At 60.3% G+C, this 57,671-nt stretch carries 55 protein-coding genes, 1 tRNA gene and 2 riboswitches (1 of these 58 cut by a window edge); of the genes, 37 read left to right on the top strand and 19 right to left on the bottom strand.

The window, feature by feature from the left end:
- Positions 1-54: 54 nt before the first annotated feature.
- The 11 genes from IHQ71_RS13300 to sufA all read left to right on the top strand — a co-directional run bounded on the left by IHQ71_RS13300 (position 55) and on the right by sufA (position 8,587).
- Positions 55-1,218 carry a cysteine desulfurase family protein gene (locus IHQ71_RS13300; RefSeq protein ID WP_258162414.1) on the top strand — a complete coding sequence of 388 codons (1,164 nt, stop codon included), beginning with the start codon at positions 55-57 and terminating at the stop codon, positions 1,216-1,218.
- A 137-nt stretch (positions 1,219-1,355) separates the two neighbouring features.
- Positions 1,356-2,825 (top strand): Fe-S cluster assembly protein SufB, encoded by a 1,470-nt coding sequence (sufB, locus tag IHQ71_RS13295; RefSeq protein ID WP_258162413.1) that lies wholly within the window; start codon positions 1,356-1,358, stop codon positions 2,823-2,825.
- A complete protein-coding gene (locus IHQ71_RS13290; protein WP_258162412.1) occupies positions 2,826-3,188 on the top strand; it encodes a nucleotidyltransferase domain-containing protein in 363 nt (120 codons plus the stop codon). It begins immediately after the preceding gene.
- Entirely contained in the window at positions 3,185-3,598 is a 414-nt protein-coding gene (locus tag IHQ71_RS13285) for a HEPN domain-containing protein (RefSeq protein ID WP_258162411.1), read from the top strand. The genes IHQ71_RS13290 and IHQ71_RS13285 overlap by 4 nt, the downstream gene beginning before the upstream one ends.
- A 72-nt stretch (positions 3,599-3,670) precedes the next feature.
- Positions 3,671-4,426 carry a Fe-S cluster assembly ATPase SufC gene (sufC, locus tag IHQ71_RS13280; RefSeq protein WP_258162410.1) on the top strand — a complete coding sequence of 252 codons (756 nt, stop codon included), beginning with the start codon at positions 3,671-3,673 and terminating at the stop codon, positions 4,424-4,426.
- Positions 4,427-4,441: 15 nt separating this feature from the next.
- Entirely contained in the window at positions 4,442-5,713 is a 1,272-nt protein-coding gene (sufD, locus tag IHQ71_RS13275; protein ID WP_258162409.1) for a Fe-S cluster assembly protein SufD, read from the top strand.
- Between the two features lie 161 nt (positions 5,714-5,874).
- Positions 5,875-7,098, top strand: a complete 1,224-nt coding sequence (locus IHQ71_RS13270; RefSeq protein WP_258162408.1) for a cysteine desulfurase — start codon at positions 5,875-5,877, stop codon at positions 7,096-7,098.
- Between the two features lie 11 nt (positions 7,099-7,109).
- On the top strand, positions 7,110-7,493 hold the full coding sequence (locus IHQ71_RS13265; protein ID WP_258162407.1) for an SUF system Fe-S cluster assembly protein: 384 nt from the start codon (positions 7,110-7,112) through the stop codon (positions 7,491-7,493).
- Between the two features lie 44 nt (positions 7,494-7,537).
- The gene (locus IHQ71_RS13260) at positions 7,538-7,813 is read left to right on the top strand and encodes a type II toxin-antitoxin system ParD family antitoxin (protein ID WP_258162406.1); all 276 of its coding nucleotides are present in this window, start codon (positions 7,538-7,540) and stop codon (positions 7,811-7,813) included.
- Positions 7,814-7,816: 3 nt separating this feature from the next.
- Positions 7,817-8,104 (top strand): type II toxin-antitoxin system RelE/ParE family toxin, encoded by a 288-nt coding sequence (locus IHQ71_RS32040; protein ID WP_374989989.1) that lies wholly within the window; start codon positions 7,817-7,819, stop codon positions 8,102-8,104.
- Positions 8,105-8,197: 93 nt separating this feature from the next.
- On the top strand, positions 8,198-8,587 hold the full coding sequence (gene sufA, locus IHQ71_RS13255; protein WP_258162405.1) for a Fe-S cluster assembly scaffold SufA: 390 nt from the start codon (positions 8,198-8,200) through the stop codon (positions 8,585-8,587).
- Between the two features lie 82 nt (positions 8,588-8,669).
- On the opposite strand, the gene IHQ71_RS13250 is transcribed toward sufA, so the two are convergent.
- The 8 genes from IHQ71_RS13250 to IHQ71_RS13215 form a co-directional block, all read right to left on the bottom strand.
- Positions 8,670-8,966, bottom strand: coding sequence for an alkylphosphonate utilization protein (locus IHQ71_RS13250; protein WP_258162404.1), 297 nt, complete (start codon positions 8,964-8,966; stop codon positions 8,670-8,672).
- A gap of 113 nt (positions 8,967-9,079) precedes the next feature.
- A complete protein-coding gene (locus IHQ71_RS13245; protein ID WP_258162403.1) occupies positions 9,080-10,969 on the bottom strand; it encodes an ABC transporter ATP-binding protein/permease in 1,890 nt (629 codons plus the stop codon).
- A 148-nt stretch (positions 10,970-11,117) separates the two neighbouring features.
- Positions 11,118-12,059 (bottom strand): HlyD family secretion protein, encoded by a 942-nt coding sequence (locus IHQ71_RS13240; protein WP_258162402.1) that lies wholly within the window; start codon positions 12,057-12,059, stop codon positions 11,118-11,120.
- Positions 12,056-12,301 (bottom strand): DUF3302 domain-containing protein, encoded by a 246-nt coding sequence (locus IHQ71_RS13235; protein ID WP_258162401.1) that lies wholly within the window; start codon positions 12,299-12,301, stop codon positions 12,056-12,058. Before IHQ71_RS13235 ends, IHQ71_RS13240 begins: the two co-directional genes overlap by 4 nt.
- A gap of 328 nt (positions 12,302-12,629) precedes the next feature.
- The gene (gene gcvP / locus IHQ71_RS13230; RefSeq protein ID WP_258162400.1) at positions 12,630-15,494 is read right to left on the bottom strand and encodes an aminomethyl-transferring glycine dehydrogenase; all 2,865 of its coding nucleotides are present in this window, start codon (positions 15,492-15,494) and stop codon (positions 12,630-12,632) included.
- Positions 15,494-15,856 (bottom strand): glycine cleavage system protein GcvH, encoded by a 363-nt coding sequence (gene gcvH / locus IHQ71_RS13225; protein WP_258162399.1) that lies wholly within the window; start codon positions 15,854-15,856, stop codon positions 15,494-15,496. Before gcvH ends, gcvP begins: the two co-directional genes overlap by 1 nt.
- 238 nt (positions 15,857-16,094) lie before the next feature.
- Complete coding sequence (gcvT, locus tag IHQ71_RS13220) at positions 16,095-17,231, bottom strand: glycine cleavage system aminomethyltransferase GcvT (RefSeq protein ID WP_258162398.1); 1,137 nt, start codon at positions 17,229-17,231, stop codon at positions 16,095-16,097.
- A gap of 70 nt (positions 17,232-17,301) precedes the next feature.
- Positions 17,302-17,394: riboswitch (glycine riboswitch) on the bottom strand.
- Positions 17,395-17,482: riboswitch (glycine riboswitch) on the bottom strand.
- A 125-nt stretch (positions 17,483-17,607) separates the two neighbouring features.
- Positions 17,608-17,949: a hypothetical protein gene (locus tag IHQ71_RS13215; protein ID WP_258162397.1), complete on the bottom strand. Its 342-nt coding sequence runs from the start codon at positions 17,947-17,949 to the stop codon at positions 17,608-17,610.
- Positions 17,950-18,487: 538 nt separating this feature from the next.
- Here IHQ71_RS13215 and IHQ71_RS13210 point away from each other — a divergent pair.
- Positions 18,488-20,272 (top strand): PAS domain-containing methyl-accepting chemotaxis protein, encoded by a 1,785-nt coding sequence (locus tag IHQ71_RS13210; RefSeq protein ID WP_258162396.1) that lies wholly within the window; start codon positions 18,488-18,490, stop codon positions 20,270-20,272.
- A gap of 121 nt (positions 20,273-20,393) precedes the next feature.
- Entirely contained in the window at positions 20,394-20,921 is a 528-nt protein-coding gene (locus tag IHQ71_RS13205; protein WP_258162395.1) for a GNAT family N-acetyltransferase, read from the top strand.
- A gap of 87 nt (positions 20,922-21,008) precedes the next feature.
- On the opposite strand, the gene IHQ71_RS13200 is transcribed toward IHQ71_RS13205, so the two are convergent.
- Positions 21,009-21,737, bottom strand: coding sequence for an SDR family oxidoreductase (locus IHQ71_RS13200; RefSeq protein ID WP_258162394.1), 729 nt, complete (start codon positions 21,735-21,737; stop codon positions 21,009-21,011).
- 675 nt (positions 21,738-22,412) lie between these two features.
- Here IHQ71_RS13200 and IHQ71_RS13195 point away from each other — a divergent pair.
- From IHQ71_RS13195 to IHQ71_RS13185, 3 genes are all read left to right on the top strand, one after another.
- Complete coding sequence (locus IHQ71_RS13195; RefSeq protein WP_374989988.1) at positions 22,413-24,068, top strand: arylsulfatase; 1,656 nt, start codon at positions 22,413-22,415, stop codon at positions 24,066-24,068.
- A 129-nt stretch (positions 24,069-24,197) separates the two neighbouring features.
- Positions 24,198-24,677, top strand: coding sequence for a DUF992 domain-containing protein (locus IHQ71_RS13190; protein ID WP_258162392.1), 480 nt, complete (start codon positions 24,198-24,200; stop codon positions 24,675-24,677).
- A 30-nt stretch (positions 24,678-24,707) separates the two neighbouring features.
- Positions 24,708-25,022 (top strand): hypothetical protein, encoded by a 315-nt coding sequence (locus IHQ71_RS13185; RefSeq protein WP_258162391.1) that lies wholly within the window; start codon positions 24,708-24,710, stop codon positions 25,020-25,022.
- 115 nt (positions 25,023-25,137) lie between these two features.
- On the opposite strand, the gene IHQ71_RS13180 is transcribed toward IHQ71_RS13185, so the two are convergent.
- Together IHQ71_RS13180 and wrbA are read right to left on the bottom strand one after the other, a co-directional pair.
- Positions 25,138-25,223: transfer RNA gene (locus IHQ71_RS13180), tRNA-Leu, on the bottom strand.
- A 229-nt stretch (positions 25,224-25,452) separates the two neighbouring features.
- Positions 25,453-26,076, bottom strand: coding sequence for an NAD(P)H:quinone oxidoreductase (gene wrbA / locus IHQ71_RS13175; protein ID WP_258162390.1), 624 nt, complete (start codon positions 26,074-26,076; stop codon positions 25,453-25,455).
- A gap of 215 nt (positions 26,077-26,291) precedes the next feature.
- Here wrbA and IHQ71_RS13170 point away from each other — a divergent pair, with 215 nt between their 5' ends.
- The 9 genes from IHQ71_RS13170 (at position 26,292) to greA (ending at position 39,958) form a co-directional block, all read left to right on the top strand.
- Positions 26,292-27,074, top strand: a complete 783-nt coding sequence (locus IHQ71_RS13170) for a competence/damage-inducible protein A (RefSeq protein WP_374989987.1) — start codon at positions 26,292-26,294, stop codon at positions 27,072-27,074.
- Positions 27,075-27,153: 79 nt separating this feature from the next.
- Complete coding sequence (locus IHQ71_RS13165; RefSeq protein WP_258162389.1) at positions 27,154-27,984, top strand: universal stress protein; 831 nt, start codon at positions 27,154-27,156, stop codon at positions 27,982-27,984.
- A 131-nt stretch (positions 27,985-28,115) separates the two neighbouring features.
- Complete coding sequence (gene gpt, locus IHQ71_RS13160; protein ID WP_258162388.1) at positions 28,116-28,613, top strand: xanthine phosphoribosyltransferase; 498 nt, start codon at positions 28,116-28,118, stop codon at positions 28,611-28,613.
- Between the two features lie 210 nt (positions 28,614-28,823).
- Positions 28,824-30,728: a methyl-accepting chemotaxis protein gene (locus tag IHQ71_RS13155; protein WP_258162387.1), complete on the top strand. Its 1,905-nt coding sequence runs from the start codon at positions 28,824-28,826 to the stop codon at positions 30,726-30,728.
- A 70-nt stretch (positions 30,729-30,798) separates the two neighbouring features.
- Complete coding sequence (locus IHQ71_RS13150; protein WP_258162386.1) at positions 30,799-31,374, top strand: hypothetical protein; 576 nt, start codon at positions 30,799-30,801, stop codon at positions 31,372-31,374.
- Between the two features lie 750 nt (positions 31,375-32,124).
- Complete coding sequence (locus IHQ71_RS13145; RefSeq protein WP_258162385.1) at positions 32,125-35,916, top strand: vitamin B12-dependent ribonucleotide reductase; 3,792 nt, start codon at positions 32,125-32,127, stop codon at positions 35,914-35,916.
- 90 nt (positions 35,917-36,006) lie between these two features.
- The gene (locus tag IHQ71_RS13140; protein WP_258162384.1) at positions 36,007-37,152 is read left to right on the top strand and encodes a hypothetical protein; all 1,146 of its coding nucleotides are present in this window, start codon (positions 36,007-36,009) and stop codon (positions 37,150-37,152) included.
- 220 nt (positions 37,153-37,372) lie between these two features.
- Positions 37,373-39,295, top strand: a complete 1,923-nt coding sequence (locus tag IHQ71_RS13135) for a methyl-accepting chemotaxis protein (protein WP_258162383.1) — start codon at positions 37,373-37,375, stop codon at positions 39,293-39,295.
- Positions 39,296-39,475: 180 nt separating this feature from the next.
- On the top strand, positions 39,476-39,958 hold the full coding sequence (gene greA / locus IHQ71_RS13130; RefSeq protein WP_258162382.1) for a transcription elongation factor GreA: 483 nt from the start codon (positions 39,476-39,478) through the stop codon (positions 39,956-39,958).
- 29 nt (positions 39,959-39,987) lie between these two features.
- On the opposite strand, the gene IHQ71_RS13125 is transcribed toward greA, so the two are convergent.
- Both IHQ71_RS13125 and IHQ71_RS13120 read right to left on the bottom strand, forming a co-directional pair.
- A complete protein-coding gene (locus IHQ71_RS13125) occupies positions 39,988-40,332 on the bottom strand; it encodes a hypothetical protein (RefSeq protein WP_258162381.1) in 345 nt (114 codons plus the stop codon).
- Positions 40,333-41,060: 728 nt separating this feature from the next.
- Positions 41,061-41,417: a YbaN family protein gene (locus tag IHQ71_RS13120; protein WP_258162380.1), complete on the bottom strand. Its 357-nt coding sequence runs from the start codon at positions 41,415-41,417 to the stop codon at positions 41,061-41,063.
- A gap of 191 nt (positions 41,418-41,608) precedes the next feature.
- On the opposite strand from IHQ71_RS13120, the gene IHQ71_RS13115 reads away from it, so the two are divergent.
- From IHQ71_RS13115 to fghA, 12 genes are all read left to right on the top strand, one after another.
- On the top strand, positions 41,609-41,884 hold the full coding sequence (locus IHQ71_RS13115) for a hypothetical protein (protein ID WP_258162379.1): 276 nt from the start codon (positions 41,609-41,611) through the stop codon (positions 41,882-41,884).
- A gap of 162 nt (positions 41,885-42,046) precedes the next feature.
- Entirely contained in the window at positions 42,047-42,184 is a 138-nt protein-coding gene (locus IHQ71_RS13110; RefSeq protein WP_258162378.1) for a DUF1127 domain-containing protein, read from the top strand.
- Positions 42,185-42,472: 288 nt separating this feature from the next.
- Positions 42,473-42,931 carry a hypothetical protein gene (locus IHQ71_RS13105; RefSeq protein WP_258162377.1) on the top strand — a complete coding sequence of 153 codons (459 nt, stop codon included), beginning with the start codon at positions 42,473-42,475 and terminating at the stop codon, positions 42,929-42,931.
- A gap of 86 nt (positions 42,932-43,017) precedes the next feature.
- The gene (locus IHQ71_RS13100; RefSeq protein ID WP_258162376.1) at positions 43,018-44,193 is read left to right on the top strand and encodes an AI-2E family transporter; all 1,176 of its coding nucleotides are present in this window, start codon (positions 43,018-43,020) and stop codon (positions 44,191-44,193) included.
- 101 nt (positions 44,194-44,294) lie between these two features.
- A complete protein-coding gene (locus tag IHQ71_RS13095) occupies positions 44,295-45,488 on the top strand; it encodes a calcium-binding protein (RefSeq protein WP_258162375.1) in 1,194 nt (397 codons plus the stop codon).
- Positions 45,489-45,604: 116 nt separating this feature from the next.
- Positions 45,605-46,786: a calcium-binding protein gene (locus IHQ71_RS13090; RefSeq protein ID WP_258162374.1), complete on the top strand. Its 1,182-nt coding sequence runs from the start codon at positions 45,605-45,607 to the stop codon at positions 46,784-46,786.
- 48 nt (positions 46,787-46,834) lie between these two features.
- Positions 46,835-47,116 (top strand): hypothetical protein, encoded by a 282-nt coding sequence (locus IHQ71_RS13085; RefSeq protein WP_258162373.1) that lies wholly within the window; start codon positions 46,835-46,837, stop codon positions 47,114-47,116.
- An 89-nt stretch (positions 47,117-47,205) separates the two neighbouring features.
- Positions 47,206-48,834: an FMN-binding glutamate synthase family protein gene (locus IHQ71_RS13080; RefSeq protein WP_258162372.1), complete on the top strand. Its 1,629-nt coding sequence runs from the start codon at positions 47,206-47,208 to the stop codon at positions 48,832-48,834.
- A 136-nt stretch (positions 48,835-48,970) separates the two neighbouring features.
- Entirely contained in the window at positions 48,971-50,359 is a 1,389-nt protein-coding gene (locus IHQ71_RS13075) for a Do family serine endopeptidase (RefSeq protein WP_258162371.1), read from the top strand.
- Positions 50,356-51,663 (top strand): replication-associated recombination protein A, encoded by a 1,308-nt coding sequence (locus IHQ71_RS13070; protein ID WP_258162370.1) that lies wholly within the window; start codon positions 50,356-50,358, stop codon positions 51,661-51,663. Before IHQ71_RS13075 ends, IHQ71_RS13070 begins: the two co-directional genes overlap by 4 nt.
- Positions 51,664-51,696: 33 nt before the next feature.
- Positions 51,697-52,731: a hypothetical protein gene (locus IHQ71_RS13065; protein WP_258162369.1), complete on the top strand. Its 1,035-nt coding sequence runs from the start codon at positions 51,697-51,699 to the stop codon at positions 52,729-52,731.
- A gap of 2 nt (positions 52,732-52,733) precedes the next feature.
- On the top strand, positions 52,734-53,576 hold the full coding sequence (fghA, locus tag IHQ71_RS13060; RefSeq protein ID WP_374989986.1) for an S-formylglutathione hydrolase: 843 nt from the start codon (positions 52,734-52,736) through the stop codon (positions 53,574-53,576).
- 53 nt (positions 53,577-53,629) lie between these two features.
- Here the strand turns inward: fghA and IHQ71_RS13055 are convergent, their stop codons facing one another.
- From IHQ71_RS13055 to IHQ71_RS13030, 6 genes are all read right to left on the bottom strand, one after another.
- Positions 53,630-54,436: a hypothetical protein gene (locus IHQ71_RS13055; RefSeq protein WP_258162368.1), complete on the bottom strand. Its 807-nt coding sequence runs from the start codon at positions 54,434-54,436 to the stop codon at positions 53,630-53,632.
- A gap of 77 nt (positions 54,437-54,513) precedes the next feature.
- Complete coding sequence (locus tag IHQ71_RS13050; protein WP_258162367.1) at positions 54,514-55,302, bottom strand: hypothetical protein; 789 nt, start codon at positions 55,300-55,302, stop codon at positions 54,514-54,516.
- Positions 55,303-55,334: 32 nt separating this feature from the next.
- Positions 55,335-56,129: an ATP12 family chaperone protein gene (locus IHQ71_RS13045; protein WP_258162366.1), complete on the bottom strand. Its 795-nt coding sequence runs from the start codon at positions 56,127-56,129 to the stop codon at positions 55,335-55,337.
- A 10-nt stretch (positions 56,130-56,139) separates the two neighbouring features.
- Positions 56,140-56,790, bottom strand: coding sequence for an HAD-IA family hydrolase (locus IHQ71_RS13040; protein ID WP_258162365.1), 651 nt, complete (start codon positions 56,788-56,790; stop codon positions 56,140-56,142).
- Positions 56,787-57,014 carry a hypothetical protein gene (locus IHQ71_RS13035; RefSeq protein ID WP_258162364.1) on the bottom strand — a complete coding sequence of 76 codons (228 nt, stop codon included), beginning with the start codon at positions 57,012-57,014 and terminating at the stop codon, positions 56,787-56,789. Before IHQ71_RS13035 ends, IHQ71_RS13040 begins: the two co-directional genes overlap by 4 nt.
- Before the next feature lie 3 nt (positions 57,015-57,017).
- Positions 57,018-57,671, bottom strand: partial view of an RluA family pseudouridine synthase gene (locus IHQ71_RS13030; RefSeq protein ID WP_258162363.1) — the 3' portion only. The gene runs 339 nt beyond the window's last position; only the last 654 of its 993 coding nucleotides appear in the window; its start codon lies beyond the right edge, outside the window; the stop codon is at positions 57,018-57,020.

Below are 57,671 nucleotides of genomic sequence, written 5' to 3'. Positions count from 1 at the left end.
GGAATATCAAGAAAAATGCGATTCCCCGCTCCCGCCGCCAGGACTTGACGACCAATGGACAGCACGCGCGCCTATATGGACTGGAATGCGACCGCTCCGCTTCTCCCCGAAGCGCGCGACGCATTCCTGCGCGTCAGCCTGATGGACGGCAATCCCTCGTCGGTTCATCGCGAGGGTCGTGCCATGCGTACCGAGATCGAAGCCGCGCGCCGCAAGATTGCTTCGGCGCTTGGCGCGAAATCGACTGAGGTCGTTTTTACCTCAGGCGCGACGGAGGTGGCGAACCTCATCCTGACGCCGGATTTCCGGATGGGCCGGGCGCCTTTGAGGATCGGCAGGCTCTATGTTTCGGCTATCGAGCACAAGGCGGTGTTTGAGGGCGGGCGTTTCGCCAAGGCCGATATCGAGATCATTCCGGTTCGTGCCGACGGCGTCGTTGACCTCACCGCGCTCGAAGCGATGCTTGCCGGTCACGATGCTTCTCTTGGGCTGCCAATTGTGGCTCTGATGCTCGCCAATAACGAGACGGGTGTCATTCAGCCAGTCACTGAGGCGGCAAAGCTTGTGCATGCAGCCGGCGGCATCCTGGTGGTCGATGCTGTACAGGCGTTTGGTCGCATCCCCCTTGATATCCAGGCGCTGGATGCCGATTTTCTGATTGTGTCCTCACACAAGATTGGCGGCCCGAAAGGTGCCGGCGCTCTTGTTTCCCGTGGCGAGGCGATGATGCCTTCCGCATTGATCCATGGCGGCGGCCAGGAAAAGGGCCATCGCTCCGGCACTGAAAATGCTGCGGCGATCGTGGGCTTCGGGACAGTGGCGGAAACAATCGTTGCAGGGCTGGCGGAACGATCGGCAAAGGTTCGGTCGATGCGCGATGCGCTGGAGCAGGATATGCGCTCGATTGCGCCGGAACTTGTCATCCACGGCGAGAGGTCGGAGCGTTTGCCGAACACGAGCTTCTTTTCGCTCGAAGGGCTGAAGTCCGAAACCGGCCAGATCGCCTTCGATATCGAAGGTGTCGCGCTGTCCGCGGGCTCGGCTTGCACCTCGGGCAAGGTCGGCGAGAGCCACGTGCTGAAGGCCATGGGGCTCGATCCACGCATGGGCGCCTTGCGAATTTCGATCGGGTCATCGACATCGGATCGGGATATTGAGCGCACACTGGCGGCATTTGGCAAGATCGCGGGGCGCCTGAAGAATGCCCGTGCGGCATAACTAAATCTGCGGAAAAACAATTTTCCGCTTGCCAGCGCGAGTGAAAATTCGCTTCTGGCGCACCTATATATGATGGCGCAAGCTATCGAAGAGACGACAAGCTGCCGGCCTTGACCCGGCAAGATTGGAGACCAGAAATGGCTGCGGTACAAGAGACCATAGACCAGGTTCGCGCGATCGACGTGGACCAGTACAAATACGGCTTCGAGAGCGAAATCGAATCCGACAAGATTGCGCCGGGCCTCTCCGAAGAGGTCATCCGGATGATTTCGGCCAAGAAGAACGAGCCGGAATGGATGCTGGAATGGCGCCTGCAGGCCTATCAGCGCTGGCTGACTCTCGAAGAGCCGGAATGGGCGCGCGTCCACTACCCCAAGATCGATTTCAATTCGATCAGCTACTATTCGGCGCCGAAAGGCACCTCCGGACCGAAGACGCTTGAAGATGTCGATCCAGAACTGCTCAGGACCTATGAAAAGCTGGGTATTCCGCTCCGCGAACAGGAAATCCTGGCCGGCGTCGAGAACCGCCGCATCGCGGTCGATGCCGTGTTCGATTCCGTTTCCGTGGTGACGACCTTCAAGGCCGAGCTGAAGAAGGCCGGCGTGCTGTTCATGTCGATCTCCGAGGCGCTGCAGGAATATCCTGATCTCGTGCGCAAATATATCGGCTCGGTCGTGCCGATTACCGACAATTTCTATGCGACGCTCAACAGCGCCGTCTTCACCGATGGTTCCTTCGTCTTCGTGCCGAAGGGCGTGCGTTGCCCGATGGAGCTTTCCACCTATTTCCGCATCAACGAGAAAAATACCGGCCAGTTCGAGCGCACGCTGATCATCGCGGAAGAAGGCGCTTACGTCTCTTATCTCGAAGGCTGCACGGCGCCGCAGCGCGACGAGAACCAGCTGCATGCGGCCGTGGTCGAGCTCGTGGCGCTCGACGATGCCGAGATCAAGTATTCCACCGTCCAGAACTGGTATCCGGGCGACAAGGAAGGCAAGGGCGGCATCTACAATTTCGTCACCAAGCGCGGCGATTGCCGGGGCAAGAATTCCAAGATCTCCTGGACGCAGGTCGAGACCGGCTCGGCGATCACCTGGAAATACCCGTCCTGCATCCTGCGCGGCGATGGCTCGCGCGGCGAGTTCTACTCGATCGCCGTGTCGAACGGCTACCAGCAGGTCGATAGCGGCACCAAGATGATCCATCTCGGCAAGAACACGTCGAGCCGCATCATCTCCAAGGGCATTTCGGCCGGCCATTCGAACAATACCTATCGCGGCCAGGTGGCGGTCAATCGTCGCGCCGAGAACGCCCGCAACTTCACGCAGTGCGACTCGCTCCTGATCGGGGACAAGTGCGGCGCGCATACCGTGCCCTATATCGAGGCAAAGAACAGTTCGGCCCAGCTGGAGCACGAAGCGACGACATCGAAGATTTCCGAGGACCACAAGTTCTACTGCATGCAGCGCGGCATTCCCGAAGAGGCTGCGGTGGCGCTGATCGTCAACGGCTTCGTCCGCGAGGTGATCCAGGAACTGCCGATGGAATTCGCGGTGGAAGCGCAGAAGCTGATTAATATTTCGCTGGAAGGCAGTGTGGGCTAAATGGAACGAGCGGTCAGAGCTAATTTCGGCCGGCATTGCGACGAGAGCGAGGCTCTCGCCGACATCGTGTCGCGGCTGAAGGAGGCTCTTGATCCGCAGGCGATTTGGTTATTCGGGAGCAGGGCCAGAGGAGCTGCCCGACCGGACAGCGACTTCGACTTGTTAGTGGTGGCGAAGCCGGATGGTCGGTTTGGTTGCGACGACTATGAAATGGTTGCTGCACCGTTACGCGCAACCGGAATTGGTGCCGACGTCGTTCCATGTGATCAGGAAGTCTTCAAGGCCAGTCTCGGCCTGAACACATCCTTTGTCCGCCAAATCGTCGACGGCGGAAAACTGATCTACGGCGAGATGCCAGCATGACGCCGGAAGAACTGCAAAGACTGCGTGTGAAATCGTTCCTTCAGCTTGCGCGGGAAGAGTTTGAAGTAGCTTTGGAGTTGCGTGAGGCGCATCGGCGTCAGGCGGCCTACTTCTTGCAACAGAGCGTCGAAAAACTGCTGCGCGGCGTGCTTGAAACGGAATCGGTGCCGGTCGGTCCGATGCATAACTTACGAGGCTTGGCGGACTTGCTGCCAAAGGGACATCCGCTCAATGCGCGGTTTGTGGAGCTTGATGAGCTGTCGCCGGCAGCCACACGTTACCGGTATCCGAGCCCAAGGGGCACGGTTGCGGATTTCGACGAAGGGCGGCTGAAAGTACTTATTCCTAAGGTACAAGCATTGATGAAGGATGCGGCGGTGCTGATGGATGAATTCATCGCTGGCAAATGAACAACGAATGCCGAAGCGGAATGAACTAATATGCGGGTCCTTGAAACCCGCCGTATGAACAGGAAGAACACTATGCTTGAAATCAAGAACCTCCATGCCCGCATCGCCGAGGACGGCACCGAGATCATTCGTGGGCTGAACCTGACAGTCAACAAGGGCGAGGTTGCGGCCATTATGGGCCCCAATGGCTCGGGCAAGTCGACGCTCTCCTATATCCTGGCCGGCCGTGACGATTACGAGGTCACCGAAGGCGATATCCTGTTCAATGGCGAGAGCATTCTCGAACTCGATCCGGCCGAGCGGGCCTCCAAGGGCCTGTTCCTGGCGTTCCAGTATCCGGTCGAAATCCCCGGCGTTGCCACGATGCAGTTCCTCAAGGTCGCGATGAACGAGCAGCGCAAGGCGCGCGGCGAGGATGAGTTGACGACGCCCGATTTCATCAGGCGCGTGAAGGCCTCGGCCGCCGAATTGCAGATCGACATGGACATGCTGAAGCGCCCGCTCAATGTCGGGTTCTCGGGCGGTGAGAAGAAGCGCGCGGAGATCCTGCAGATGTCGCTGCTCGAGCCCTCGCTCTGCGTGCTCGACGAGACCGATTCCGGCCTCGATATCGATGCGCTGAAGATCGTCGCCGATGGCGTCAACGCACTGCGTTCACCGGATCGCGCCATCGTCGTCATCACCCATTACCAGCGCCTGCTCGATTACATCGTGCCGGACTCGGTGCATGTCCTCTACAAGGGCCAGATCATCAAGTCGGGCCCCAAGGAACTGGCGCACGATCTCGAAGCCAACGGCTATGCTGAGATCATCGGCGAGGCGGCTTAAGCCGGAGGCACCATCATGAATATCCAGACTGCGATCAAGCCGACCAATGCCGAGCAGGCCCTGATGGATGCCTTTGGGCAGGCTGTCGGCTCGCTGCCCGGCGATGCGGCAATCACCACCCAGCGCTCGACGCTGCTGCGCGCGATCAAGGAAACCGGGCTTCCCACCCGCCGCCGCGAAAGCTGGCATTATACCGACCTCCGTTCGCTGCTGCGCAATGTGCCGGCGCCGGGCGCCACGGCGGTGAAGGCCGTAGCACCCATCGTCGAAGGCTCTACCGTGCTGGCGCTGCTCAACGGCGAGGCGATCAAGGCGGCCAATACAGGCGGCCTCAACGTCAAGTCCTTCGCCGAGAGCCTCGCCGATGGCTCGGCGCTCAAGGGCCTGACCGTACGCGATAACGATGATTTCACCGGTCGCCTGAACGGCGGCTTCGTGCGCGATGGCTTCGTGCTCGACTTTCCCGACGGCTTCGAAAGCGAAAAGCCGGTCGAGATTCAGTCGGTGCAGGGCGGTGGCCAGAGCCATAGCCGCATTCCGGTGCGTTTTGGCAAGTCGGCCAAGGCCACCGTCATCGAGCGGCATGTCGCCCAAGGTGAGACCGCCGCGCTGATCTCCTCCGTCAGCGATATCACGCTTGGCGAGGGCTCCGAGGTGACCTGGATCGTCATGCAGCAGCAGGGCAAGGACGACAACCATTTCGGCCAGTTGCGGGTCAAGCTCGGCAAGGCGTCGAAGCTCCGGCTCTATGTCATCAATGCCGGCGGCCGGCTGGTGCGCCAGGATCTCTATATCGATGTCGATGGCGAGCATTCGGAACTGACGCTGCGCGGCATCAACCTGCTGGGCGGCGATACGCATACCGATGTGACGCTGGTGCTCGGCCACAATGCCGAGAACACCAACTCGACGGAGATCATGCGCAACGTCGTTTTCGACCGCGCCAAGGGTGTGTTCCAGGGCCAGATCCGGGTCGCACCGGGCGCCCAGAAGACCGATGCCAAGATGAGCTGCAACACGCTGCTGCTTTCGGACGAAGCGGATTTCTCCGCCAAGCCTGAACTCGAGATCTTCGCCGACGACGTGGTCTGCGGCCATGGTGCGACGGTGGCCGACATCGATGCCACCCACCTCTTCTATCTCGAGTCGCGCGGCATTCCCGAGAAACAGGCGAGGGCGCTGCTGGTGCAGGCCTTCGTGCAGGAGACCGTCGAGGAACTCGAGGACGAGGTGCTGGTCGAGGCGCTGGAAGGCGTGATCACCGACTGGCTGGAGAAGCACGGCTAAGATTTGCCCCTCACCCTAGCCCTCTCCCCGTAGGAACGGGGCGAGGGGACGCTGGGATCGCCTACAGCGCCACAAGTCCCTTCTCCCCGCTCGCGGGGAGAAGATGCCGGCAGGCAGATGAGGGGCGGATTTCAAGGACGGAATGTTCGATGGAAAACACAATGACAACCTACGACGTCGAAGCCATCCGCAAGGACTTTCCGATCCTGTCGAAGCAGGTCTATGGCAAGCCGCTGGTCTATCTCGACAATGGCGCCTCGGCGCAGAAGCCGCAATCGGTGATCGATGCGGTCAGCCATGCCTATGCCAACGAATATGCCAATGTGCATCGCGGGCTGCATTTCCTCTCCAATGCCGCGACGGACGCCTATGAGGCGGCGCGCGAGAAGGTGCGGCGGTTCCTGAATGCCGGTTCGGTGGGCGAGATCATCTTCACCAAATCCTCGACCGAGGCGATCAACACCGTCGCTTATGGCTGGGGCATGCCCAATATCGGGGCGGAAGACGAGATCGTCATCTCCATCATGGAGCATCATTCCAACATCGTGCCCTGGCATTTCATCCGCGAGCGGCAGGGTGCCAAGCTCGTCTGGGCGCCGGTCGATGACGAGGGCGCGTTCCATCTCGATGATTTCGAGAAATGCCTGACCGACAAGACCAAGCTGGTCGCCATCACCCATATGTCGAACGCGCTCGGCACAGTGGTCAACGTCAAGGAAGTCTGCCGCGTCGCGCATGCGCGCGGTATTCCCGTGCTGATCGACGGCAGCCAGGGCGCCGTCCATATGCCCGTCGATGTCAGGGATATCGATTGCGACTGGTACGTGATGACCGGCCACAAGCTCTACGGCCCCTCCGGCATCGGCGTGCTTTATGGCAAGGCCGACAGGCTCGCATCCATGCGGCCGTTCCAGGGCGGTGGCGAGATGATCGCCGAAGTGACGATGGAAAATGTCACGTATAACGAGCCGCCACACCGTTTCGAGGCGGGCACGCCCCCGATCGTCCAGGCGATCGGTCTAGGCTACGCGCTGGATTACATGGAGAATATCGGCCGCGCCGCCATCGCCGAGCACGAGGCCGGGCTCGCCCAGTATGCCGCCGAACGGCTGCGTTCGGTGAATTCGTTGCGGATTTTCGGCAATGCACCCGGCAAGGGCGGCATCTTTTCCTTTGAACTTCAGGGCATCCACGCCCATGATGTCTCGATGGTGATCGATCGCCAGGGCGTTGCCGTGCGCGCTGGCACCCATTGTGCCCAGCCGCTCTTGAACCGCTTCGGCGTCACCTCCACATGCAGGGCATCCTTCGGCCTTTACAATACGCGCGCCGAGGTGGATGTCCTGGTCGAGGCGCTCGAACACGCCCGCAAGTTCTTTGCGTAGGAGATTGAGATATGGCCAATAGCGAAACCACGGTCGAAAAGGTCGATGTCAGGCAAGGGCTCGTGCAGTCCGCCATCCCCGCCGACGAGATCGCGCGGCTGTCGGATGATATCGTTGCGGCGCTGAAGACGGTCTACGACCCGGAAATCCCGTCGGACATCTACGAACTCGGCCTGATCTACCGCGTCGACATCGAGGACGACCGGACGGTCAAGATCCTGATGACGCTGACCGCGCCGGGCTGCCCGGTCGCCGGTGAAATGCCTGGCTGGGTCGAAAACGCCGTCGGCGCCGTCGAGGGCGTGATGGGCGTCGATGTCGAGATGACCTTCGACCCGCCATGGTCGGCCGACCGGATGAGCGAAGAGGCACAGGTCGCGCTCGGCTGGTATTGAGGGCAGTTTTGGGCTAGGCTCTCGCCACCGAACGGAGACCAAAGATGGGCCGCATGCAACGATTGAGCGTAGACATCCCGCAGGAAGTGAACGAGATCGTCGAGGAGGCCGTGGCCTCCGGCGAGTTCGCTTCCGCAAGCGAGATGGTTTCCGCGGCGCTGGCCGAGTGGAAAACGAGTCGGCTTATCCATGGTTACACTGTCGAAGAGCTTCGTGTTCTGGTTGCTGAAGCCGACGAGGACGAAGAATTGATAGACGGAGACGTAGCTTTTGAACGAATCCGTGAGCGATTCGAGAAAGAGCTGCGGGAACGAGGTTGATCCATGGCTTTCCGGCTCCGTAAGAAGGCGGAATCTGACATATTGTCCATCATGAATTATATCGGCCGAGACAATCCTGCTGCTGCTTTGAAATGGCAAGAGGAGATGTTTCGCATATTTGATCTTCTCGGAGACCAGCCAGGCATTGGAACGCAACGGGATGAAATTGAGAGTGGTCTCAAAACATTCGCTCGTGGAAACTATCTTGTGGTTTTCCGGGCAATTGGGAAGAACGTTCATATTCTCCGCATAATCCACGGCGCCCGAGATTGGCCGAAGCTTGTGCGATGATGTTCGCCGCTATTGATCCCTTAACCCGGGTCCACTACATTGAGTGACGAAAACATCGGGCCTTGAACCCGGTCGTTGAAGGAGAAAGAGCCGATGGGCTTTGCAGTCATGACCATGACGGACGGTGCCGCAAGCCGCGTCCGGGAGATCGTTGGAAATTCCGATAGCGCGCAGGGTATCCGCGTCGGCATCAAGAAGGGCGGATGCGCCGGGATGGAATATACCATCAATCTGGTGGCCGAACCGAATGCCAAGGACGACCTGATCGAGCACGATGGCGCCAAGGTCTGGGTCGAGCCCGCGGCGGTTCTCTATCTCCTCGGCACCCAAATGGGCTTCGAGACCACGACGCTGCGGTCAGGCTTCACCTTCACCAATCCCAACCAGACATCGGCCTGCGGTTGCGGTGAGTCCGTCGAGCTCAAGCCAGCCGATCTCGCGGCACTGGCAGCCAAGGGCGATGCGGTGGTTCGGGCTGGCTGAGCGGCTTCAACCTCCAATTATTCGAATGAAAACGGCGCCTTTGGGCGCCGTTTTCACATTCTCCTTCCGGATGTTGGCAGCATCACCGCTTGCGTACGAATTCCGTCCGCAGAACCAGGCCCTTGATCTGGTCGTGCCGGCAATCGATCTCTTCGGGATTGTCGGTGAGACGGATCGACTTGATCACAGTGCCCTGTTTGAGTGTCTGGCCGGCGCCCTTGACCTTGAGATCCTTGATCAGCGTGACGGAATCGCCATCGGCCAGTTCCGTGCCCGACGCATCGCGCGCGACCGGCTTTGCAGCGGCGGCGGCCGCGACTTCGGATGCGGGACGCCATTCGCCTGTTGCCTCGTCATAGACGTAATCGTCGCCAGCCATCCGCTCTTCCAATCGTCAAATCGTGAAATGCTCCGGATCATGTCCGGATGCAGCGCGTGGGGTATACCAGGCGAGGCGAGCATGCAACCGCGCACGACAATGCGCGCCGAGGATTACGAACCCGCCGGCTTGCCGCGCAGTACCACGCCCAGTTCGTCGGTCTCGCGCACCCTTTTGAGGTTTTCCTCGGCTTCGGTCGCCTCGCGCTGGCGGCTCCACATCGAGGCGTAGAGACCGCCCTCCGCCAGCAGTTCGCCGTGTTTGCCCCGTTCGGCGATCAGGCCGTCTTTCAGGACGATGATCTCGTCGGCATTGACCACGGTCGAGAGGCGGTGGGCGATCACCAGTGTCGTGCGGTTCCTCGAGACTTCGTCCAGCGCCGTCTGGATCTCCTGCTCGGTTCGGGTGTCGAGCGCCGAGGTCGCCTCGTCGAGGATCAGGATCGGCGGCGATTTGAGGATGGTACGGGCGATCGCGACGCGCTGCTTTTCGCCGCCCGAGAGTTTCAGCCCGCGCTCGCCGACGGTGGAATCATAACCGCCGGGCAGGCTCTTGATGAAATGATCGACCTGGGCGATCTCGGCGGCGCGCTCGACCTCTGCCTGGCTCGCCGACGGGCGGCCGTAGCGGATGTTATAGCCGATCGTGTCGTTGAACAGAACCGTGTCCTGCGGCACCATGCCGATCGCTGCCCGCAGGCTGGTCTGCGTGACATCACGGACATCCTGCCCGTCGATCGTCACCGAACCCTGCTGCACATCGTAGAAGCGATAGAGCAATCGCGAGATCGTCGATTTGCCGGCGCCCGAGGGACCGACCACCGCCACAGTGTGGCCAGCCGGCACATCGAATGAAATGCCCTTGAGGATAGGCCGCGCTGGATCGTAGGCGAAATGCACATCCCTGAACGCCAGCGCGCCGGTCGTTACCAGCAGCGGCCGGGCATCCGGCGCATCCTCGATCTCGGCATCGGTATCGAGCAGGTCGAACATCTGCTCGATATTGGCGAGGCCCTGGCGGACTTCGCTGTAGATGAAGCCGATCACGCCGAGCGGCAGGGCCAATTGCATCAGCAGCACATTGATGAAGACGAAATCGCCGATCGTCTGCGTGCCGGCCTGGATCGCCAGCGCCGACATCGTCATCATCGCCATCATGCCGGCGCTGAAGATCACGATCTGGCCGAAGTTCAGCAACCCTTGTGAGGTCCAGACTTTGGTGGCCGCTTTCTCGTAGGCCTCCATCGACTGGTCGAAACGCCTGGCCTCCATCTGCTCATTGCCGAAATATTTCACCGTCTCGAAATTCAGCAGCGAGTCGATCGCCTTCGAATTGGCCTCGGCATCGGAGGCGTTCATGCCGCGCCTGATGTCGATGCGCCAGTCGCTCGCCCGGATCGTGAACCAGATGTAGCAGGCGACCATTAGGGCCGCGGCCACCAGATAGCTCACGCCATAGGTCCAGGCGAGGATCGCCGCCGTCATGGCGAATTCGAGGATCGTCGGGATCGTGTTGAGGATGACGAACCGGACGATGATTTCGATGCCCTTGGTGCCGCGCTCGATGGCTCGTGACAGGCCGCCGGTGCGGCGCTCCAGATGAAACCGCAGCGACAGCTGGTGGAGATGCAGGAACGTCTTCAGCGACAGCTGCCGCACCGCATATTGCCCGACGCTGGCAAACAGCGTGTCGCGCAACTGGTTGAAGCCGGCCTGGATGACGCGGGCGAGATTGTAGGCCGCCACCAGAACCAGCACGCCGAGCCCGAGCGACATCATGTTGCCGACCGCATCCAGCTTGCCGGAAAGCGCGTCCGTCGACCACTTGAAGAAATAGGGCACCGTCAGCAGCACGATCTTGGACAGCACGAGAAAGAGTGTCGCGAGCGCCACCCGCATCTTCAGGTCCGGCCGATCCGTCGGCCACATATAAGGCCAGAGATTACGGATCGTCTGGACAATCCGCCCCGATTCCACCGAGACGGTCTTCTTGGCTGCTGCCATTCACCTCACCGAAAATCATGCGCCCGAAAGCGGGTTTACCATGGGCTGTGATAGAGGCTCATGGCGAAATGGGCAATGACATCGGTCGATGTCTGCTCGAAGGAAAACCGCCCGGTTGCGGTCGAGCAGCCAGGTCACGCTTGAATGTTCAGAATGGATTGACGTAGTTGGTTATTGCAATCTGGCGCAACAGTACTTTTCTGATGAAATGGGCGGCGTTTACATGCTCGGTGTAAATCGCGGCATCGCCTGTACTGCCGGCAGGCAGCCGATCGGCAAAGGCCGCGTCATCGAGCCTCACCCGGACGACGAGCGGCAGCGTCTGAATCGCTTTCGATGAAACCGCCAACCCGGACGTCTGTGTCTGGCCGCTCGCGACCGCCTGGAGAACGCTTTCGACCTTTCCCTCATAGACCTTTCCTGGAACGAACTTGAACGTGATCTCTACAGGCTGACCAGGCTTGATATATCGCGCATTGATCTGTGGCACTTCGACACCAATAATGGTGTCCGATGTGTCGATGAACGCCATAACGGGCGCGAGAGGAAGATTGGCGACACGGGCGCCTGTACGAAGTGCCAGATTGGTGACGTAGCCATTGGCAGGCGCTCTCACCACAGTCTTGTCGAGATTCCAGCTTGCCTCGATAACCTCTGCCTGCAACTGCTCGACTTCTGACTGCGCCTGCTCGACATCGAACCCGCGACCTGCACCCGTGCCGTGCAGCTTAGTATATTCGGCGAGCCGAAGTTTCGCCAGGTCCAACTGCGCCTGCAATGCGTCACGCTTGGCCTTATATGGCACCGGATCGATACGGAACAGGACGTCACCCGTCTTGAGCGGTGTGTTCGCCTTGACGGGAACTTCGATAACTTCGCCTGCGACATCGGGAACGATTGCCACCGAATTGCGCACTACCAGTGCCGGACCCTGCGGCGCACCCCAATTCATGGGAATGAACAGCCCGATCAGAAGCATGAGAAGGACCAAGACCGGGGATATTTTCCAAAACAGATTGAAGGCAACGATTCTCAGCTTCACCAGGAAAAACAGGATGACCAGATAGACGTTCAGAAGGACGACGATCATGATGCTATCTCCGCATTCGATGCGCGGGGAACATCGACATATGCCCAGATAAGGACGATGGGCCAGAGCGCGAAGCCCAACAGCAACGTCACCCATCCACCGACCGTGACTGCTTGCGCCCAGGGATGGTTGCGCTTCGTGGCGATCATCCCCGGCAGCATTGCGAGGAAGACAATGACGGCGACGGTACTTAGGGTGAGAATGACTAGGACGATCCAGGCGAAGATATCAACGGTGGTCATTGCACTCTCCTCAGGCGACAACTGAGGACGGAGATCACCACGGTTACCAGCGTCAGGGAAGTACGTTACAGTAAACGTCCCACCCTGGTGGGCGCGTTTGCAGGGCGACGCCCGCGATTACGGCAAGGCGGGACCTGCTGCTTACACCCTTTCAAAAGATTGCTCGCGCGCTGAGCCGATCTAGCGACGTGAGCGCTTAGACCTGCCAAACTCAATCCTTGCCAAGGAAATCATCATGGCGAACGGCTAACATTCTCATGGCTCCCCCATAAGCATGAACAACTTATGGGGGTCTTTTGTCGTCAATCCTGAGCCTTTCAATCCTACTTTACTCAGCCGCCTCCAGATAATCCTCCACCGGCGGGCAGGAGCAGATCAGGTTGCGGTCGCCATAGACATTATCGACGCGGTTGACAGGGGGCCAGTACTTGTCGACGCGGAAGGCGCCGGGGGGGAAGCAGGCTTGTTCGCGGGAATAGGGCCGGTCCCACTCGCCGACGAGATCCTGCACGGTGTGCGGGGCGTTCTTGAGCGGGTTGTTGTCCTTGTCCATCGTGCCCGCCTCGATCTGCCGGGCTTCCTCGCGGATCGCCAGCATGGCTTCGCAGAAACGGTCGATCTCGGCCTTGGTCTCGCTCTCGGTCGGCTCGATCATCAGCGTGCCGGCGACCGGCCAGCTCATGGTCGGCGCGTGGAAGCCGCAGTCGATCAGGCGCTTGGCAACGTCATCGACCGTCACACCGCAGAGAGCCTGCAGCGGACGGGTGTCGATGATGCATTCATGCGCCACGCGGCCCTTGTCGGAGGAATAGAGCACGTCATAGGCGCCCTTCAGCCGGGCCGCGATATAGTTGGCGTTGAGGATTGCCACCTTGGTCGCCTGCGTCAGGCCTTCGCCGCCCATCATCAGGATGTAGCTCCACGAGATCGGCAGGATCGAGCCGGAACCGTAGGGCGCGCCCGACACCGCGCCATGCCCGCCGCCCGTTTCCGGATGGCCGGGCAGGAAGGGTGCCAGATGCTTCTTGACGCCGATCGGCCCCATGCCGGGGCCGCCGCCGCCATGCGGAATGCAGAACGTCTTGTGCAGGTTGAGATGGCTCACATCAGAGCCGATGTCGCCGGGCCGTGACAAGCCGACCATCGCATTCATATTGGCGCCGTCGAGATAGACCTGGCCGCCATGCTTGTGGGTGATCTCGCAGATCTCGCGCACCGTTTCCTCGAACACGCCATGCGTCGAGGGATAGGTGATCATGATGCAGGAGAGATTGGCCGCATGCTGCTCGGCCTTGGCGCGGAAATCGGCGAGGTCGATGTCGCCGTCGTCGGACACCTTCACCGGCACCACCTTCATGCCCGCCATCTGGGCCGAGGCGGGGTTAGTGCCATGTGCCGAGGTCGGGATCAGGCAGACATCGCGATGGGTGTCGCCATTGGCGATGTGGTAGTTGCGGATCGTCAGCAGGCCCGCATATTCGCCCTGCGCGCCGGAATTCGGCTGCATGGAAAAGGCGTCATAGCCCGTCACGTCGCAGAGCTTGGCCGAGAGATCGTCGAGCATCGCCTTGTAGCCAAGCGCCTGGTGCGGCGGCACGAAGGGATGGATCTCGGAAAATTCCGGCCAGGTGATCGGCAGCATTTCCGCGGTGGCGTTGAGCTTCATCGTGCAGGAGCCGAGCGGAATCATCGCCCGATCGAGCGCAAGGTCACGGTCGGAGAGGCGGCGGATATAGCGCACCATCTCGCTCTCCGCACGGTTCATGTGGAAGATCGGATGCGTCAGGTATTCGCTGGTCCGGAGCATGTCCTCGGGCAGGCGGTAGCCGGGTTCGAAGTCGTCGGACTTGAAGTCGCCGCCGAAGGCGCGCCACACGGCTTCCAGCGTCACTGGCCGCGAGCGCTCGTCGAGCGAGATGCCGATCCGGTCCTCGCCGATCTTGCGGAGATTGACATCTTCGGCCTCGGCGGCCTTGAGGATCACGCCCTGCAGCTTGCCGACCTCGATGGTAACAGTGTCGAAGAAGGTTTCCGGCTCGACCTTGTAGCCGAGCTTCTCCAGCCCGCGCGCCAGCCGCACCGTCTTCTGGTGCACGCTCTGGGCGATCGCCTTGAGGCCCTTCGGCCCGTGGAAGACGGCATACATCGAGGCCATGACGGCGAGCAGAACCTGCGCGGTGCAGATGTTCGATGTCGCCTTTTCGCGGCGGATATGCTGTTCGCGGGTCTGCAGCGACAGGCGATAGGCGCGATTTCCGCGCGCATCCACGGAGACGCCGACAAGTCGACCGGGCATCGAGCGCTTCCACTCGTCGCGCACCGCCATGTAGGCTGCATGCGGACCGCCATAGCCGACCGGCACGCCGAAGCGCTGCGTGCAGCCGACAGCGATATCGGCGCCCATTTCGCCGGGCGATTTCAGAAGGCACAGGGCGAGGGGATCCGCGACGACGATGCCGATGGCGCCGGCCGCATGCAGATTGTCCATGATCCCGGTGAAATCGCGCACATGGCCATAGGTGCCGGGATACTGGAAGATCGCGCCGAAGACGTTGTTGGCGTCGAGATCGCGGAAGGGATCGCCGACCACGACGTTCCAGCCGAGCGGCTCGGCGCGGGTCTTGAGCAGCGCGATATTCTGCGGGTGGCAATTCTCGTCTGCGAAGAAGGTCAGCGATTTCGATTTCGCGACGCGCTGCGCCATGGCCATGGCTTCGGCGGCGGCAGTGGATTCATCGAGCAGCGAGGCATTGGAAATGTCCAGCCCCGTGAGGTCGCTCACCATGGTCTGGTAGTTGAGCAGCGCCTCAAGCCGGCCCTGGCTGATCTCGGGCTGGTAGGGCGTATAGGCCGTGTACCAGGCCGGGCTTTCCAGGATGTTGCGCTGGATGACCGGCGGCGTGATCGTGCCGTAATAGCCCTGGCCGATCAGCGAGACGAGTTTCTTGTTGAGGTTGGCGGTCTCGCGCATCTTGTCGAGCGCCTCGCGCTCGGTCAGCGGCTTGTCCCACTTCAGCGGCGTCTCGATGCGGATGGAGCCGGGCACGGTGTCGTCGATCAAGGCGTCGAGGCTTTTGTAGCCGATCACGCCGAGCATCGCATCCATTTCCTCGGGCGAGGGGCCGATATGGCGGCGGTCGGCGAAATTGTAGGGATCGTAGTCGGTGAAGGTAAAGTCCTTGGGAAGAGCCATTATGCGATCATCCTGCTATAGGCTTCCTCGTCCATCAGGCCATCGGCATCGGCGGGATTGGCGAGCTTGAGCTTGAAGAACCAGGCGGCACCCTGCGGATCGGCGTTGACCAGTTCCGGATGTGCCACGATGGCGTCATTGACCTCGACGATCTCGCCGTCGAGCGGACAAAAGACATCCGATGCGGCCTTGACGCTCTCGACGGTGGCGGCATTGTCATTTTTGGAGAATGTCGCCCCGACCTCGGGGAGTTCGACATAGACGAGGTCGCCCAGCTGCTCGGCAGCATGCGTGGTGATGCCGACGGTGGCGACGCCGTCCTCGATCTTCAGCCATTCGTGTTCTTCGGTGAATTTCAACATTTAGTTTTTCCTCCGGATCAGATTGATTGTGTTCTGGCAGAGGACAGGACGATCACCCCCCTCTGTCGCTTCGCGACATCTCCCCCTCAAGGGGGGAGATCGGTAACTCGTTGAAATGCCGCATCCCCACGAAGCGTAGAGATACGGGCGAGGATCGCGCTACACCCGATCTCCCCCCTTGAGGGGGAGATGCCCGGCAGGGCAGAGGGGGGTGTTCCAGGATCGAAATGGCCCATGATCACCGCTTGTAAGTCGGTTTGATAAACGGAAGCTCGGTCACGGTGACCGGCAGGAATTTGCCGCGCACTTCAGCGAAGACGCGGGTGCCGGGGTTGGAATGTGAGATCGGCACATAACCCATGGCAACCGGGCCATCGACGCTCGGGCCGAAGCCGCCCGAGGTGACTTCGCCTAGTCGCGTGGCGCCACCCTCGTCGCCATAGAGGATCGCATGCGCACGAACAGGGGCCTTGCCGTCGGGCTTCAGGCCCACGCGCCTGCGTGTCGCACCGTTCTCAAGCTCATTTAGAATGCGACTGGCACCCGGAAAGCCCCCGGCGCGGGCGCCACCCTTGCGGCGCACCTTCTGGATTGCCCATTCCAATCCCGCCTCGACCGGGCTCGTTGTTGTGTCGATATCGTTGCCGTAGAGGCAAAGGCCCGCCTCGAGCCGCAAGCTGTCGCGCGCGCCAAGCCCCACCGGTTCGCAATCGGGATGGTCGAGCATACGCTGGACGACCAATGCCGCCTTGCCCGCGGGAATTGAAATCTCGAACCCGTCCTCGCCGGAATAGCCGGAGCGGGAGACGATGCAATCGACATCATGAAGATCGTCATATTCGACATCCATGAATTTCATGGCTGTCACTTCGGGGCAAAACTCGGCCAGCACCTGCTCGGCATGCGGCCCCTGCAGCGCCACCAGCGCGCGATCGGCCAGAATCTCGAATGTGCAGCGATCGCCGAGATGGTCCTGCATATGCTTGAAGTCGGCGTCCTTGCACGAGGCGTTGACCACCATGTAGAAATGATCGCCGCGATTGGCCACCATCAGGTCGTCGAGAATGCCGCCTTCGTCATTGGTTAACAGGCCATACCGCTGGCGTCCGGGTTTCAAACCGAGGATATCGACCGGAATCAAGCTTTCAAGCGCCAGTGCGGCATCCTCGATGCGCCCGGATTTCGCCCGGATCGCGACCTGTCCCATATGCGAGACGTCGAACAAGCCGCAGGCGGAGCGGGTCGCGAGATGCTCCTTCAGCACGCCGGCGGGATATTGCACCGGCATGTCGTAGCCGGCGAAAGGCACCATGCGGGCACCGAGCGAGAGATGAAGGGCGTGAAGCGGGGTTTTAAGCGGGGGGGCATCATCCACGAGGCGGTCTCCGGTTCGGCGCTCACGCACCTGCTCAAGAACGGGGCCTTTGGCAGGCGCCCGCGTGACTTAAGCCCCCTCTGTCCTGATGCCTGAGATTGTTATCCCTTCGGCAGGCGCCTATCTGCTCCTCGCAAACGCGCCGTTCTCCAGAGTTCCGTAACCTGTCCGCTGGTCCTTTTGCCTGAGAGTTTCCGGGGCGGTTGCTCCTTCGGCACCACGTTTTCACGTGGATTCTCCCAGCGGGACGCCACTTGATAGACCCGCCAGCGTCGCTCTGGCAAGAGGCGGTGACGCTTTTGTCGCAACATTTGTCGCTGTGATGAAAGAGGAGATGACCGGCGGGGCGTCGGCCCGCTCGCATCAGACGTGTCGGTCAGACGGGATCGACGCGATCGTCGGAGAGGACATCCGGGGATTCCGTCTGATCGTCAGATTCCGGTTCATTCTCGCCCGCATTGAGCATATATTCCTGCCTTGCCATGTCGAGTGTGGATTGCGGCTGCTGTTCGGCTGTGAGGAAGAACAGCGCAAGGGCAGGCGGCTGCACCACGTTCATCAGCACTTTCTGCTGCAAATCGCCGGATTTGCGCGCCTGGGCGGCGAGTGCCTTCACGGTTTGTTCGGACGGCGAGCTGCCGCTCACACGGGCGCTGGCCTTGAGCGGCTCGGCCGCATAGGCTGCTGTGTTGGCGGAAACTGTGACGACCTGCACCATTGTCTTCTCGAATTGACGCTTGGCAGTGAAATCTACGCCGAATATTTCTAGGAAGATTTGATTTGATCGTTAAAAATTTATGCAGCTAAGTATCCTCAAAGCTTATCGACCTTCTTCCAGAGTATCCGAGATTCGCCCCATCCGTCCGGTGATTGCCGACAAAACGCGATATCATCAAGGTTGGTTGCAAATCCAATTTATGTCTCTCCCAATAATAATGGTGCATCTCACTCCGAATAACTAATATTGTTCTATAAGTATATTTTAGAATTATTGAAATATTTCTATAAAGATGTGATAAATGGAATATACACAAGATAATATTAAACATTTTTATGGCGCAATAAGCTGGCCAATATATTGCTCTTACTGGTTCAAGTCTAAGGTAATACGCAAATTCGCACTGCCGTATAACTGAAGCTGGAGTTTTAATCTCAGCGTGTGAAATCTACCAACTGCGTTTAACTTAGTGTTAATCAGTGTTTAGCACTCTCGTTGAGACGCAGGGTGCGAAGATTGCGATCCAGGGGTGTAGGCGATGACGGGTTTTGGAAGTTTGTTCGGACGCGACGCAGCAGAAGAAATGAATGCCATAGGCCGGTCACAAGCCGTCATCAAATTCACGCCGGACGGTGTGATACTCGATGCCAACAAGAATTTCTGCGATGCGCTGGGGTACTCCTTGAACGAGATCGTCGGAAAACACCATTCGATGTTCGTCGATGACGCTTATGCCAAGACCGGCGAATACAGGGAATTCTGGGCAAGGCTCAAATCGGGCCAGTTCGACCGCAGCCAGTACAAGCGATTTGCCAAGGGCGGGCGCGAAATCTGGATCGAGGCATCCTACAATCCGCTGATGCGCGGCGGAAAGGTCGTCAAGATTATCAAGATAGCGACCGACATCACCGCCAGCAAACTCAAGGCATTGGACGACGACGGCAAGCTTAGCGCCATCTCCCTCTCCCAGGCCGTCATCGAGTTCAAACCGGACGGCACCATTCTCGACGCCAACGAAAATTTCCTCCTGACGCTCGGCTATTCGATCGAGGAAATTCGCGGCAAGCACCATGCGATGTTCTGCGACCAGACCTATGCCAAGAGCGAAGCCTACCGGGATTTCTGGAAATCGCTCGCATCGGGCAAATACCATTCGGACGAATTCGTCCGCTACGGCAAATCAGGCAAGCCGATCTGGATCCAGGCGGCCTACAACCCGATTTTTGACGACAAGGGGAAGGTCTGCAAGGTCATCAAGTTCGCCACCGACGTCACGAGCCGCATGACCTCGGTCGACGAGCTGGGTGCCGCGATCGGCAAGCTCGCCGAAGGCGACCTGACAGCGACGCTCACCCAACCGTTCACGCCGAGCATGGAACAGACCCGGACCGACTTCAACCGCACCGTGGAAAAGCTCAGCGGCGTCGTCAGGGACATCTACGAGAGCACCGAGAGCATCAATTCGAACGCCCGGCAGCTCCAGGAAACGTCTGCCAATTTCGCCAAGCGCCTTGAGCAGCAGGCAGCTTCGGTCGAGGAGACAGCCGCGGCCCTCGAAGAGGTCACCACGACCGTCCAGGATTCGTCGAAGCGTGCCGCGGATGCCGGTACGCTGGTCACCGCTACCCGTTCGGCCGCCGAGAAGTCCGGCGCGGTGGTGCAGACCGCCATCGAGGCCATGGGCAGGATCGAACAGTCCTCCACCGAGATTTCCTCGATCATCGGCGTCATCGACGAGATCGCCTTCCAGACCAACCTGCTGGCGCTCAATGCCGGTGTCGAGGCGGCGCGTGCAGGCGAGGCGGGCAAGGGTTTTGCCGTCGTGGCGCAGGAAGTGCGTGAACTCGCCCAGCGCTCGGCCAAGGCCGCAAAGGAAATCAAGGCGTTGATCAACGCCTCGTCCGATCAGGTCAAGGCGGGCGTGGCGCTGGTGCATGAGACGGGTGCGGCACTGACATCCATCGTCGGTCAGGTCAGCGAGATCGACGGCAACGTCAAGGCGATCGTCGAATCCGCCCGCGAACAGGCGACAGGCCTCAAGGAAATCAATACCGCCGTCACCCAGATGGACCACGGCACGCAGCAGAATGCCGCCACGGTCGAGGAGGCCAGCGCCGCCAGCCATTCACTGGCATCGGAGCTCGCCTCGCTGTTGCAGCAGCTCGGCCAATTCAATGTCGGCCGGCTCCAGAAGGTTCACGCCGAGATGGCGAGGCCATCGCCTGTCCCGGCACCGCGTCCCGTGCGCAGCGCCGTCAACGTCGTCAAACCGGCATTTGGCGGGCAGGCGCTCGCCAAGGAAAGCAGCTGGGAAGAATTCTGAGCATGAAGCGCCTGGCAGGGGCGCCTATCCCCTGCCGGTGACCGACGAAAAGGTTGTCGATTCTACCCCGCAGCGCTAGAACGCTCCCGCTATTTCGATTGAGCGCGGTCGTGGGGCGGATATGGAAGACAACATCGTCAAGACGGCCCGCCTGACCATGCGGCGGGCCGAAGTGCGCGATCTCGGCGCGATGCACGCCATCCTCTCCAATCCCGTCGCCATGCGCTACTGGTCGACGCTGCCGCACAAGAATCTCGGCGAGAGCCGGGAGTGGCTGAAAGCCATGATGGCCTCGCCGGAAGGTGAAAGCGACGACTTCATCGTCACCTTCGAGGGCCGCGTGATCGGCAAGGCCGGCTTCTGGCGCCTGCCGGAGATCGGCTACATCTTCCATCCGGATTGCTGGGGGCAGGGGCTGGCGCACGAATGCCTGTCCGCCCTCATCGCCCGCGCCTTCGGGCGGCCCGGCATGGGCGCAATCACCGCCGACGTCGATCCCCGCAACCAGGCCTCGCTCGGGCTGCTGGGAAAACTGGGATTCGTGGAGACGGGGCGCAAGCAGGCGACTTGGCTGATTGGGGACGAGTGGTGCGATAGTGTGTATCTGGAGTTGAGGCGGCCCAACCACTCAATGGGTTTTGAGCGCTAACAATTCTGAACCCGGGATGGATCATCCTGGAGACTGCGGTTTTCAAGATCGCTCGGGCATATCGCGCCTGCTCCAGGCCGCGTCCTGTCAAATATCCTGGTTCTGAGGCAGCAACACGAGGTCGCGGACAGTGGCGTTGGCGGGGCGGGTCAGCATGAAAATCAGCGCATCAGCCACGTCTTCGCTGCGCAGCCCTTCATGGGCGGCAACCCGGCGCTCGATTTCCTCCGGGTCGGTTATACCCCACAATTCGTTGAGTACGATGCCGGGTGCAAGCGACCCCACCCGGATGTTGTGCGGCGCGACCTGGCGGCGCAGGCCGTGGACGAAGGATTGCACGGCGTGCTTGGACGCCGAATAGACCGGTTCCCAATGCAAGGCCTGATGGCCCGAAATCGAGCTGGTGACAACGATCTCGCCGGTCCTGCGTTCGATCATTCCCGGCAAAACGGCCCTTATGGCGCGAAAGATCGAGTTGACATTGACCGAAAGCATCGCGTCCCACTGGTCGGCATCGCCTTCCGCCACGACGCCCGGCACATAGCTGCCCGCATTGGCAAACAGGATATCGATCCTGCCGAACGCGCCTGCAACCGTCTCCACCATGGCATCGACCTCGGTCGCGACCGTGAGGTCGGCAGGAACGGCCAGCGTTTGGCCCCCTAGTTCTCGAGCCAACGCGTCGAGCTTGTCCTTCGAGCGTGCCACCAATGCAACCTGGACGCCTTCCTTGACCAGCGCGCGGGCGGCTGCGCGGCCGATACCGGAGCTGGCGCCCGTGACGATGGCGGTCTTGCCCGCAAGCGATTGGGTCATTTGTAAAATCCTCCCGAAGTGGGCCCAGAAAATATCGAAATACCTTAACTCTCCCAGTGTGGACAACCCGGGAGGATGCGGACGGTACTGCCAGACTCAGCGATCGACAAGCTTTCATGGGGAGGGTTATCCGCTTGGTTCAAAGTGCTCGCAGTTTCCAAGAGGGCGGAAAGGTAGAGAAGCGCGACCATGGTGAAATAGACGCGGCCCCGTGCACTCTTGATCCAATTGGATTCTCTTCGAACCGCGAACAGTGTCAGGTGGAGTGCGACCAGCCCGCTGACGACGATCGAAAACCAACATTCACCCCGTCAAGGACAGGACGGAAAAGCAGGCGGATTAGTCTATCTCAGATTGACTGCCGACGCATTCTACATCGCACGTAAATTACAGCGATGTTACCGTAACGTACTTGTGGGCGATAGTACGGTGCAACTACGGTCTCGCTCGCCTGCCACCTTGAGCACGCGGCATTCTCCGCCCTGTCCTTGCACTGCTCTAGCGCTCGTGGGCCGGACGGGCATTTCCATATTGAAATTGCAGAATTCGACGTCTGGCGCGCTATGGCCGCGTCTTTTGTGACCCGGCGATTTTAGTCACTGCAACGGGAGGACCCTGAACATGTGTAATGAAACTGATCGGAAAGAACAGCCTCGCAAAGCTTCCAGGATGGAGGTGACCAGGCGGACTCTCCTTGCGTCCGGCGCGGCATTGATGGCATCCGTCGCCCTGATGTCGGCGCCGGCGCAAGCCCAGTCTTCGAAACCCAATATTCTACTGATCGTCTCGGATGACACCGGCTACGGCGACCTTGGGCCTTACGGCGGCGGAGAGGGACGAGGCATACCCACTCCGAATATCGACAAGATGGCCGACGAGGGGATGACCTTCTTTTCCTTCTATGCCCAGCCAAGCTGCACGCCGGGTCGTGCGGCGATGATCACCGGACGGATTCCCAATCGCAGCGGCATGACCACCGTGGCGTTCCAGGGCCAGGGCGGCGGCCTGCCGGCCGCCGAGTGGACGCTCGCGTCGGTTCTGAAGCGCGGCGGATACCAGACCTACTTCACCGGCAAATGGCATCTCGGCGAAGCCGATTATGCGCTTCCGAATGCGCACGGCTTCGACGAGATGAAGTATGTCGGTCTCTATCACCTCAATGCCTATACCTATGCCGACCCGACGTGGTTCCCGGACATGGATCCGAAACTGCGGGCAATGTTTCAGAAGGTGACGCAGGGCGCGCTGTCGGCGAAGGCCGGCGAGAAGGCTGTCGAGGAATTCAAGATCAACGGCCAATATGTCGATACGCCAGTCATCGACGGAAAGCCGGGCGTGGTCGGCATTCCCTTCTTCGACAGCTATGTCGAGAAGGCAGCCATCGACTTCCTCGAGCAGGCGTCGAAATCCGACAAGCCGTTCTTTATCGACGTCAACTTTATGAAGGTCCACCAGCCGAACCTGCCGGCGCCGGAATTCGAGCATAAGTCGATGTCGAAGTCGAAATATGCCGACAGCGTCGTTGAACTCGACACCCGCATCGGCCGCATCCTCGATAAGCTCCGCGAGACCGGCCTCGATAAGAATACACTGATCTTCTACACCACCGACAACGGCGCCTGGCAGGATGTCTATCCGGATGCCGGCTACACGCCGTTCCGGGGAACGAAGGGTACGGTTCGCGAAGGCGGCAACCGCGTGCCGGCAATCGCGATCTGGCCGGGCAAGATCAAGCCCGACACGAAGAACCACGACATCGTCGGCGGTCTCGACCTGATGGCCACCTTTGCGTCGGTTGCGGGTGTTCCGCTTCCGACCGAAGACCTTGAAGGCAAGCCGACCATGTTCGACAGCTACGACATGTCGCCGATCCTGCTCGGCACCGGCAAGTCGGAGCGGACTTCGTGGTTCTACTTCACGGAAAACGAACTTTCGCCGGGCGCCGCCCGCGTCGGCAACTATAAAGCCGTGTTCAACCTGCGCGGAGACGATGGTGCCAACACCGGTGGTCTGGCCGTTGATACCAATCTCGGCTGGAAGGGGCCGAGTAGTTACGTTGCCACGGTGCCGCAGGTCTTCGACCTCTGGCAGGACCCGCAGGAGCGGTATGATCTGTTCATGAACAACTATACAGAACGTACTTGGACAATGGTCACAATCAGCGCGGCCATCAAGGACCTGATGAAAACCTACGTCCAATATCCGCCGAGGAAGCTGCAGAGCGAAGTTTATACCGGCCCCATCGAAATTACAAAATACCAGCAATTCCAGTGGATGCGGGAGCAACTTGAAAAGGGTGGCTTCAGTATGCCGATGCCGACCGGCAACTGATCAGGAATGTGAGGGGGGTGGCGATGTTGTCACCCCTTCGAACACCGACGGGGCGCAGAAGGCGCCCCCGCGAATACACGGGCATCGCCCGGTAAACCAGTTCTCGCTTGGGTAAAGGAAGGCTGCACCATGAAACATTTCTCTTATGCCGCAATGCTGTTGGCAAGTTCTCTATTCGCCAGCGCCGACGCCTTCGCCGCCAAGTCGGTCAATCTCGGCATGCTGGTCTGCGACATGTCGAAGAGCATTGGACTGATTATCATTGAGAAGCAGAAAATGACCTGTGAATTCCGCCCGGTCAGTGGACCGACGGAAAATTATGTCGGCAAGATCACGGACATCGGAATAGAACTGGGAGAGGTCAAGCAGGGCCACCTCATCTGGGGCGTTTTTGCCGCGGCACTGATCGATATGCAGCCCGGCGCCCTGGCTGGCAAATACGCAGGCGTCGATGCGGGCGTGGCTCTTGGCCTGGGCGCCGGCGCCAATGCGCTCATCGGGGGAACAGGCAAGGGTTTCATCCTCCAGCCATTGTCGGTTGAAGGGGAAATCGGGGTCAACGTCGCAGCCGGCGTTCGCACCGTCAGCCTCAGCTTCGAGTCCGACTAATTTCCACCGACCCATCAACGGCGGCGTCTAGTGGAGGCGATTGTGAAACGGTTTTACACCGCATTTCTTGCAGTTGGACTTATAACCCTTATCGGCTCATCTACTCCGGCGCTCGGCCAGAGTGCCAAGCCTTTCAAAGTGCTCTATCTCTCCGATATTTCGAACCACGGCGAAAAGGCCTTGATAAGAACGAGGGCGACAAAGTCCCATGTTGCCGCGATACAGGCCGAAATCAACGGGGATCGCGCCCTTGTTTCCCAACTGCGAGCCATGAACATCCAGATCCGAAACATCATCGGTGCGGACCGGGCCATGAACGGCGGCATGATCTACTATGTCCGCTGATGTGGCTCCTGACGCGCACCAGGCCGGAAGACATGCGTAAATAGTGCGCAGCCTACGAATGCGATTTCGTACGTGTGAGCCAAGGGCAATTTGATCGAATCATAAAGGAAACGGATGGTGGCCGCTGTGGGACTCGAACCCACACGGGCGAAGCCCGAGGCATTTTAAGTGCCTTCCGTCTACCAGTTTCGGCAAGCGGCCATTCAGATTTCCAGCCCAATACCCCATGCCCGAGACTCATGCGAGTTGCGCCTTTTCGCGGACATGACCGGATCTTAAGTCCCTTGCGTCTACCAGTTCCGCCACGTCCGCGCGCGCTAGCCATAGCCGCCACGGTGCGATTTGAGAAGAGCCGTTCGGCGGATTTCGCCCGGAACGAAAAACAGCCCGGCATTGCCGCCGGGCCGTCTCATGCTGCGATCCAAATCCGTTATGCCGCAGCCTTGGATGCAGCCGTACCGGCGATCTTGCCGGCGATCTCGGCGACATATTTGCCCTGGAAGCGGGCGCCGGCGAGTTCGTTTTCGCTTGGCTGGCGCGAACCGTCGCCGCCGGTGATGGTGGAGGCGCCGTAGGGCGAGCCGCCGGTGATCTCGTCGAGGCCCATCTGGCCCTGGAAGGCGTACGGCAGGCCGACGGTCACCATGCCGTGGTGCATCAGGGTCGGCAGGAAGCCGAGGATGGTCGATTCCTGGCCGCCGTGCTGGGTAGCGGACGATGTGAACACGGAGCCGACCTTGCCGACCAAGGCACCCTTGGCCCACAGGCCGCCGGTCTGGTCGATGAAGGAGCGCATCTGCGAGGCGACCGTGCCGAAGCGGGTGCCGGCGCCGAAGATGATCGCGTCGTACTCGACGAGATCATCGACCTTGGCGACCGGAGCGGCCTGGTCGAGCTTGAAATAGGAGGCCTTGGCGACATCTTCCGGAACGGTTTCCGGCACGCGCTTGATATCGACAGTCGCACCGCCTTCGCGGGCGCCTTCGGCAACGGCCTCGGCCATCTTTTCGATGTGGCCATAAGCCGAGTGATAGAGAACGAGAACTTTTGCCATTGTGATGATCCTTATGTTTTAACAGCGTCAAGGGCTGCGGCAGACCTGTAGATAGACGTCATTTCACCGCTTTGCAGCCCAGCAAATGGCGCCCGCAGTGTTCACTCTCGGTGAACAATCATCCGCCTGTCGCCGCAGTTTGAGAAACGAACATGTGGCGACCGCCGTGCTTGACAGGGTCGGCGGCGGGGTATCAATTCACCGGCAAAACATGCATGACCAAGGGACAAATCATGAAGGATCCTGCCAACATCGTCACCGCCGCCATGCTGGCGATCGGCGACGAACTCCTGTCGGGCCGCACCAAGGACAAGAATATCGGCCATCTCGCCGAGATGCTGACGCTCAACGGCGTCGATCTCAAGGAGGTGCGCATCGTCGCCGACGAGGAGGACGAGATCGTCACGGCACTCAATGCGCTGCGGAGCCGCTATAATTATGTCTTCACCTCGGGCGGCATCGGGCCAACCCATGACGACATCACCGCGGATGCGATTGGCAAGGCCTTCGGCCGCAAGGTCGTGCACGACGAGAAGGCGATGCGCATCATGGGCCGGATGTATGCCGAGCGCGGCATGGAGTTTAACGAGGCGCGGATGCGCATGGCGCGGATGCCGGAGGGCAGCGTCCATATCGACAACCCGGTGTCGGCGGCACCCGGCTTCAATGTCGAGAATGTCTATGTCATGGCCGGCGTGCCTTCGATATTCCAGGCGATGCTCGACAATGTCCTGCCGACGCTTCGCACTGGCACAAGGATGCTGTCGCGGACGATTCCATGTCCGTTCGGCGAGGGCATGATCGGCTCGCCGCTGCGCGCCGTGCAGGCGGAACATCCCGAAACGGTGATCGGCTCCTACCCGAAATTCGACGGCAAGACCTATTCGACGGATCTGGTGGTGCGGGCACGCTCGGAAGGGGTGCTCAATGCCGCCGCCGATGCCGTCGCTGCCATGGTGGCGGAGATCGCCGCTGCACAGGCGAAAGGAACTCCGTGAGCCCCTTGCGCGTTGATCGACATCAAGGCGTAACGGTTTAAAATCCATAGTTTAATCACGTTAATCTGAGGAGGAACCGATGCCCGTCAAAACCATTGCCGCGATCCTTACCCAGGCCGAGACCTGCCGGCCGGTCTTCGATGCGGCCGCTGCCATTGCCGGCGAGCATGGCGCGCATGTCATCGGGCTGCATGGCGAGGTGATCGATCCGCCGCCGGTGCTGTCGCCGCTCGACCTGCCGGATTCCTCTGTCATATCCAGCCTCTACGATGCGGCGGCCGAACGGACCGGCGCCATCAGGAAAGTGTTCGAGGATTGCGGCGCGCGCTCGGGCGTCTCCTATGAATGGCGGCCGTTCAAGGGCTCTACCGGGGCAGCCAATGCAGGCGTGATCGACAGCGTGCGGGCAGCCGACCTCGTCATCGCCCCGCAGCCGCAGGCGGGCATGGTCAGCGAGCACGATACGGTGCTGTTCGAAGGCGGAAGGCCGGTGCTGTTCATTCCGTGGATCGACAAGGAATTCAAGGCGTTCAAGCGCGTGCTGATCGCCTGGGATGGCTCGCGCGGTGCCACCCGCTCGGTCTTCGATGCGCTGCCGCTCTTGGAAAAGGCAACCGATATCGAAATCTTCAGCGTCCAGCCGAAGGAACGGGACGGCCAGCCCGGCGATATGCTCAGTGCCGAAATCGCCGCATCGCTCTCGCGGCATGGGCTCAACGTCACGACACGGTCGCAGGCCAAGGAAGGCCTGCCCATCTCCGCCGTGCTCGAAAATCGCTGCAGCGACTTCTCGGCCGACCTGATGATCATGGGTGCCTATGGCACGTCGCGTATCATGGAGCGCATCTTCGGCGGCGTCACCCATGTGCTCTTGGAATCGATGACCGTACCGGTGCTGATGTCGCGTTAAGCTGAATTCCAGAGTCGATCGGTGTGGATAGCGCGCGGCGGACAGGCCGCGCGCAGTTTTTGCGCTTTACGCGGCAGGCGGCAATCCCGTAATGACTCTTTGAATCATCTTATCTGCGAGAGTCCGCCGCCATGTCCCTTCCCGAAAAAGCGTTTCCCGTTTCCTGGGACCAGTTCCATCGCGATGCGCGGGCGCTGGCCTGGCGGCTTGCCGGGCTCAATCGCAATTTCACGGGCATGGTCTGCATCACGCGCGGCGGGCTGGTGCCGGCGGCGATCATTTCGCGCGAGCTCAACATCCGCCTGATCGAGACGGTCTGCGTCGCATCCTATCATGATTATCTCAACCAGGGCGACATGGCCGTGCTCAAGCCGGTTTCGGCGGAACTCCTGACGAATGGCGGCGAGGGGCTGCTTGTCGTCGATGACCTGACCGATACCGGCAAGACGGCCGCTCAGGTGCGCGCCATGCTGCCCAAGGCCCATTTCGCCGCCGTCTATGCCAAACCCAAGGGTGTGCCGACCATCGACACATTCGTCACCGAGGTGTCGCAGGATACCTGGATCTATTTTCCATGGGACATGGGCTTCACCTATCAGGAGCCGATTGCCAAGGGTCACGCCGGTTGATTGCCTGCCGAACATCTGCATCCATTGATTTCATGTGTGCTGTGTAATTCAACCGGAAATGCGCGGCGTTTCTGGCGTTTTTCAGGTTTCTTGAATATTTGTCGTCGCTATCGCCGGGATACGCGCGTATTTAACAGGCAATTAAGTCTGATCGCCTAAGCCTAGTCCCATGGATTGTTTTGAGACAGTCGTGAATCCAGTGGGGAACTGATGGTATCGGGCGTTTTTTCCAGGCTTTCGCTAACCGCAAAAGTTGCAGTCGTCATTGTCGCGGCCAATCTGACGGGCCTTGCAGTCACAACCTGGCTGTCCTGGTCGGCCGATTTGTCGGCTTCGATGGAACGGGCTGAAAAGGACTGGAGCAAGGCGACCCAGCAGATCGGCGCCACCGCCGAGGGCGCGGTCAAGTGGAAGAAGGCCTCCGTCATCCAGGAAGCCTACGCGCTTTATCGCAACGACCCGTCGCTCGGGCTCGTCGCCTTCCTGGCCGTCAATGCCAAGCTGGAAGCTGCCGATGGCTGGGCCGGGTCCAAGGAAGCCGGCGCCGATCATGATCAGCGTGCGCAGGCGATCTTCAGCCAGAACCCCGAGACTATCGTCGTGGACAAATCCAAGCCGGGCGAAGTGCTCGTGGTTTCGCCGCTCGGCCTCGATAAGGCCGGCAAGCGCATCGGCTATGTCGCGGCCAGTTGGTCGTCCACATCAGTCGTGGATGCCGCCCGCAACCAGGCCCTGCTGTTCGCCGCCAAGCAGGCTCTCGTGATTGCCTTTGTCATCGCGGCATTCCTCATCGCCATGCGCCAGTTCGCGGGAAAGCCGCTCGGCCAGCTCGCCAGGCGCATTTCGGGGATGCAGGACGGCGATTTGGTCTCCGCGGTGCCGATGCTCGATCGTGCTGACGCGGTCGGCGTGATTGCCCGGGCGCTCGATGGGTCGATCACGTCGATCAAGGAAAAGGCCGAGCAGGAACACGCCGCCCAACAGCGTCAGCTGGAAATGGATGGCGAGCGTGCACGCTTCGCCGAACAGTCACGGGAAAGCGCCGAGGCCCAGGCCAAGGCGATGGCGGTGCTTGGCGCTTCGCTGGAAAAGCTCGCAAGCGGCAATTTCTCGGCGCGCCTCGGGGATATCGACCCTGATTTCGAGAAGCTTCGTAGCGATTTCAACACGATGGTGGCGGCTGTAGCCGAAACGCTTTCGGGCATTTCCGACACCGCTTTCGCGCTCGATGGCGGTGCGGCCGACATTGCAAGCTCTGCCGACCAACTCGCCAAGCGCACGGAAATCCAGGCTGCCGCTCTTGAGGAGACGGCCGCCGCGCTCGAAGAGATCACCAGCACGGTCACCCTCGCGTCCGAAAAGGCCGACCAGGCCTCGAAGCTGGTGCTTTCGACCAAGCAGAATGCCCATGGTGCTGCCGGCATCGTCCGCGACGCTGTATCCGCCATGGACCGCATCCAGAATTCGTCGAGCCAGATCGGCAAGATCATCGGCGTCATCGACGAGATCGCCTTCCAGACCAATCTTCTGGCGCTCAATGCCGGGGTCGAGGCGGCGCGTGCCGGCGATGCGGGCAAGGGTTTTGCCGTCGTTGCCCAGGAAGTGCGCGAGCTCGCCCAGCGCTCGGCCAGTGCGGCCAAGGAGATCAAGCAACTCGTCTCGGCATCCGGCCAGGAGGTCGGCTCGGGCGTGTCGCTGGTCAATTCCATGGGCAATTCGCTGCTGTCGATCGAGAGCCAGGTCAACGAGATCCACGACAGCATCGCGGCGATCGTGTCCTCCTCCAAGGAGCAGGCGATGGGCCTCAACGAGGTCAACAACGCGATCCGCCAGATGGACCAGGCGACGCAGCAGAACGCGGCGATGGTCGAGGAGACCAATGCCGCCTGCCAGGAACTGCAGACGCAGAGCAACCAACTCAAGGCCGCGCTCAGCGACTTCCAGTTCGATGGCACGAGCACGTCATCTCCGGCGCGTATGATTACGCCGGAGCCGATTCGCGCGGTCAGGCCTGTAGCGGCACCCGTCCGCAGGACCCATGCGGCACCGGTCATCCGCACCGCCGCAAGCAGCCAGTCCGCCGCGGCACAGTCGCAGGACTGGGAAGAATTCTAAGCAATTCGCGCCAAGAGGTTTTGGCGCGTCCAACGGCTCGGGGTAGCCGATCTCTAGAGGGGAAATGCGAATGAAGAAATATCTGCTGCGCGCTGTCGCCATGCTTGCGCTTGCCATCGCCATGCCGGCGATGGGTGAAGAGGCCCATGTCGGCCCCGTCACCGAATATGTCAATGCGAATGTGAAGCCTTGGCTGTCCGATCCGGCGATCGTCGCCGCGATCAAGGCACAGAACGCGGCCAATGCCGCGCTCGACCAGGCCGGTGTCGATGCGCTCGACCAGAAATGGCGTGCCGAAGTGGAAGCCGACGGACATCCGATGATCGACGCCGTTATTGCCAATCCGGTCTCGGCCTTCCTCAAGGCCAAGCAGGAAGCATCGGGCGGCGCCATCACCGAGATCTTCGTCACCGATGCCAAGGGCCTGAATGTCGGCCAGAGCGATATCACGTCGGATTTCTGGCAGGGTGACGAGGACAAGTTCACCAAGTCCTTCGGTGCTGGCGCTGGCGCGCTGTTCGTCGATGTGGCGGAGAAGGACGAGTCCACCCAGATGCTGCAGAGCCAGGCCTCGATGACCATCGTCGACGAAGCCGGCAAGCCGATCGGCGCCGTCACCATCGGCGTCAATCTCGACCAGCTATAAGCAGGTTTTGGTCCATTGAAAGGGCAGGCGACGACCACAGGGTTTTCGCCTGCCCACAACTTCCGTTCTATGACATCTTGTGGGTGACATTTGAGTGCCCGAACACAAGATGTAGTGATTGCTGTCGCTTGAAAGCCGCAACGAATCAGTTTTGCGCACTGCTGCCACAAAGCCCCAAATTTTTACAGACGATCGGCCATTCGGGCTGAAAAATAAATAATTTCAAGACGATTTTAATGACATCGGCTTGGGGCGGCACGGCCACCCCATCGAGAAATGCAGGTATTCCCGAGGCTTGGACGTTTTCCCAGTTTTCCACATCCTGTTGATACTAGATGTGGTGTTAATAATTTCGTCACGAACAAGCTCTTGACGGAATCGCGTGGCACGCGCTTAATGAACCTCGTTGCGGCGGCAGCAGGATCGGATTGTAACGAGGCCCGGTCCATTTTTTAGAAATCTGCGTGTGATCAAGGGGCGTCAGCCCAAGGCATTTCCGTGCCTTGGTGACGGGTGAGAACACGCGGATTTTTTTGCCCCAAGACAGACAAAAGACTGGCATTAATGCGGCGTTAATACTATATTTAGTGTTTGCGACCAACAATGCCACAAGATGCAGGGGTAGGGGAATCACCGCTCCACATTTTGAGATCGAGGCAACTGGTACGCAAGGTCACCAAACCCGCGCGTTCCAGAACGGGAATTCATGCGCCATTGTCATGGGCGCGACCAAGGCTAGGGGTTGAACAGATGCGCATAGAACGGAAATTCACGGAAGCCGGCAAGTCGGCCTATGACAGCGTTGCATTCCGCACCGCGACCAGCGAAATCCGCAACCCCGATGGGTCGATCGTGTTCCGCCTCGCCGATATCCAGGTGCCGGAACAGTTCAGCCAGGTGGCTGCCGATATCCTCGCCCAGAAGTATTTCCGCAAGGCCGGCGTGCCGACGCATCTGAGACGCGTCGAGGAGAACAACGTTCCCTCATGGCTGTGGCGCTCCGAGCCCGACAAGGAGGCACTCGCCAAGCTGCCGAAGGACGAGCAATCCGGCTCCGAGATCGATGCGCGCCAGGTCTTCGACCGTCTCGCCGGCACCTGGACCTATTGGGGCTGGAAGGGCGGCTATTTTTCATCCGAGGAAGATGCGCTCACTTTCCGCGACGAGCTTGCCTATATGCTCGCTACCCAGCGCGTCGCGCCGAATTCGCCGCAATGGTTCAACACGGGTCTCCATTGGGCTTACGGCATCGACGGTCCCGGCCAGGGCCATTTCTATGTCGATCCCTTCACCGGCAAGCTGGTCAAGTCGAAGTCGGCCTATGAGCATCCGCAGCCGCATGCCTGCTTCATCCAGTCGGTCGAGGACGATCTCGTCAACGAAGGCGGCATCATGGACCTCTGGGTCCGCGAGGCGCGCCTGTTCAAGTATGGCTCCGGCACCGGCTCCAACTTCTCCTATCTGCGCGGCGAGGGCGAAAAACTCTCGGGCGGCGGCCGTTCCTCGGGCCTGATGAGCTTCCTCAAGATCGGTGACCGCGCTGCCGGCGCCATCAAGTCGGGCGGTACGACCCGCCGTGCGGCCAAGATGGTCGTGGTCGACATCGACCACCCCGATATCGAGGCTTACATCAACTGGAAGGTCAAGGAAGAGCAGAAGGTCGCGGCCCTCGTGACCGGCTCGAAGATCGTCGCCAAGCATTTGAAGGCGATCATGAAGGCCTGCGTCAATTGCGAAGGCTCCGATGGCGATTGCTTCGATCCGAAGATGAACCCGGCGCTCAAGCGCGAGATCAAGGCCGCCAAGGCCTCGATGGTGCCCGAGAACTATATCGGCCGCGTCATCCAGTTCGCCCGCCAGGGCTACACGGACATGGAATTCAAGACCTACGACACGGATTGGGATTCCGAAGCTTATCTCACCGTTGCCGGCCAGAACTCCAACAATTCCGTCTCGATCAAGGACGACTTCCTCCGCGCCGTCGAGCGTGACGACACCTGGAACCTCACCGCCCGCAAGGACGGCAAGGTCGTCAAGACGCTGAAGGCCCGCGACCTCTGGGAGTCGATCTCCTACGCCGCCTGGGCATCTGCCGATCCGGGCCTGCATTTCAACACGACGATGAACGACTGGCACACCAGCCCGGCGGCCGGCCCGATCCGCGCCTCCAATCCGTGCTCGGAATATATGTTCCTCGACGATACCGCCTGCAACCTGGCCTCCCTGAACCTCATGCAGTTCAAGGACCCGAAGACCGCGCGCATCAACATCGGCGAATACGAACACGCCGTCCGCCTCTGGACCATCGTGCTCGAAATCTCCGTCATGATGGCGCAGTTCCCGTCCAAGCGCATCGCCGAACTCTCCTATGAATACCGCACGCTCGGCCTCGGCTATGCCAATATCGGTGGTCTCTTGATGTCCACCGGCATTCCCTACGACTCCGACGAGGGCCGTGCGATTGCCGGTGCGCTCACCGCCATCATGACCGGCGTCTGCTATGCGACCTCGGCCGAAATGGCCGGCGAACTCGGGACTTTCCCGATGTACGAGCCGAACCGCGAGAACATGCTGCGGGTCATCCGCAACCATCGCCGCGCGGCGCATGGCACGAAGTCCGGCTATGAGTCCCTCTCGGTCACCCCGGTGGCGCTGATCCATGCCGACAGCCCCGACCAGGACCTGATCAAGCATGCCACGGCGGCTTGGGACCTTGCTCTGGAACTCGGCGAGAAGCACGGCTACCGCAACGCGCAGGTCTCGGTCATCGCGCCCACCGGCACGATCGGCCTGGTCATGGATTGCGACACGACGGGCATCGAGCCCGATTTCGCACTGGTCAAGTTCAAGAAGCTCGCCGGCGGCGGCTACTTCAAGATCATCAACGGCGCCGTGCCGGAAGCGCTCCGCACGCTCGGCTATTCCGAGAGCCAGCTTGCCGAGATCGAGGCCTATGCCGTCGGCCATGGCAACTTCAACCAGGCGCCCGGTATCAATCCCGGCTCGCTGAAGGCCAAGGGCTTTCCGGATGACAAGATCGAGGCGGTCAACGCCGCGCTGAAGTCGGCCTTCGACATCAAGTTCGTGTTCAACCAGTGGACGCTCGGCGCCGAGTTCCTCGGCTCCCTCGGTGTCACCTCTGAGCAGATGAACGCGATCGACTTCAACCTGCTCGACCACCTCGGCTTCTCCAAGAAGGAGATCGAGGCCGCCAACATCCATGTCTGCGGTGCGATGACGCTCGAAGGCGCGCCCTTCCTCAAGAAGGAACACCTGCCGGTCTTCGATTGCGCCAATCCCTGCGGCAAGATCGGCAAGCGCTACCTCTCGGTCGAGAGCCACATCCGCATGATGGCGGCTGCCCAGCCGTTCATCTCGGGCGCGATCTCCAAGACCATCAACATGGCGAATGACGCTACCGTCGAGGATTGCAAGAACGCCTACATGCTGTCGTGGAAGCTCGGCCTAAAGGCCAACGCGCTTTATCGCGACGGCTCCAAGCTTTCCCAGCCGCTCAATGCCTCGCTGATCGAGGACGAAGCGGACGAGGATGCGATGGAAGACTTCATCGCAGCACCTGCTGCGGCGCAGGCCGTGGCGGTCACCGAGAAGATCGTGGAAAAAATCATCGAACGTGTTTCCCGCGAACGTGAGAAGCTCCCGAACCGTCGCCAGGGCTATACCCAGAAGGCGATCGTCGGCGGCCACAAGGTCTATCTCCGCACCGGCGAATTCGGCGATGGCCGCATCGGCGAGATCTTCATCGACATGCACAAGGAAGGTGCGGCCTTCCGTGCGATGATGAACAACTTCGCCATCGCCATCTCGCTCGGCCTGCAATATGGCGTGCCGCTCGAGGAATATGTCGAGGCTTTCACCTTCACCAAGTTCGAGCCGGCCGGCATCGTGCAGGGCAATGACGCGATCAAGAACGCCACGTCGATCCTCGACTACGTGTTCCGCGAACTCGCGGTGTCCTATCTCGGCCGCCACGATCTGGCGCATGTCGATACGTCCGATTTTTCCAATACCGCGCTCGGCAAGGGCATTTCCGAAGGCAAGACCAACCTGATCTCGACCGGCTGGACGCGCGGCCACAAGCCGACGCTGGTTTCGGGCGGCATATCAGGCGAGCCCAAGGGCTCGGCCGGCGAGGGCGCCCGCGGTGCTCTCGGCGCCTCCGTGATCTCCGCAGCCTTCGGCGGCAACACGGCCCGCAAGCTCGACGTCGAACCCTCGGTCACCGAAATCACGGCCTTCCGCCGCGATTACGAGGAACGCCAGGCGGAGATCGCCGAGGAGCTGGAATATGAGGAGGTCGTCGAACCCTCCACCGACACCGGCCTCTTCACCGACAAGGCCGCCGCCGACGCGGCATCAGCCAAGGCGGACGCCAAGACGCTGGCCGCCGACCGCCGGGCGCAGGCTCTGGCGCAGGGCTATACGGGCAACATGTGCGGCGAGTGCCAGAACTTCACCATGGTGCGGAACGGGACCTGCGAGAAGTGCAACACGTGTGGTGCGACCAGCGGGTGCAGCTGATAGGGGATAAGCGGTAAGCGCCACTTAACCTAAGCGAGAATTGGGAATATTGTGCCCCGCGATGATTGAGTTCATCGCGGGGTTTTGTTCATGAAGCGTCCAATAAATGTTTACCTCGACACTCAAGACTATATAAATCTCGGGAAAAGCACTTTAACATCGGAGATGGAGGCAATAAAGGCCTATTTGCTTGAAGAAATCAGAATAGGCTCAGTGGTAATTGGCTATTCTTATCCACTAATATTTGAGCTTTTGCGAAATAGCGATGAAAAACATAGAGTTGATCGTCAAAGCAGAGCAAGAACCATTAAACAACTATGTGGTTCACATGCTCATCCCTATCCAACGGATTTGAAGGATGGACGTACGTTCCCCAACAAAGGGATATGGGTACCAATAAGCACATTTGATGGAATTACGCCAAGCTTCGTCAAGGCAAAATTTGCAGAGCCGATTGATAACCTTATTGCCGACCCGCGCCTAACTAGACAAAAAAGACAACAGCTTAAATCAACTAAGGGCGTGAGGGAACTGTTTAGATCCGTAAGAATTGGTCCTTTTTCGAAGGCAGACTTTACCGGCATGCCAGTGCCCGAGCAAATGTTGAAAGACCGAATAGTGGAGCGATATTTGCGCGGGGACCTTTCTGTGCATTCCATCATAAATGCTCTGAGAGGCTGGATGATTGATCCGGAAAATATGATGGAGCTTTGGTATGAATATTCAGGCTTCGCCAATCCTCTGGAAGCCATTGTGTCAAAGACTGCGGCGCCCCTTTTCGATGCACTTGAACAGATGCGGCAACTCCAAGTGAACTATAAGAAGCTTGTCGCTACTCAAAAGAAGAATCAACGTGAACTGCGAAGCTTGATTGCCAAGACAGGATTGGATGCAGGCACACTGGGTGTCGCCAATTTACTTACACCTCCACCAAAATTGGAGGTCGACTTTCCAAAGAAGAAGTTTGACGAACTGTTCGGCGAAGGTCGGGGTGACGTCATTGAGCTGTATGTCAACTCTGTTGTATTCGGTGAGCATGAAAGTCAAGATTCCGACGTCATCGACATGCTGCACTTTCTTTATATCCCTGATGTGGATCTCTTTAGGTGCGATAGGAAAATGGCTCATTTAGTTGGCAGAGAGCCGAGCGCATTTCGCAATAAGATTGTGTCCAGTTTGTTGGATCTCCCAGCCAGAATTGATGCACTGAAAACCGCCCGGCAATCTAAGAAGTAAGCTTTTTTTGGCCGCATCCCCTCACCAACTTCGACCAGGCGCTCGACCTTTGGTTTCATGCGGTCTAACTATCCTCTCGCACAAGTGGGTAAGCATCCACACTCTAGGCGCCAAATTCTACCGAATCCCGCCAAAAGACACTAACAATCGTCAAATTGACCGTTAATTAAGCATGCCCGGATAAGCTTCAATGAGTTTTTTCCGGAGCGAGATTCAATCCATGGCGTCGATTCAACGAAAAGTTACATTTGCGAGCGTGGCGATCTTCGCGCTGGCGGGCGGTATCACGGGGGTGGGCATGTGGTCCGCCCATGTTCTGGCAAAGAACGCCGGCGACGTGAACCGCTCGGCCGAGATCCTGAGAAACCACATGCAGGCGGACATGATGCATGATGCGCTGAGGGCGGACGTGCTCGCGGCGATCCTGGCGTCCGATCCCGCCACGGGTGTTTCCATGGACACCGTCAAGGCGGACCTGGCGGAACATGAGGCGAATTTCAAGGCGATGGTCATGGCCAACAAGACGCTCGCCGCCGATCCGGTGACACAAAAGGTGCTTGCCGACCTCGACGCCCCGTTGACGACCTATATCGACAGCGCGGCGAAAATGGTCGATCTCGCGGGCGGAAAATCGGCCGATGCCTTGAAGGCCTTGCCCGATTTCATGGCGCAGTTCTCGAACCTGGAAACCGCGATGGAGCAGGCGGGCGACCAGATCGGTGTGGTCACGGAAAACGCCGTCAAGCAGAGCGGCAGCGTGGAGGAGGCCATGGACACGTTGCTCGCAGCCCTCTTCGCCGTGGCCGCTATGTTCTCTATCGGGCTCTTCGTCCTGACGCGAAAGACAGTCACCAAGCCCATTCTCTCGCTTTCGAACGCCATGGAGCGGCTGGCCGGGGGCGACACCGACATAGACTCCGCCGGGCAGGGGCGCTCGGACGAAATCGGCATCATGGCCAAATCCGTGGAAGTCTTCCGCCAGGCGGCGATCGCCAAGAAGACGTTGGAACAACAGACGGAAAACCAGCGCCGTCAGTCCGAGATCGACCGCATCGCCACGCAGGAGCGGATCGAGGCCGAGGCCGCGGAACGGCTGAGGATCGCGACCTCCGGATTGGCCGCGGGTTTGCGGCGGCTTGCATCCGGCGATCTTTCCTTCCAGCTCGATCAGGCGTTCGCGCCCGATTTCGAGGCCTTGCGGCATGATTTCAACCAATCCGTCAAGCAGCTGGGCGACACGCTGAGCGCCATCTCGGTCGGCATGGCCGCAATCGATGACGGTACGAGGGAAATCTCTGCTGGCGCTGGCGACCTGTCCGTGCGGACGGAACAGCAGGCGGCATCGCTCGAAGAGACCGCCGCCGCACTCGACCAGATCACCGCCAATGTGAGCAGTTCCAGCAAGCGGACGGAGGAGGCCCGCGCGGCGGCCACCGACGCGAACCGCAGCGCCTCGAAATCCGTCGAGGTCGTTTCACAGGCGGAGGAGGCGATGCAGCGCATCGAGACCGCCTCGCAGCAGATTTCCAACATTATCGGCGTGATCGACGAGATCGCCTTCCAGACCAATCTTCTCGCGCTCAATGCGGGTGTCGAGGCTGCGCGCGCCGGCGAGGCCGGCAAGGGTTTTGCCGTCGTGGCGCAGGAAGTGCGCGAACTCGCCCAGCGCTCGGCGCAGGCCGCCAAGGAGATCAAGGGGCTGATCCACAATTCCTCGACCGAGGTCGCGGGCGGCGTGAAGCTGGTGCGGGAGACCGGGGTTTCGCTCAAGACGATCGGCGAGCAGATCGCTGGCATCAACATTCACATGGACTCGATCGCCACGGCGGCGCGCGAGCAGTCGACCGGACTGTCGGAAGTCAATCAGGCGGTGAACTCCATGGACCAGACGACGCAGAAGAACGCGGCGATGGTAGAGGAGACGACCGCCGCTTCCGCGACGCTCGCCATGGAAGCAGCCAAGCTCAGGGGCCTCGTCGGGCAGTTCAAGCTCAACGGCGCGCCATCGGCCCAGTCGGCCACGCTCAGGCAGGTGGCCCGGACGATGGCCGAGCCGGCGCAGCGGCCCGCGGCACCGAGAAAGGCCGCAGGTATAGGCGCGGCTGCCGCGCATGCCACGCAGGGCGATTGGCAGGAATTCTAGCCAGCGGCGGGCCAACCCTCGCGCCATGGACCCGTTCCACCGCGCGAGAAATCGGCCCAGAGATCGATGCACTACGCACGTTAGGCAGTAGCGGTTTGCCTCATGTCATCCTATAGTCACATTCCGGCGGCGCGCGGGCATTCAACCTGCGCGCTGCCTGCATTGATATGGAGTTCTGCTGTGAGCGTTGCCTTCACCAAGGAAGAAAGTTCCGAAACCGCTTCGGAGACCGTGCTGCCGGATCGCCCGATTTCGCCGCATCCGAACCTCGTCACGGAAGCGGGGTTGAAGGCGCTGGAACTGGCGCTCGCCCAGGCGCGCGAAGCCTATGAGGCAGCCAGCGTAATCGAGGACGTCAACGAACGCCGGCGCCACGCCGCGATCCCCTTGCGGGACGCGCGCTATTTCGCCGAACGCGTGAGCACCGCACAGGTCATCCCCGACCCCGTGTCAACTGATATTGTCGCCTTCGGCAATACCGTGACCTTCAGCCGCGATGACGGGCGCGTGCAGACCTATCGCATCGTGGGAGAGGACGAAGCCGATCCCAAATCGGGATCGATCTCCTTCGTCTCGCCGGTGGCAAGGAGCCTGATGGGCAAGGCGATCGGCGACGTGGTCAGCGCCGCCGACCACGAATTCGAGATCATCGCCATCGCATAGAGCCGGGCTTAGCGGGCGGCAAGCGGCTCTCAGTCGTCGCTGCCGCCGAACAGCGCCTTGAGCGGATCCTTCTTCTTGCCGGAATCCTTCTTGTCGTCGTCCTTGTCTTTCTTGGCCGAATCCTTCGCGGCCTTGAGGCCGTGTTTGAGCAGTTCCTTGCTGCCCTTCGGCATCTTGCCCTTCTTCATGGCGCCGCCCAGCAGGCCGGCGGCGATGTCGAGGGCCACGTCGTCCATTGCATCCGTATTGGCGGTTTCCTCGCTTTGCGTCTCTTCCTTGACGGGCTTCTTCTTTTTGCTGGCGGCGGGCGCCTCGATTGATGTCACGACGGCGATTGCGGCTGCGAGCGTGGCGACCAGAAGCTTGTTCGGCATGAATGACTCCTCCAATACCCGCAGCCGGGCTGCGGCGGCTGATTGCGAATGTGCGGGCAAGTTTCCCCTGACCCGGAATTCGTGACGGGCGGGCTTGCGAAAATATTCTCGGTCGAACGACTGAAAATGATCGAGAGCGATTTTCTTGCCAGTCAAATCAAGCGGTTGCGCGCATATATAGGAAAAGATACCTATTATCTCTTCCCAATGCTTGGCACCTATGGCACAATCCCTCCCGTTCTACCCTCGGCTACCCCGCATGGCGATGCGGGCGGGGCGGAACCGGTGCTGGTCATGGGGAGGCGACGCAAAGCCTCATGACAGGGCCCGTGCAGAAAATGGTTCTCCTCCGGGCTGAAAAAGGCCCGGGCGTGCCTGTGAGGCATTGGAGGCCCGAACGGAATGCGGGGGTGATGGTCCCGCGAACGCCATGCCAGCGATGGATGGCGTATCTACATCGGAGGCCGACGGGTTCGAGAACCTTGTTGGCACGGGCCGTTCGGTGACGCAGAGGAACCGGAGTTGCACGGGAAAAACCACCGAATACGGGGCACGGATACGTGTCTTAACGACCGGCTTCCGAGGGCCGGTCATCTAACTGTGGCACGGAAACGTGTCCCGGCCGATCCTTCGTGCCAAGCACACGGGATCGGGGAGGTGCATGGTCAAGCCACGGGGCGGAAACGTCCGCGTGAACGGGAACGCGTGTTTTTAGACGTATCGCGCCATCAGGCAGCCGGCCTTGTGGAGATGAAGGTGGCGCAGGCAGCGAGGATCAGGCCGGAGCCGATCTTGGCGATCACAGGCAGGCTGGAAAGGGCCAAGATATAAAGGAGACTGAGGCTCATGGTGGCCAGCGCGATGACTTTGATGCGGGTGGGGATGGCGCCTCGCAGCCGCCACGCTTCGATCGGCGGCCCGAGACGGGGATGGTTGACGAGCCAGTGTTCGAGCCGCGGCGAGGACTTGGCAAACGCCCAGGCGGCGAGCAGCAGGAATGGCGTCGTCGGCAGCAATGGCAGTGCAATACCAATAATGCCAAGCGCCACCGCCGTGACCCCGATCGATATGTATATGAATCTCATCTCTTCCCGTCCGGGAAATCGCCTCAGGAAAACTGCGCATCCAAGCGCATATTTGCCCGGCTCGCGCAAGACTGTTCCGCATACGAGCGACGCAACAGCTTCTCCAGGTTTCATTCGCATACGAACGAATGACGTAAAGCTGAAACATAGCCATCCTAATCCATCAGCATCGAAGGAGAGGGAGACGGCCAATGAGCTTGGCAAACGCTGTCATCGCAAGCTGCGCGACGATCCTGGGCTTTGCGACATCCGCCGTGGTCGCCGAAGTGCGGCACGCCGAACACGTCGCGCTGCGGATCTACCTCTCTTCGGCGCCGTCACCGGTTTCCCAGAAGGCCAAGCTTTTCACCCGTTACCGCTCGCTCGCCGTCGATCCGATCGGCGTCGCCAGCGCGGCGCCGGATTTCGAGCGGCAGGCGGTGCACGGTGCAGGTCCAAGCGAGCGGGTGCGCGGCATCGTCCGCTAAGGCGCGGCCGGCCCAAGGACGCTTTCTTACCAAAGCCTGAATTTATTCGCCAAAATCCCCTGCGTTTTTTGCATGCCTACAATGCGACCTTATGCATTTTTATTGAGCAGAGGAATGCCTATCTGATGTGCACGAACAAAGCACATGTCAGGAGACACGAAAATGAGCATCCGCAAGAAAATCCGCAACTACGTCGAAAACCGCAAGGCCGTGCAGGAGCTTTCCGCTCTCAGCGATCATGCCCTCAGCGACATCGGCCTTTCCCGTTCGCAGATCCGCACCGCCGTCCTCGGCCGCTAAGCGGAAAAGCAAATACCGGCGGCGATACCTCCCTCCCGTCCGCCTCGACACAGCCAGCCGCTCCCCTCGGCTGGCTGTCTTTTTATGTGCAGCTTTGCGCCACGCAAAATGGCGCGGTGCGAAAGTCATCAAATCTTCGCGGAACCGAACCGGTGACTCGTGGCTTAAGGACATGTCCCGGAGGCATCTCGTATCGCACCGCCTCGGAGGAGTGCCCAGCCGCATGTCGGCCGGGACAGGGACGAAAACGAAACATCAACCGATCAGCAACGCAAGGACCCCCTGGCGATGATGACACTGAGATATTTCGCGATCGCGGCCCTCGGGCTCCTCGGTTCGTGCACGGTCCCCGCCGATACATCGCCTGTCGTCGAAGAAGACCGGACGGTCAAGGTCTCACGCACCGTGATGGTCGGCATGAGCGAGGCGGATGTCCGCATGTGCGCGGGCTTTCCCACAATGGGCGTCAAGATCGCGGACAACGAGAAGATCTGGACCTACCAGCGCATCTATGCCCGCGGCACGATCAATTTCGGCGCCTCGACGCTCGCCGTCGGGCCGACGCCGGGGCTCACGGGCGGCACCGGGCTCGGCACGCCCGGCTTCTGCTACACCCAGATCCGCTTTCTCGACGGCAAGGTCAGCCAAGTGGAATTCGCCGGGGACAACAATACTGCTACACGCGTCAACGGCCTTTGCGTCTCAACCGTGGACCGCTGTGTGGTCTATGCCAAAGGCAGGAAGTAGCTGTTCGCTCCGTATCAAGCACGGATTCTGGAACCGATCCCGCCCATCACGCGTTCCTTGCCAGTTATGCCGCAAGGGGAATTTCCGTGGCCATTGAGACGACAGATGCCGCCGCCGGTTCCTCCCAGAGAGTGCGCAACAGCCGCCTAGCGACCAACCGCTATCTCGGTGGCATCTTCATCCTGCTGTCGATCTACGGGCTCTACCTCAGCCGGGATTTCCTGACGCCCGTCCTCCTCGCCTTCATGTTGGCCACCACGCTGTCACCGATCGTGCGCTATCTCGCCAAGTGGTACGTCCCGCCAGTCGTGTCGGCAACGTTGCTGATCATCATGTCGGTCTTTGTCTTCGGCGCGATCGGCTATGCCACGAGCGGGCCGGTCAGCCAGATGATCAACCAGGCGCCCGAGATCGGCGCCAAGCTCAAGGAGCGGGTCGCGACGATACGGCAGGCGATCGACAAGGCGGTCGAGGCGACCAACCAAATCGACAACGTCGCCGAGAACGTGTCGGATGCGAAGACCCAGAAAGTCGTCATCGCCCAGCCGGGCATCCTGTCGCGCGCTGCCGGCAACCTGCTGTCGGTCGGCACGACCATGGCGATCACCTTCGTGCTGTCGCTCTTCCTGCTCGCCTCAGGCACGATGTTCTACCAGAAGATCATCCAGACCTTCAGCCTGCTCTCGGACAAGAAGAAGGCGCTGCGCGTGGTCTACAATGTCGAACGCGAGATCTCCCGCTATCTCTTCACCATCACCTTCATCAACATCATCGTCGGCGTGGTGGTCGGCTGCGGCCTGTGGCTGATCGGCATTCCCAATGCCTTCGTCTGGGGGGTGGCCGCGACCATCCTCAATTTCCTGCCCTATGTGGGAGCGCTGATTGCCATCATCCTGACCGGCATCATTTCGTTGGTGACCTTCGACAACCTTGCCTACAGCCTCGTGGCGCCGGCCTTCATCCTGCTGGTGCACATCATGGAAGGCCAGTTCCTGACGCCGCTCCTGCTCGGCCGGCGGCTCGAGCTCAATGCGGTGGCGGTGTTCATCTCGATCTCGTTCTGGTCCTGGCTCTGGGGCTTCGTCGGCGCGCTGATGGCGGTGCCGTTGCTCGTGGTGATCAAGGTCGTCTGCGACAATTTCGATAATCTCGCGCCGTTCGGCAACTTCCTCTCCGCCCACCAGCCGCCGATCAAGATAGAAGCGGAGGAGACGGCGCCGGGAACATCAGCTGTAGCAAACATTTCACAAACGAATTCTTGATTTTTAATTTTATGAAATAATCGAACAAAATTTCAGTGGAAGTGCCTTGCTGGCGCGTTACCGCACCAGACAAGAAGAGCGCAAATGCAAGGCAGAACAATATGATACAGATACACCCGATTACGGGCCAAATCACCTTCGCCTATTCCATGACATTGTCTGACACGGCTTACATTCTCGGAAAGCACGCCTCGATCGCGACGACGAGCCCCGACGCGCTCTACCAGAATGCCGGCGTCAGCAACAATCTGGTCGTGATCAAGGGACAGGTTCATGGCGGAATGGCGGATTTCGATTCGGCCATTACGCTCACGGGTGGAAGCACCGTCGTCAAGGTTGCCGAATCCGGCATCGTGGATGCGTCGACCGGTGTCCAGATGGGTGGTGCAGGGCAACTGCTTGAGAATCACGGCACGATCGATGCCAGCGATCGCGGCGTCTGGCTGCAGAGCGATGGCACGGTCAGGAATTATGGCCGCATACATGGCGAGATGGAGGGCATTTTTTCCGGAGGCGTCAACTCTGTGAAAGTGGTCAACGGCGAAAGCGGGCGTATCATTTCCGAGAGTGCGGCAATCCAGTTCGACGGTGGTCCCGACACAGCTTCGATCCTGCGCAATGACGGCCTGATCAACGGCAAGGGTGATAATTGGGCCCTCTACTCCGCCTCCGGCGCTGAAACCGTGATCAATCATGGGGTCATGAAAGGCAGGATCTGGATGGGCGAGGGGAACGACACATTCGACAATCGCGGCGGCAAGGTGGATCATGAAATTCGTGGGGGTCTGGGCAATGACACGCTGATCACCGACAGCGCCAAGGTGCAATTGATGGAATTGGTCGACCAAGGCAGCGATACCGTCAAATCAACGGTCACCTATACGCTTTTCGAGAATGTGGAAAACCTCGTCCTGCTCGGCAAGGCCGATATCAATGGCAAGGGTACGGAGACGGACAACGCGCTCGGCGGCAACAAGGGCGACAACAGGCTGACGGGTCTCGGCGGGGAGGACATCCTCAACGGCGCGCGTGGCAACGACATCATGACCGGCGGTGCCGATGCCGATGTCTTCCTCTTCACCAAGGGCGGGGGGCATGACGTGATCACGGACTTCGTGGGTGGCGAAGACCATGTCGATCTTAGCGGGCAGCAGATCATCATCGATTACGACGACCTGATCAAAAGCCATATCACGTCGTCGCATGGCGACCTCGTGATCCATATGGGCAATGATACGCTCACCTTGCGGGATACGGTGTTGGCCGATCTGGACGACAAGGATTTCTTCTTCTGAAGAAGCGGAAACTATCCCTAAGCAATTGAAAAATATAATATTCGGCTGGAAGTGTCCGGCTGAAACGTCTCCTCACATCGACGCACGGCAAAAATCATAACAACGAGGGCACCAGCATGACGACGCACCATATCACGGGGCACAAAACCGCGACCTATAATCTTCAAAGCTCTGGCGACACTTTCGTGCTCGACAGACAAGCCTCGATCGAATTCGATGGCAATTACGCGGTCTACCAACAGTCTATGGTGCATGACAATCGCCTCGTCATCAAGGGCTCGGTGACGGGCGGAGACGAGTATCTGCAGGCCGGAATCTATATGGGTGGCCCAGACAGCGATGTGCGGATTGCATCAACGGGGGTCGTTCGGGGCTACACCGGCGTCGAGCTGGCCGGCGTCAATGAGAATCTCCGCAACGATGGTCGTCTCATCGGCGACGGCTACGGCATTCTTGCCCATAAGAACAACGAGATCGACAACTTTGGTGTCATCAAGGGCACCTTTGCCATTACGACCTATGATGGTGACGTGACCGTCATCAACGAGGCCGGTGGCAAGATCATTGGGTCAAGTGGAGCGATAGTGATGGCCGGAACTTCGGCCACCCATTTCACCGTCATAAACCATGGCCTCATGAAGGGTGGTGACGATGTCCTGGACGGCATGGCGAGTATCAGCACTGTCATCAATCGCGGGGTTATGAAGGGTGCCATCGAACTAGGTGAGGGTGACGATTCCTTCGACAATCGCGGCGGCAGCATCGACCACGATGTCGTGGGGCAGGGAGGGAACGACACTCTGATTGCCGACAAGGCCAGCACCCACCTGGTGGAGGCGAGCGGCGAGGGCACGGACACTGTCAAATCGACCGTGTCATACACGCTCTCGGCCAATGTCGAAAATCTCGTGCTGCTCGGCAAGGGCGATACCAATGGCACCGGCAACGCCGAAGCCAACGAGCTCGACGGCAACAAGGGCGACAACAAACTGGTCGGCCTGGAAGGCGCGGATATTCTTGACGGGGCCGGCGGCGACGACATCATGACCGGCGGCGCGGATGCCGACATCTTCCTGTTTGCAAAGGGCGGTGGCCACGACATCATCAAGGATTTCACGCATGGCGAGGATCATGTAGACCTGTCGGGACAGGGCGTTATTGCCGACTTCGATGACATGATCGCAAATCACACCACGTCATCGCATGGTGACCTGACGATCCATGTTGGCGCCAATGCGACGCTGATCCTCGAAAATACAAAGGCCGGCGATCTGGACTTCAACGACTTCTATTTCTGAGATCTCAAGGATTGAGGTCTTTCGCCATCACTGGTCCCGGGGGACGTCATGCAGATCAGGAGATCGATTTTTGCCATTCTCACCGCCTCCGTGATCCTTTTCCCGGCTGCGGCTCGCGCCGTCGACGACAATTGCGGTTATGGCCCCAACGACTGGTGTACGACCGAAAAGGACGGTGCCTGCGGCAGGCACAAGGACGCTCTCTCCTGCATGAAAGATCCGGCCTGCAAGGGCATGCAATACCGTGGCGAATCCGTGGTAGCGTGCAATTGGGATGAGAACGGCTATGCGGGCAATTGTCCGACCGTGGGATGCCTCGACAGGAATTGAATTCCTCTGTCTTCGGCATGTCACGTTTCGCGCAATAAGACTCTGCGTATGCGTCTCGGGTGGGGACGTGCACGGGGGGACGACAGTCCATGGAACGGGTAAAGCTTTATTTTTCAATGCGGTACTTTCCGCTCACGGCGTCCGTCATCATCGCCTTGTTCCTGGCGCTGATGATCGTGACGCGCGAGTGGCCATTCGCGGTGTCGGTCGTGTTTTTCTTCATCTTCGTACTACTGGCCGCCGTCGGTGTTCACGACGTGCTGCAGACCAAGCGGGCGGTTCTGAGGAACTATCCGATCTCGGGTCATGCCCGCTACATCATGGAGGATCTCCGTCCGAAGATCCGGCAATATTTCTTCGAAGGAGAGAAGGACGGCCGGCCGTTCCCGCGTGACAAGCGCTCGCTCGCCTATCAGCGCGCCAAAGGCCAGCTCGACAAGCGGCCGTTCGGCACCGAATACGATGTCTATGAGCCGAAATACGAGTGGATCTCGCATTCCTTCGCGCCGAGCCGTATCGAGAACTCGGATTTCCGCGTCAAGATCGGCGGGCCGGACTGTCTCAAGCCATACCAGGCCTCGGTGCTCAACATCTCGGCGATGAGCTTCGGCTCGCTCTCGGCCAATGCCATCCGTTCGCTCAACAAGGGCGCCAAGCTGGGCGGCTTTGCCCATGACACGGGCGAGGGTGGCATATCGCCCTATCACCGCGAAAATGGCGGCGACATCATCTGGGAGATCGGCTCCGGCTATTTCGGCTGCCGCAATGACGATGGCTCGTTCTCGCCGGAACGGTTCCGCGAAAATGCGACGTCCGAACAGGTCAAGATGATCGAGATCAAGATCAGCCAGGGCGCCAAGCCCGGCCATGGCGGCGTGCTGCCGGCGGCCAAGATCACCGAGGAGGTCTCGCGGATACGTGGCATTCCGATGGGGCAGGACTGCATTTCCCCATCCGCCCATCCGGCCTTCTCGACGCCGCTCGAACTGATGGCCTTCATCAAGCAGCTGCGCGAGCTTTCAGGCGGCAAGCCGGTGGGGTTCAAGCTCTGCATTGGCCATGCCCACGAATTCCTGGCGATCATCAAGGCGATGCTGGAAACCGGCATCACGCCTGATTTCATCGTCGTCGACGGCAAGGAAGGCGGTACCGGAGCGGCGCCATCGGAATTCATCGATCATATCGGATTTCCGCTGCGCGAGGGGCTGACATTCGTCCACTACGCGCTGGTGGGCGCCAACCTGCGCGACAGGATCAAGATCGGCGCATCCGGCATGATCATCTCCGCCTTCGACATCGCCCGGGTCATGGCGCTCGGCGCCGACTGGTGCAACATGGCACGCGGTTTCATGTTCGCGGTGGGCTGCATCCAAAGCCAGGCCTGCCACACCGATACCTGCCCGGTAGGCGTGGCAACGCAGGACCCGGACCGCCAGCGCGCCCTCGTCGTGCCAGACAAGGCGACCCGCGTGAAACAGTTCCACGGCAAGACGCTCGAGGCGCTGGCCGAAGTGGTCTCCGGCGCGGGGCTGCATCACCCCAGTGAATTCGAGACCTTCCACTTTCACAAGCGCGTTTCGCATTCCCAGGTCACGACCTTCACCAATCTCTATCCGCCGCTCGATCATGGCGAACTGCTTTTCGGAACCGAAGATCACCGCTACAAGATCCCCTGGCATCTGGCGCGTGCCGACAGTTTCAAGGCTGCTTCGCTTTAGCGTTGGCTGGGTGAATGTTTGACCCTCGCGGGCCGTCATCGGGGAGAAAATCTCCACTCGATGCCGGTCTCGCCCCTTTTCAAGCAGGAGCGGATGGTAAAGAGTCACCCGTCCTCTTTGACAAAAGGGAATCAATATGATCCGCGCCGCTCTTGCCAGCCTGACCGTCCTCATTGCTCTATCCACGACCGCTATGGCCCAGGACGTCAAGCAGGTGCCCGAGAGCATGATGGAGGTGCAGCTTTCCTTCGCGCCGCTGGTCAAGCGCACGGCCAGCGCCGTCGTCAATGTCTATGCGGACAAGCGGGTGACGCCGTTCTATTCGCGCGATCCGTTCTTCGAGGAGTTCTTCGGCCAGCAGATGCCGAACCGGACGCAGAAGCAGAGCTCGCTCGGCTCGGGCGTCATCGTCACGGAAGCGGGACTCGTCGTGACCAACAACCATGTCATCGCCAATGCCGACAATATCAAGATTGCTCTCTCCGACGGCCGGGAATTCGCGGCGAAGATCGTGCTCAAGGACGATCGGCTGGATCTCGCGGTGCTGAAGATCCAGACGCCGGCGCCGAAGTTCTCCTTCCTGCCGGTCGGTGATTCCGATTCGGTCGAGGTCGGCGACCTGGTTCTGGCCGTGGGCAATCCGTTCGGCGTCGGCCAGACGGTGACCTCCGGTATCGTGTCCGGCCTTGCCCGCAACAAGATCGGGGAGGGTGATTTCTCCTTCTTCATCCAGACAGACGCATCGATCAATCCCGGCAATTCCGGCGGCGCGCTGATCAACATGCATGGTGAGTTGATCGGCATCAACACCGCCATCCTGTCCTCGGGCGGCGGCTCGAACGGCATCGGTTTTGCCATTCCCGGCAACCTCGTGAAGGTGTTCATCGCGGCGGCCGAAGGCGGCCAGCCGGGGTTCGTCCGGCCCTATATTGGCGCAAGCTTTGAAGCGGTCACCATGGATATGGCCGAGGCGCTGGGGCTGAAGATCGCGCGCGGTGCGCTGGTCTCGAAGGTCATTTCCGAAAGCCCGGCCGACAAGGCAGGATTGAGGCCCGGCGATGTGATCGTGGCGGTCAACGGCCGTGCGGTGGAGCATCCCGATGCGCTCGGTTACCGGCTGACGACGGCAGGGCTCGGCGCCTCGGTCAAACTCACCGTTTCGGAAAACGGCACGGAGCGCGAAGCCTCGCTCAAGCTCGAACAGGCGCCGGAATCGCGACCGAAGGACGAGCGGCTGATCGACGGCCGCAATCCATTCGCCGGCGCATTGGTGGCGAACCTGTCGCCCAAGCTTGCCGAGGAAATGCAGATGCCGGTGGAGGCCCAAGGGGTGGTGGTCGAAGACGTCGCGCGCGGTTCTCCGGCTGGCCGGCTGGGCTTCGAGCCGCGCGACATCATCGTCAATATCAACGGTACGGATATTGATTCCACCGAGAGCCTGCAACGGATCATCGAGGGCGGAGCGGACTTCTGGCGGGTCGAGATCGAGCGCAACGGCCAGCGGATCAGGCAATTCATCCGATGAACGAACTTTTCGCAAGTGCCGGGATTCCCGAGAGCCAACGGCCATTGGCCGACCGGCTGCGGCCGCAGAGCATCGCGGAGATCTCCGGGCAGGAGCATCTCACCGGACCTGACGGGGCGCTGACGCGGATGATCGAGGCCGGCTCGCTCGGCTCGATGATCTTCTGGGGGCCGCCGGGCACCGGCAAGACGACGATGGCGCGGCTGCTGTCGAACGAGACCGAGCTCCATTTCGAGCAGATTTCGGCGGTTTTCTCCGGCGTCGCCGATCTCAAGAAGGTGTTCGAAGCGGCACGGTTCCGCCGCGGCCAGGGGCGGCAGACGCTGCTCTTCGTCGACGAGATCCATCGCTTCAACCGTTCGCAACAGGATAGTTTCCTGCCCGTGATGGAAGACGGCACGATCGTGCTGGTCGGCGCGACGACCGAAAACCCATCGTTCGAGCTCAATGCCGCGCTCCTCTCGCGTGCCCGGGTGCTGGTGTTCAAGTCGCATGACGAGGCGAGCCTGGAGGAGCTGTTACGCCGGGCCGAAGCACTGATGGGGAAGCCGCTGCCGCTTGACGAAAATGCCCGGGCGTCGCTGATAGGTATGGCCGACGGCGATGGCCGCGCGGTGCTGACACTTGCCGAGGAAGTTTGGCGCGCCGCGCGCGAGAGCGAGGTATTCGATACGGAAGGCCTGATCCGCGTCGTCCAGCGTCGTGCGCCAATCTACGACAAGGGCCAGGACGGGCATTACAACCTGATCTCGGCCCTGCACAAGTCGGTTCGCGGCTCCGACCCGGATGCGGCGCTCTACTATCTCTCCCGCATGCTGGATGCGGGCGAGGATCCACTGTTCCTCGGCCGGCGGCTCGTGCGGATGGCGGTCGAGGATATCGGGCTGGCCGATCCGCAGGCGCTGGTGATCGCCAATGCCGCCAAGGATGCCTATGATTTCCTCGGCTCGCCCGAGGGCGAACTGGCATTCGCGCAGGCGGTCGTCTATCTCGCGACCGCGCCAAAGTCCAATGCGGTCTACACCGCCTTCAAGGCGGCGACGCTAGCAGCCAAGCAAAATGGCTCGCTGCTGCCGCCCAAGCATATTCTCAACGCACCGACCAAGCTTATGACCAGCGAAGGCTATGGCGACGGCTATCGATACGATCACGACGAGCCGGATGCGTTCTCGGGCCAGGACTATTTTCCGGAGAAGATGGGCCGCCGGCAATTCTACCAACCGCCCGACCGGGGCTTCGAGCGCGAGATCAACAAGCGGCTCGACTACTGGGCGAAGCTGCGCCAGGAACGCCAGAAGAAGTAAGACGCATAACGTCCCTCGAGAACCGGAACCCGCATGACCCTCGCCACGATCTGCATCCCCAGCAACCGCAAGCTCGTCGAGGCCGTCGAACCTTTGTGGAGCGCGATCAACTATGCCGCGGCCGCTGGCATGAAGGTGGTGATATCAGACAATTCCGGTGATGCGGAGAAGAAGGATTACTTCTCCACGGCGCCGAGCCATGTGACCTATCTGCCGGACACGCCGGAACATGGCGGCGCGAACCTGCTTTCGGCGCTCAGGCAGGCCGAGAGCGAATTCGTCCTGGTTCTCGGGGACGACGATTTCATCAATTTCGTCGATGGCGGCACGCCGTTCGATTTCTCAAGCCTTCCAGCCGATGTCGTGGGGGTGAAGCCGCATATCGAGCTTGCGGACGGCAAAGGCGGGGTGAGCGCCACCGACACGTTCACGATCGACGGGGGAGATGCGGCCGCGCGGGTGCTCGAATATACGCGCAAGGCCGGCAAGGCGAACACGACCTATTATTCCTTCTTCCGCCGCAGCGTTCTGATGGGCGTCAACGAGCCGTTCATTGCGCATCATCCGTTGTCGCCGGGCTATTCCGACTGGGCGACCGTCTATGCGCTGGCCGCCTCCGGCCGCATCGTGCATGACCCGCGGACGGTGCTGCGCTACGACAATTCGCGATGGGACGACATGGAGACGGCGGGGGCGTCGCTGGATCGCTTCTATGGCGATACCGGCTTGCCGCCGGAAACGCGGCTCTACATGTCGCTCCTGCATTTCCTCGATATCTATGTGCTGATGTTCCGGCAGACGTCCAACCTGCCGCCGATCGAGCAGTACAAGGCCGCCTATGCAGCAGCGATGGTGTTCCTGAAGCGGTTGCTCTTCCGCTACGACGAGCGCCCATTTCTCTATGTGGCAGCAAGCGACCTGATGGAGCCGTTGAGAGCGGCTGTCGAATCCAGCGATCCGGACCTCGATCATTTCTTTCACCTTGCGGGCCTGATCGCCGACAGGTTAAAGCCGGGCCTGAAACAACAATATGACCGCTATCTCCTGGCGGTATCGAGAGGCGTTTGATCATGCAGGGACTGAATATCGTTTCCGAAGTTTCCAGCCACGGCGGCGTACAGGGCGTCTATTCCCACATGTCGGCGACCTGCAAATGCGAAATGACCTTCGCGGTGTTCGTGCCGCCGCAGGCGGCGACCAGCCTCTGCCCGGTTGTCTGGTATCTCTCGGGGCTCACCTGCACGCATGCCAATGTGATGGAGAAGGGCGAGTATCGCAGACTTGCCGCGGAACTCGGGCTGATCGTGGTGTGCCCCGATACATCGCCGCGCGGCGACCACGTGCCGGATGACGCAGGCAACTGGCAGATGGGGAAAGGAGCGGGCTTTTATCTCGATGCCACGCAAGCGCCCTGGGCCGAGAACTACCGGATGTACAGCTACATCACCAGGGAATTGACCGATCTGGTGGGCAAGAATTTCCGCACCGATATGAGCAGGCAGGGCATTTTCGGCCATTCGATGGGCGGTCACGGCGCGCTGACCATCGCGCTCAAGCATCCCGACCGGTTCAGCAGCGCCTCGGCCTTCGCGCCGATCGTCGAGCCTTCGACGGCGGACTGGTCGATTGGTGCCTTCGAGAAATATCTCGGCCCCGACCGTCAGACCTGGCGGAAATACGATGCGGTGGCTTTGATCGAGGACGGCGCGACCTTCCCGGAGTTCCTGGTCGACCAGGGGCTTGGCGACAATTTCCTGCAGACCGGCTTACGGCCCTGGCTGCTGGAAGAGGCGATCGAGGTGACCGACATCAAGCTCACGCTGCGCAATCACGAACGCTACGACCATTCCTACTATTTCATATCGAGCTTCATGGACGACCATCTGAGATGGCATGCCGAACGCCTGAAGTGACATGAAAAAGCCCGGCTTGCGTCTGGCTTTTGTGCTTCAAGATCAATCGTTTGTCAGCACTTCTTGTCGAGCGTCTCGACACAGGGTTCGTCGTCGGAGGGCGTGGTGTCGCTGGCCTTCGGCGTGATGACGACCTTGGCCTTGGCGCCGGATTCGAGCGTGTTTTCCGCAGGCGTTGCGGCGAGGGGCTGCTTTTTCTCCTGCGCCTTGAGAGCGGGTTCGACCTTGGCCGGTTCCGGCTTGACTTCAATCCTGGTCTTGGAATTGAGCAGCGGGTCCTGGTCGGCGCCGAGGACGGGCGCGGTCTTGAGCGGAATGACGAGTGGCTTTTCTTCCGTCACGACGACCCGGCCGGGGTCCGACTTCAGGCGTGTCGATAGCCGCGGGTTCACGAGCGGCCGGATGGCTGGTGTAACCAGCGCGAATTCGTGGCGCAGGCGAGCCGCGACGGCGCCGACGATGGCGGCATCGGAGACACGGCCGCGCTCGGAGAAGGCGAGGATCATGTAGTTGCGGGCGAGCACCGTCTGGCCGCTATCGACATCGGACAGCATGACCGAGATCTCCGTCTGCGCGCGGCCTGCGCCATCGCTCCTGACCTTGTCCACGCTGACCACGTGGATGTTCATCACCGCGTGCGGCATGGGTACGGCATAGGATGTCGCTTCGATCGCCAGGTTTATCTGCCGCTGGATGCCTGAAATCACACCCCTCGGCACGCGGCCATTGGCGGTGACCGCGACGGCGCGAATCTCGAACATGCGTGCCGGATCGACCGCCTGCCTCGACCGCGTGCCACAGGCGGCAAGCGTGAGGCTGAGAACCAGGAGCACGAGAGCGCGCAGGGTGAGGCGGAACATCGGCGAATCCTTCAGTGAATGGTTACCTGAAGGTTGCTGATTATGGTTAGGGAAGGGTTAAAATGGCTGCCTAGACCCTAGAAAAGCTGGTCCGCGGCTGCCTCGGTATCAGCTGATGCAGGCAGCTTCGCGCCATCTGACAATGTGGAAAACTCGTGCTCGATGCTGTGCAGGATCATCTTGCCCTTGCCACCGGTCACTTCGGCGCCGAATTCATAGCCGTTGAGATAATCCTGGTCGCTGATCAGGCCGCGCTCGACAAGATCCTCGATGATCGCGGCGATGTCGATTGTGTCGTCACGGATTTCCTCGGTGGCGCGCAGCGCGATGTAGCGCCATGTTACATCGCTGTCGCCGCTGTCGTCGCCGAAATTGTTGGCGACCCAGATCTGAGCCCTAAAATCTCCGTCGTCATAGACGCCGACCTTGTGGCCCGCTGGCCTGAAGTTCCCGTCATGGGTCCAGATCATCAATTCGGTCGTCAGGTGTTTGGGGCCGGCGAGCGGTGCGTCGGAGAGCCAGATGTCGAAGGCGACGTTGAACTGGTTCGTGCTGCCGGAGATATCGTAGTCGATTGAAACGTCGAGCGTGCCGAGATCGTCGAGGCGCGTCACCGGCGTATCCGTGCCTGTCTTCCCCCAAGGTTTGAAGCCGACGATGATTTCCGGGTAAGCGACGACATGGCCGACCTTCGGCCAGTCCCAGGCGAAGGTCACGTCATGATTGATGTCGTCGGTATCGAAGCTTATCGACTGCGTGTAGTCCCTGAAGTTGTCGAGCTTGCCCTGGTTCCAGGGATTGTTGACGAGCGAATAGTCGCCATCGGTAAACGTCGCCCAATCCTTCTTGAGGACTTTTTTGGCCATATCAGAGCCTCCCGTTTGCGTCGGGCGGGACCTTAGCCGGTCGCGTTTCTCACCGCATTAAACAATTGGTATGAGGCTTCCATGTCGGTCCAGCGCGCCGCCCGGCGGGCTTCGGCCTCCGCGTCGCCGCCCCAATGCTCGATATTCCAGTCCTCGTCGGCATGGGCCGCGTGCCAGGCTTCTTCGGCGCTGATCCTGCCTTCGGCGAATGCGAGCGCCAAGAGCGCAGAGCCTGTGAGCGAGGTGATACTGTGCAGCGCCGCCATTTCGATCGGCGTCCGGTACTTGCTCAGGACCTTGGCGAAAGCTGATATCGCCGTCTGGGGCTGGCTCTGATGGATGATGCCTTGGGCGAGGATGAAGCGGGCGCCGATTTCCTCGGCCGCCCAATAGAGGATCGGATCCCATTTGGCCGCCTGCGCATCGACCAGCGATTGCGGCGTCTCGGAGCGATAGCAGAGCAGATCGGTGCCGGCATATTTGACGATGTCGTCGAACACAGCATCGATCTCGGCGGCGACGCCATCGAGTGCGGAGTTGATGAGCCGGGTGAGGGGCATCCTGATCGGGTTGATGACCTCCTTCTGCGCATCCCATTCGGCGGCCACGAGTTCGGCGGCTGCTTGCGTGGGCAGGGTGAGGGGCCGCTTCGCCGGCGTCTTCACCGGGCGACCATCGAGAAGGATCGAGTATTCGCCATCGGCCTCGCCGACCGAGACGACCTTATAGAAGCGCTTCGGCAGCGGCGCCTTCATCTGGATCTGCGCGCGGCGCACCGGATCGGGATGGGAAAGCTGCTCGTTGAGATCGAGGAAGATATCGCGCATGGCTTATTACTCAGACGTGGTGAAGGATGTGGCCGACTTCGTGGACCACGACATCGGCGCCCGCGGCCTGTAGGGCTACGGTTTCGCCATAGCCCCAGGAAACGCCGATCGCCTTGGCGCCGGCCGATTTCGCCATCAAGATATCGTAGACGGAATCGCCGATTACAATAGTGTCCTGGGGATCGATACCGGCCTCGGCGCAGCATTCCAGCACCATGGCGGGATGCGGCTTGGACGGGCAATCGTCGGCCGTGCGCGAGACGGTGAAGACATTTTCGAAGCCGTGGCTATTGCGGATCAGATCAAGGCCCCGCCGGGATTTACCGGTGACGGCGCCGATCACGACGTCGTCACGCGCCACCAGCACCTCGATCATCTCGGCGACGCCGGCATAGAGCGGCTCCTCGAAACCCGGCTCGGCGCGCACCGGGCTGTAGAGGTCCTTGTAATGCTGGGTCATGGTGCGGATGTGATCGTCGATCTCCTCGACGCCCATGATGCGGGCGATCGCGGTATCGAGCGTCAGGCCGATGATCGATTTCGTCGCGTCGTAATGCGGGCGCTCATAGCCATGGTTCTCGAAGGTGCGGGCCATGACCTCGTGGATAAGCTTGCCGGAGTCGACGAGGGTGCCGTCGCAGTCGAAGAGGACGAGTTTCATGAATTGGCCTGGTTCTGTCTTTCGAGAATTTGGCGGTTCAAGGCGATCAATTCGCGGAGGAGGTCTGAGTTTTCGCGAACAGCACGAGTGTTCTCGTCTCCTATTTGCTTCATCTCGGCCTGTTGCCGGGGCACGCTACGCAGCCGCATAATGCAAAGAACGAGATAGGTTCCCACTATTGCGATCAGTCCAATCGCCAGTATCTGAAAGATTATCTGTGGCATTCCTTATTCCCCATACTCCCCGCCGTCGCCTTCTTCAAAGCCTAGCAGGTTCCAGGTCTGTACCATATGCGGCGGCAGTGGCGCGGTGACCCGCAGGCGGCCTCCATCGGGATGCGGCACGTCAATATGGCGGGCATGCAGATGCAGCTTGTTCTGGATGCCGCCGGGGAAGGTCCAGCCCTGTTCGGCTTCGAAATATTTGGGATCGCCGATGATCGGGTGGCCGATATGGGCGGCGTGGACGCGGAGCTGGTGGGTGCGGCCGGTATAGGGCTCCATCTCGAGCCAGGCGAGGCTCTGGGCCGCTGCTTCCAGCACCCGGAAATAGGAGATTGCGTGGTCGGCGCCATCCTCGCCATGCTTGGCGGTGCGCATGCGGTCGCCGTCGGGCGTCTGTTCCTTGACCAGCCAGGACGATACCTTGCCCTCGGCCGGGCGAGGCACGCCCTTGACCAGCGCCCAATAGGTCTTCTTGGTGTCGCGTTCGCGGAAGGCAGCGGTCAGGGATTGCGCGGCGCCACGCGTGCGGGCAACCACCAGCACGCCCGACGTATCGCGGTCGAGGCGATGGACGAGGCGCGGCTTCTCGCCCTTGGGGCTGGTCCAGGCTTCCAGCATCTTGTCGACATTGCGATAGACGCCGGAACCGCCCTGCAC

The organism is Rhizobium sp. TH2 (assembly GCF_024707525.1).
Taxonomy (GTDB): Bacteria; Pseudomonadota; Alphaproteobacteria; order Rhizobiales; family Rhizobiaceae; genus Rhizobium_E.
Note: the sequence above shows the minus strand (reverse complement) of the source record. Positions and strands in the feature narration are given on the sequence as shown.

Coding starts and splice junctions, on each gene's coding strand:
- IHQ71_RS13300 (WP_258162414.1), top strand. CDS start 55: ATGGACAGCACGCGCGCCTATATGGACTGGAATGCGACCGCTCCGCTT.
- sufB (WP_258162413.1), top strand. CDS start 1,356: ATGGCTGCGGTACAAGAGACCATAGACCAGGTTCGCGCGATCGACGTG.
- IHQ71_RS13290 (WP_258162412.1), top strand. CDS start 2,826: ATGGAACGAGCGGTCAGAGCTAATTTCGGCCGGCATTGCGACGAGAGC.
- IHQ71_RS13285 (WP_258162411.1), top strand. CDS start 3,185: ATGACGCCGGAAGAACTGCAAAGACTGCGTGTGAAATCGTTCCTTCAG.
- sufC (WP_258162410.1), top strand. CDS start 3,671: ATGCTTGAAATCAAGAACCTCCATGCCCGCATCGCCGAGGACGGCACC.
- sufD (WP_258162409.1), top strand. CDS start 4,442: ATGAATATCCAGACTGCGATCAAGCCGACCAATGCCGAGCAGGCCCTG.
- IHQ71_RS13270 (WP_258162408.1), top strand. CDS start 5,875: ATGACAACCTACGACGTCGAAGCCATCCGCAAGGACTTTCCGATCCTG.
- IHQ71_RS13265 (WP_258162407.1), top strand. CDS start 7,110: ATGGCCAATAGCGAAACCACGGTCGAAAAGGTCGATGTCAGGCAAGGG.
- IHQ71_RS13260 (WP_258162406.1), top strand. CDS start 7,538: ATGGGCCGCATGCAACGATTGAGCGTAGACATCCCGCAGGAAGTGAAC.
- IHQ71_RS32040 (WP_374989989.1), top strand. CDS start 7,817: ATGGCTTTCCGGCTCCGTAAGAAGGCGGAATCTGACATATTGTCCATC.
- sufA (WP_258162405.1), top strand. CDS start 8,198: ATGGGCTTTGCAGTCATGACCATGACGGACGGTGCCGCAAGCCGCGTC.
- IHQ71_RS13250 (WP_258162404.1), bottom strand. CDS start 8,966: ATGGCTGGCGACGATTACGTCTATGACGAGGCAACAGGCGAATGGCGT.
- IHQ71_RS13245 (WP_258162403.1), bottom strand. CDS start 10,969: ATGGCAGCAGCCAAGAAGACCGTCTCGGTGGAATCGGGGCGGATTGTC.
- IHQ71_RS13240 (WP_258162402.1), bottom strand. CDS start 12,059: ATGATCGTCGTCCTTCTGAACGTCTATCTGGTCATCCTGTTTTTCCTG.
- IHQ71_RS13235 (WP_258162401.1), bottom strand. CDS start 12,301: ATGACCACCGTTGATATCTTCGCCTGGATCGTCCTAGTCATTCTCACC.
- gcvP (WP_258162400.1), bottom strand. CDS start 15,494: ATGGCTCTTCCCAAGGACTTTACCTTCACCGACTACGATCCCTACAAT.
- gcvH (WP_258162399.1), bottom strand. CDS start 15,856: ATGTTGAAATTCACCGAAGAACACGAATGGCTGAAGATCGAGGACGGC.
- IHQ71_RS13215 (WP_258162397.1), bottom strand. CDS start 17,949: ATGGTGCAGGTCGTCACAGTTTCCGCCAACACAGCAGCCTATGCGGCC.
- IHQ71_RS13210 (WP_258162396.1), top strand. CDS start 18,488: ATGACGGGTTTTGGAAGTTTGTTCGGACGCGACGCAGCAGAAGAAATG.
- IHQ71_RS13205 (WP_258162395.1), top strand. CDS start 20,394: ATGGAAGACAACATCGTCAAGACGGCCCGCCTGACCATGCGGCGGGCC.
- IHQ71_RS13200 (WP_258162394.1), bottom strand. CDS start 21,737: ATGACCCAATCGCTTGCGGGCAAGACCGCCATCGTCACGGGCGCCAGC.
- IHQ71_RS13190 (WP_258162392.1), top strand. CDS start 24,198: ATGAAACATTTCTCTTATGCCGCAATGCTGTTGGCAAGTTCTCTATTC.
- wrbA (WP_258162390.1), bottom strand. CDS start 26,076: ATGGCAAAAGTTCTCGTTCTCTATCACTCGGCTTATGGCCACATCGAA.
- IHQ71_RS13170 (WP_374989987.1), top strand. CDS start 26,292: ATGACCAAGGGACAAATCATGAAGGATCCTGCCAACATCGTCACCGCC.
- IHQ71_RS13165 (WP_258162389.1), top strand. CDS start 27,154: ATGCCCGTCAAAACCATTGCCGCGATCCTTACCCAGGCCGAGACCTGC.
- gpt (WP_258162388.1), top strand. CDS start 28,116: ATGTCCCTTCCCGAAAAAGCGTTTCCCGTTTCCTGGGACCAGTTCCAT.
- IHQ71_RS13155 (WP_258162387.1), top strand. CDS start 28,824: ATGGTATCGGGCGTTTTTTCCAGGCTTTCGCTAACCGCAAAAGTTGCA.
- IHQ71_RS13150 (WP_258162386.1), top strand. CDS start 30,799: ATGAAGAAATATCTGCTGCGCGCTGTCGCCATGCTTGCGCTTGCCATC.
- IHQ71_RS13145 (WP_258162385.1), top strand. CDS start 32,125: ATGCGCATAGAACGGAAATTCACGGAAGCCGGCAAGTCGGCCTATGAC.
- IHQ71_RS13140 (WP_258162384.1), top strand. CDS start 36,007: ATGAAGCGTCCAATAAATGTTTACCTCGACACTCAAGACTATATAAAT.
- IHQ71_RS13135 (WP_258162383.1), top strand. CDS start 37,373: ATGGCGTCGATTCAACGAAAAGTTACATTTGCGAGCGTGGCGATCTTC.
- IHQ71_RS13125 (WP_258162381.1), bottom strand. CDS start 40,332: ATGCCGAACAAGCTTCTGGTCGCCACGCTCGCAGCCGCAATCGCCGTC.
- IHQ71_RS13120 (WP_258162380.1), bottom strand. CDS start 41,417: ATGAGATTCATATACATATCGATCGGGGTCACGGCGGTGGCGCTTGGC.
- IHQ71_RS13115 (WP_258162379.1), top strand. CDS start 41,609: ATGAGCTTGGCAAACGCTGTCATCGCAAGCTGCGCGACGATCCTGGGC.
- IHQ71_RS13110 (WP_258162378.1), top strand. CDS start 42,047: ATGAGCATCCGCAAGAAAATCCGCAACTACGTCGAAAACCGCAAGGCC.
- IHQ71_RS13105 (WP_258162377.1), top strand. CDS start 42,473: ATGATGACACTGAGATATTTCGCGATCGCGGCCCTCGGGCTCCTCGGT.
- IHQ71_RS13095 (WP_258162375.1), top strand. CDS start 44,295: ATGATACAGATACACCCGATTACGGGCCAAATCACCTTCGCCTATTCC.
- IHQ71_RS13090 (WP_258162374.1), top strand. CDS start 45,605: ATGACGACGCACCATATCACGGGGCACAAAACCGCGACCTATAATCTT.
- IHQ71_RS13085 (WP_258162373.1), top strand. CDS start 46,835: ATGCAGATCAGGAGATCGATTTTTGCCATTCTCACCGCCTCCGTGATC.
- IHQ71_RS13080 (WP_258162372.1), top strand. CDS start 47,206: ATGGAACGGGTAAAGCTTTATTTTTCAATGCGGTACTTTCCGCTCACG.
- IHQ71_RS13075 (WP_258162371.1), top strand. CDS start 48,971: ATGATCCGCGCCGCTCTTGCCAGCCTGACCGTCCTCATTGCTCTATCC.
- IHQ71_RS13070 (WP_258162370.1), top strand. CDS start 50,356: ATGAACGAACTTTTCGCAAGTGCCGGGATTCCCGAGAGCCAACGGCCA.
- IHQ71_RS13065 (WP_258162369.1), top strand. CDS start 51,697: ATGACCCTCGCCACGATCTGCATCCCCAGCAACCGCAAGCTCGTCGAG.
- fghA (WP_374989986.1), top strand. CDS start 52,734: ATGCAGGGACTGAATATCGTTTCCGAAGTTTCCAGCCACGGCGGCGTA.
- IHQ71_RS13055 (WP_258162368.1), bottom strand. CDS start 54,436: ATGTTCCGCCTCACCCTGCGCGCTCTCGTGCTCCTGGTTCTCAGCCTC.
- IHQ71_RS13050 (WP_258162367.1), bottom strand. CDS start 55,302: ATGGCCAAAAAAGTCCTCAAGAAGGATTGGGCGACGTTTACCGATGGC.
- IHQ71_RS13045 (WP_258162366.1), bottom strand. CDS start 56,129: ATGCGCGATATCTTCCTCGATCTCAACGAGCAGCTTTCCCATCCCGAT.
- IHQ71_RS13040 (WP_258162365.1), bottom strand. CDS start 56,790: ATGAAACTCGTCCTCTTCGACTGCGACGGCACCCTCGTCGACTCCGGC.
- IHQ71_RS13035 (WP_258162364.1), bottom strand. CDS start 57,014: ATGCCACAGATAATCTTTCAGATACTGGCGATTGGACTGATCGCAATA.